Origin of the sequence: Cryptosporangium japonicum, assembly GCF_039524755.1 — a bacterium.
In the GTDB taxonomy this organism is placed as follows: domain Bacteria; phylum Actinomycetota; class Actinomycetes; order Mycobacteriales; family Cryptosporangiaceae; genus Cryptosporangium; species Cryptosporangium japonicum.
The window spans coordinates 149189-199250 of the sequence record NZ_BAAAGX010000007.1; the positions used below are offsets into that span (position 1 = coordinate 149189).

The 50062-nt window shown below is 73.2% G+C and carries 43 protein-coding genes and 3 pseudogenes; 24 read left to right on the top strand and 22 right to left on the bottom strand.

The window, feature by feature from the left end:
* The 4 genes from ABD437_RS09170 to ABD437_RS09185 form a co-directional block, all read left to right on the top strand.
* The coding region (locus ABD437_RS09170; RefSeq protein ID WP_344648332.1) for a class I adenylate-forming enzyme family protein at nt 1-1128 on the top strand (1128 nt) is incomplete at its 5' end.
* On the top strand, nt 1125-1493 hold the full coding sequence (locus tag ABD437_RS09175) for a nuclear transport factor 2 family protein (RefSeq protein WP_344648333.1): 369 nt from the start codon (nt 1125-1127) through the stop codon (nt 1491-1493). The genes ABD437_RS09170 and ABD437_RS09175, both read left to right, overlap by 4 nt.
* Nucleotides 1494-1522: 29 nt before the next feature.
* Nucleotides 1523-2968 (top strand): class I adenylate-forming enzyme family protein, encoded by a 1446-nt coding sequence (locus tag ABD437_RS09180; protein WP_344648334.1) that lies wholly within the window; start codon nt 1523-1525, stop codon nt 2966-2968.
* 13 nt (nt 2969-2981) lie between these two features.
* Complete coding sequence (locus ABD437_RS09185) at nt 2982-3923, top strand: NAD(P)H-dependent flavin oxidoreductase (RefSeq protein WP_425558132.1); 942 nt, start codon at nt 2982-2984, stop codon at nt 3921-3923.
* Here the strand turns inward: ABD437_RS09185 and ABD437_RS09190 are convergent.
* The gene (locus ABD437_RS09190) at nt 3859-4383 is read right to left on the bottom strand and encodes a DUF4232 domain-containing protein (RefSeq protein ID WP_344648336.1); all 525 of its coding nucleotides are present in this window, start codon (nt 4381-4383) and stop codon (nt 3859-3861) included. The genes ABD437_RS09185 and ABD437_RS09190 overlap by 65 nt on opposite strands.
* A 116-nt stretch (nt 4384-4499) precedes the next feature.
* Nucleotides 4500-7517 carry an AfsR/SARP family transcriptional regulator gene (locus ABD437_RS09195; protein ID WP_344648337.1) on the bottom strand — a complete coding sequence of 1006 codons (3018 nt, stop codon included), beginning with the start codon at nt 7515-7517 and terminating at the stop codon, nt 4500-4502.
* A gap of 84 nt (nt 7518-7601) precedes the next feature.
* Here ABD437_RS09195 and ABD437_RS09200 point away from each other — a divergent pair, with 84 nt between their 5' ends.
* On the top strand, nt 7602-8462 hold the full coding sequence (locus ABD437_RS09200; RefSeq protein ID WP_344648338.1) for an arginase family protein: 861 nt from the start codon (nt 7602-7604) through the stop codon (nt 8460-8462).
* On the opposite strand, the gene ABD437_RS09205 is transcribed toward ABD437_RS09200, so the two are convergent.
* The 6 genes from ABD437_RS09205 to ABD437_RS09230 all read right to left on the bottom strand — a co-directional run bounded on the left by ABD437_RS09205 (nt 8433) and on the right by ABD437_RS09230 (nt 13787).
* On the bottom strand, nt 8433-9746 hold the full coding sequence (locus ABD437_RS09205; protein WP_344648339.1) for an LLM class flavin-dependent oxidoreductase: 1314 nt from the start codon (nt 9744-9746) through the stop codon (nt 8433-8435). The two genes, ABD437_RS09200 and ABD437_RS09205, sit on opposite strands and share 30 nt — an antisense overlap.
* 10 nt (nt 9747-9756) lie before the next feature.
* The gene (locus ABD437_RS09210; RefSeq protein ID WP_344648340.1) at nt 9757-10401 is read right to left on the bottom strand and encodes a DJ-1/PfpI family protein; all 645 of its coding nucleotides are present in this window, start codon (nt 10399-10401) and stop codon (nt 9757-9759) included.
* Entirely contained in the window at nt 10401-11351 is a 951-nt protein-coding gene (locus ABD437_RS09215) for a GlxA family transcriptional regulator (protein WP_344648341.1), read from the bottom strand. The genes ABD437_RS09210 and ABD437_RS09215 overlap by 1 nt, the downstream gene beginning before the upstream one ends.
* 63 nt (nt 11352-11414) lie before the next feature.
* Nucleotides 11415-11834, bottom strand: a complete 420-nt coding sequence (locus ABD437_RS09220) for a phosphatase domain-containing protein (RefSeq protein WP_344648342.1) — start codon at nt 11832-11834, stop codon at nt 11415-11417.
* Nucleotides 11831-12499, bottom strand: coding sequence for a nucleotidyltransferase domain-containing protein (locus ABD437_RS09225; protein ID WP_344648343.1), 669 nt, complete (start codon nt 12497-12499; stop codon nt 11831-11833). Before ABD437_RS09225 ends, ABD437_RS09220 begins: the two co-directional genes overlap by 4 nt.
* 31 nt (nt 12500-12530) lie before the next feature.
* Nucleotides 12531-13787, bottom strand: a complete 1257-nt coding sequence (locus tag ABD437_RS09230; protein WP_344648344.1) for a hypothetical protein — start codon at nt 13785-13787, stop codon at nt 12531-12533.
* Nucleotides 13788-13849: 62 nt separating this feature from the next.
* Here ABD437_RS09230 and ABD437_RS09235 point away from each other — a divergent pair, with 62 nt between their 5' ends.
* The 4 genes and pseudogenes from ABD437_RS09235 (at nt 13850) to ABD437_RS09250 (ending at nt 18010) form a co-directional block, all read left to right on the top strand.
* Nucleotides 13850-14725, top strand: a complete 876-nt coding sequence (locus ABD437_RS09235; protein ID WP_344648345.1) for an SAM-dependent methyltransferase — start codon at nt 13850-13852, stop codon at nt 14723-14725.
* A gap of 20 nt (nt 14726-14745) precedes the next feature.
* Nucleotides 14746-14862: pseudogene (locus ABD437_RS09240) on the top strand (TrmH family RNA methyltransferase); the annotation flags it as partial.
* 78 nt (nt 14863-14940) lie between these two features.
* A complete protein-coding gene (locus ABD437_RS09245) occupies nt 14941-17442 on the top strand; it encodes a fibronectin type III domain-containing protein (RefSeq protein WP_344648346.1) in 2502 nt (833 codons plus the stop codon).
* 70 nt (nt 17443-17512) lie between these two features.
* Nucleotides 17513-18010 (top strand): hypothetical protein, encoded by a 498-nt coding sequence (locus tag ABD437_RS09250; protein WP_344648347.1) that lies wholly within the window; start codon nt 17513-17515, stop codon nt 18008-18010.
* 22 nt (nt 18011-18032) lie between these two features.
* Here the strand turns inward: ABD437_RS09250 and ABD437_RS09255 are convergent, their stop codons facing one another.
* The 3 genes from ABD437_RS09255 to ABD437_RS09265 are packed head-to-tail and all read right to left on the bottom strand — an operon-like array spanning nt 18033 to nt 24500.
* Nucleotides 18033-18629 carry a M23 family metallopeptidase gene (locus tag ABD437_RS09255; RefSeq protein ID WP_344648348.1) on the bottom strand — a complete coding sequence of 199 codons (597 nt, stop codon included), beginning with the start codon at nt 18627-18629 and terminating at the stop codon, nt 18033-18035.
* Nucleotides 18630-18642: 13 nt separating this feature from the next.
* The gene (rnhA, locus tag ABD437_RS09260; protein WP_344648349.1) at nt 18643-19089 is read right to left on the bottom strand and encodes a ribonuclease HI; all 447 of its coding nucleotides are present in this window, start codon (nt 19087-19089) and stop codon (nt 18643-18645) included.
* Nucleotides 19086-24500: an ATP-binding protein gene (locus tag ABD437_RS09265; RefSeq protein WP_344648350.1), complete on the bottom strand. Its 5415-nt coding sequence runs from the start codon at nt 24498-24500 to the stop codon at nt 19086-19088. Before ABD437_RS09265 ends, rnhA begins: the two co-directional genes overlap by 4 nt.
* A 240-nt stretch (nt 24501-24740) precedes the next feature.
* On the opposite strand from ABD437_RS09265, the gene ABD437_RS09270 reads away from it, so the two are divergent.
* The 6 genes from ABD437_RS09270 (at nt 24741) to ABD437_RS09295 (ending at nt 31083) form a co-directional block, all read left to right on the top strand.
* A complete protein-coding gene (locus ABD437_RS09270; RefSeq protein WP_344648351.1) occupies nt 24741-25229 on the top strand; it encodes a hypothetical protein in 489 nt (162 codons plus the stop codon).
* 23 nt (nt 25230-25252) lie between these two features.
* The gene (locus ABD437_RS09275; protein ID WP_344648352.1) at nt 25253-26107 is read left to right on the top strand and encodes a DUF4097 family beta strand repeat-containing protein; all 855 of its coding nucleotides are present in this window, start codon (nt 25253-25255) and stop codon (nt 26105-26107) included.
* Entirely contained in the window at nt 26104-26859 is a 756-nt protein-coding gene (locus ABD437_RS09280) for an ABC transporter ATP-binding protein (protein ID WP_344648353.1), read from the top strand. Before ABD437_RS09275 ends, ABD437_RS09280 begins: the two co-directional genes overlap by 4 nt.
* A complete protein-coding gene (locus ABD437_RS09285; protein ID WP_344648354.1) occupies nt 26856-27611 on the top strand; it encodes an ABC transporter permease in 756 nt (251 codons plus the stop codon). The genes ABD437_RS09280 and ABD437_RS09285 overlap by 4 nt, the downstream gene beginning before the upstream one ends.
* Before the next feature lie 125 nt (nt 27612-27736).
* Nucleotides 27737-29077: an MDR family MFS transporter gene (locus ABD437_RS09290; RefSeq protein ID WP_344648554.1), complete on the top strand. Its 1341-nt coding sequence runs from the start codon at nt 27737-27739 to the stop codon at nt 29075-29077.
* A gap of 44 nt (nt 29078-29121) precedes the next feature.
* Nucleotides 29122-31083: a transglycosylase domain-containing protein gene (locus tag ABD437_RS09295; RefSeq protein WP_344648355.1), complete on the top strand. Its 1962-nt coding sequence runs from the start codon at nt 29122-29124 to the stop codon at nt 31081-31083.
* A 169-nt stretch (nt 31084-31252) separates the two neighbouring features.
* On the opposite strand, the gene ABD437_RS09300 is transcribed toward ABD437_RS09295, so the two are convergent.
* Both ABD437_RS09300 and ABD437_RS09305 read right to left on the bottom strand, forming a co-directional pair.
* Nucleotides 31253-31942, bottom strand: a complete 690-nt coding sequence (locus ABD437_RS09300; protein WP_344648356.1) for a GAF and ANTAR domain-containing protein — start codon at nt 31940-31942, stop codon at nt 31253-31255.
* 135 nt (nt 31943-32077) lie between these two features.
* The gene (locus ABD437_RS09305; RefSeq protein WP_344648357.1) at nt 32078-32320 is read right to left on the bottom strand and encodes a hypothetical protein; all 243 of its coding nucleotides are present in this window, start codon (nt 32318-32320) and stop codon (nt 32078-32080) included.
* Nucleotides 32321-32518: 198 nt separating this feature from the next.
* Here ABD437_RS09305 and ABD437_RS09310 point away from each other — a divergent pair, with 198 nt between their 5' ends.
* Nucleotides 32519-33076: a hypothetical protein gene (locus ABD437_RS09310; protein ID WP_344648358.1), complete on the top strand. Its 558-nt coding sequence runs from the start codon at nt 32519-32521 to the stop codon at nt 33074-33076.
* On the opposite strand, the pseudogene ABD437_RS09315 reads toward ABD437_RS09310, so the two are convergent.
* Nucleotides 33060-33350, bottom strand: a pseudogene (locus tag ABD437_RS09315) (phage tail protein); the annotation flags it as partial. The gene ABD437_RS09310 and the pseudogene ABD437_RS09315 sit on opposite strands and share 17 nt — an antisense overlap.
* Nucleotides 33351-33386: 36 nt before the next feature.
* The gene (locus ABD437_RS09320; RefSeq protein WP_344648359.1) at nt 33387-33944 is read right to left on the bottom strand and encodes a TetR/AcrR family transcriptional regulator; all 558 of its coding nucleotides are present in this window, start codon (nt 33942-33944) and stop codon (nt 33387-33389) included.
* Between the two features lie 119 nt (nt 33945-34063).
* Between ABD437_RS09320 and ABD437_RS09325 the strand changes: the two genes are divergently transcribed.
* Genes ABD437_RS09325 through ABD437_RS09335 form a run of 3 tightly spaced genes read left to right on the top strand, consistent with a single transcriptional unit; the run spans nt 34064 to nt 37009 of the window.
* Entirely contained in the window at nt 34064-35260 is a 1197-nt protein-coding gene (locus tag ABD437_RS09325) for an oxygenase MpaB family protein (protein WP_344648360.1), read from the top strand.
* Nucleotides 35261-35306: 46 nt separating this feature from the next.
* Complete coding sequence (locus tag ABD437_RS09330) at nt 35307-35669, top strand: PadR family transcriptional regulator (protein WP_344648361.1); 363 nt, start codon at nt 35307-35309, stop codon at nt 35667-35669.
* Nucleotides 35666-37009 (top strand): permease prefix domain 1-containing protein, encoded by a 1344-nt coding sequence (locus ABD437_RS09335; RefSeq protein WP_344648362.1) that lies wholly within the window; start codon nt 35666-35668, stop codon nt 37007-37009. The genes ABD437_RS09330 and ABD437_RS09335 overlap by 4 nt, the downstream gene beginning before the upstream one ends.
* Nucleotides 37010-37061: 52 nt before the next feature.
* Here the strand turns inward: ABD437_RS09335 and ABD437_RS09340 are convergent, their stop codons facing one another.
* Entirely contained in the window at nt 37062-37787 is a 726-nt protein-coding gene (locus ABD437_RS09340) for an ArsR/SmtB family transcription factor (RefSeq protein WP_344648363.1), read from the bottom strand.
* Between the two features lie 132 nt (nt 37788-37919).
* Here ABD437_RS09340 and ABD437_RS09345 point away from each other — a divergent pair, with 132 nt between their 5' ends.
* Nucleotides 37920-38522: a cytochrome P450 family protein gene (locus tag ABD437_RS09345; RefSeq protein ID WP_344648364.1), complete on the top strand. Its 603-nt coding sequence runs from the start codon at nt 37920-37922 to the stop codon at nt 38520-38522.
* A 460-nt stretch (nt 38523-38982) separates the two neighbouring features.
* On the opposite strand, the gene ABD437_RS09350 is transcribed toward ABD437_RS09345, so the two are convergent.
* From ABD437_RS09350 to ABD437_RS09365, 4 genes and pseudogenes are all read right to left on the bottom strand, one after another.
* Complete coding sequence (locus ABD437_RS09350) at nt 38983-39708, bottom strand: 2-oxo acid dehydrogenase subunit E2 (RefSeq protein WP_344648555.1); 726 nt, start codon at nt 39706-39708, stop codon at nt 38983-38985.
* 387 nt (nt 39709-40095) lie between these two features.
* Nucleotides 40096-41028 (bottom strand): annotated as a pseudogene (locus ABD437_RS43005) (biotin/lipoyl-containing protein); the annotation flags it as partial.
* Nucleotides 41013-41993: an alpha-ketoacid dehydrogenase subunit beta gene (locus ABD437_RS09360; protein ID WP_344648365.1), complete on the bottom strand. Its 981-nt coding sequence runs from the start codon at nt 41991-41993 to the stop codon at nt 41013-41015. The pseudogene ABD437_RS43005 and the gene ABD437_RS09360, both read right to left, overlap by 16 nt.
* A complete protein-coding gene (locus ABD437_RS09365; protein ID WP_344648366.1) occupies nt 41993-43078 on the bottom strand; it encodes a thiamine pyrophosphate-dependent enzyme in 1086 nt (361 codons plus the stop codon). Before ABD437_RS09365 ends, ABD437_RS09360 begins: the two co-directional genes overlap by 1 nt.
* A 131-nt stretch (nt 43079-43209) precedes the next feature.
* Between ABD437_RS09365 and ABD437_RS09370 the strand changes: the two genes are divergently transcribed.
* Both ABD437_RS09370 and ABD437_RS09375 read left to right on the top strand, forming a co-directional pair.
* Entirely contained in the window at nt 43210-43659 is a 450-nt protein-coding gene (locus ABD437_RS09370) for an Lrp/AsnC family transcriptional regulator (protein WP_344648367.1), read from the top strand.
* A 38-nt stretch (nt 43660-43697) separates the two neighbouring features.
* Nucleotides 43698-44972, top strand: coding sequence for an extracellular solute-binding protein (locus ABD437_RS09375; RefSeq protein WP_344648368.1), 1275 nt, complete (start codon nt 43698-43700; stop codon nt 44970-44972).
* A gap of 73 nt (nt 44973-45045) precedes the next feature.
* On the opposite strand, the gene ABD437_RS09380 is transcribed toward ABD437_RS09375, so the two are convergent.
* Nucleotides 45046-46092 carry a sugar ABC transporter substrate-binding protein gene (locus tag ABD437_RS09380; RefSeq protein WP_344648369.1) on the bottom strand — a complete coding sequence of 349 codons (1047 nt, stop codon included), beginning with the start codon at nt 46090-46092 and terminating at the stop codon, nt 45046-45048.
* A 132-nt stretch (nt 46093-46224) separates the two neighbouring features.
* Here ABD437_RS09380 and ABD437_RS09385 point away from each other — a divergent pair, with 132 nt between their 5' ends.
* Nucleotides 46225-47421: a diguanylate cyclase domain-containing protein gene (locus tag ABD437_RS09385; protein WP_344648370.1), complete on the top strand. Its 1197-nt coding sequence runs from the start codon at nt 46225-46227 to the stop codon at nt 47419-47421.
* Between the two features lies 1 nt (nt 47422).
* Here ABD437_RS09385 and ABD437_RS09390 read toward each other — a convergent pair whose 3' ends face one another.
* On the bottom strand, nt 47423-48469 hold the full coding sequence (locus ABD437_RS09390) for a substrate-binding domain-containing protein (protein WP_344648371.1): 1047 nt from the start codon (nt 48467-48469) through the stop codon (nt 47423-47425).
* Between the two features lie 229 nt (nt 48470-48698).
* Between ABD437_RS09390 and ABD437_RS09395 the strand changes: the two genes are divergently transcribed.
* On the top strand, nt 48699-50015 hold the full coding sequence (locus tag ABD437_RS09395; protein WP_344648372.1) for an ATP-dependent 6-phosphofructokinase: 1317 nt from the start codon (nt 48699-48701) through the stop codon (nt 50013-50015).
* Nucleotides 50016-50062: the final 47 nt, after the last annotated feature.

A 50062-nucleotide genomic window follows, 5' to 3' on the forward strand; every position in this document is an offset into this window, starting at 1 on the left:
GACCGGGCGGCGGTGGCGGCGCACCGGGCCGCCGACCCGAACGACGCCAACGACTGCCTGACGATCTGCTGGACCTCGGGCACCGAGAGCACCCCGAAGGGGGTGCCGCGGTGCCATCTGGACTGGCTGGCGATCTGCTGGGCCACCGTGGACGCGCCCCGCATGGTCGCCGACGACGTGCTGCTCAACCCGTTCCCGATGGTGAACATGGCCGGCATCAACGGCATGTTCCTGCCGTGGCTGCGTACCGGGTGCGTGCTCGTCCAGCACCACCCGTTCGACCTCGGGGTGTTCCTCGGTCAGATCGCGTCGGAGCGCGTCACGTACACGGTGGCGCCGCCGGCGATGCTCTGGCTGCTGCTCTCCGACGACCGGCTGAGCGCGGCGATCGAGACGTCCGCGCTGACCCGGATCGGGTCGGGTTCGGTGCCGCTGCAGCCGGAGATGGTGCGTGGCTGGCAGGACCGGTTCGGGATCGGCGTCATCAACTTCTTCGGGTCCAACGAGGGCATCGGGCTGCTCTCCGGCCCGGAGGACATCCCGGATCCGACCGAGCGGGCCCAGTTCTTCCCCCGCTACGGCGCGCCCGGGGTGACCTGGTCGTCCCGGCTGGGCGGCCAGGTCACGGTGAAGCTGGTCGACCCGGTGTCGGGTGCGGAGGTCGTCGAACCGGGGGTGCCCGGGGAGCTGTACCTGGGCGGGCCGACGGTGTTCGCGGGCTACCTCAACGGCACGAAGCCGTTCGACCAGGACGGCTACCTCAAGACCGGGGACCTGTTCGAGATCGCCGGGGACCGCGGCCAGTTCCTGCGGTTCCTCGACCGCGCCAAGGACCTGGTGATCCGGGGCGGGATGAACATCGCCCCGGCGGAGCTGGAGGGCCTGATCGGGGCTCATCCGGCGGTCGCCGACGTCGCGGTCGTCGGTGACCCCGACGAGGTGCTCGGCGAGAAGGTCGCGGCGGTCGTCGTGCTCGCGCCGGGGGCCTCGCTGACCCTCGACGAGCTCGTCGCCCACCTGCGTGAGCAGAAGATCGCGTCGTACAAGCTGCCGGAGCGGCTCGACGTGCGGGAGGCCTTGCCCCGCAACCCTGTCGGCAAGGTACTGAAGCGGGAGCTACGCCGATGACCGACCTCGATGTCGCACGCGAGATGTTCGATGCCTGGGACCGGCTCGACTGGGACCGCGCGATCGACCTGTTCGCCGACGACGGTGTGCTGCACAGCGTCATGCAGGAACCGCTGGTCGGCAAGGAGGCGATCGCCGGGCGGCTGCGTGAGCTCGCGGCCGGCGCCACCTGGATCACCCTCGACATCAAGACCCTCGGGACGATCGACGGGAAGGTGTTCGTCGAGCGGGTCGACCGGTTCGGGTTCAACGGGCACGAGGGCGAGGTCCCGGTCGTCGGCGTGCTGCGGATCGCCGACGGCAAGGTCACCGAGTGGCTCGAGTACTACGACCGGGCGACGCTGCTGCGCGGGATGGGCCGGTAGACGTGTGGGCCCACACGGTCGTGGCCGCGATGGGACGGCGGCGCTCCGCCGTCGCCTTCCGCGGCCACGGCGTGGCCCGCACGCACGGCGAGTCACGCGACCGCGCGGTGCGGTTCGCGCACGCGCTCGGCACCGGCCCCGGCGACCGGGTGGCGCTGGTCGTCGAGGACCGGGCCGACGGCGTGGAGGCCTACCTCGGGGTCGGCCTCACCGGGGCGACCGCGGTGCACGTCAACGACCGGCTGGCGGTGCCGGAGATCGCGGAGGTGCTGGCCCGCTCGGGCGCCGGCACGGTCGTCGTCACCGCCGGACACGTCGAGCGCCTGGAGGACACGCTGCGCGGCCTCGACGTCGTCACCCCGTCCCGCTACCGGGACATGGTCGCGGCGGGGTCCACCGCCGTGCCGAGGACGCCCGGCGATCCCGACCTCCCCGGGATCGTCGGGTTCACCAGCGGCACCACCGGGCGCCCGAAAGGCGTCGTGCACACGCACCGCAACCTCGACCGGATCGTGCGGCACATGCCCGCCCACGACGGGCTGCGCTGGGGCAGCCGCTGCGGCTTCACCGGGACGCTCGCGTTCGTCGCCGGGATCTGGGGCGTCGTCCTGCCCCACCTGTACGTCGGCGGGGAGATCTCGTTCCTGGCCGGGCTCGACCCCGAACGCTGGGTCGGGACGATGATCGCCGAACGCACGAACTTCACCTACGCGCCGACGCCGCTGATGACCGCGTTCGCGGACGCCGTCCGGAAGCGACCGGCGGTGCTCGACCACCTCGACGGCGTGCTGCACTCCGGGTCGCTCGCGTCCCGGGACGCGGTCGCCGACCTCGTCGACGCGATCGGGCCGCGGTACGTGGAGACCTACGGCATGACCGAGACCGGCGCGCCGGTCACCGCGACCGTGCCCGACGACTGGCGCGCGGGCTGCGCGGCGTCCGACCCGTACGCGAGCGCCGGGCGGGCGGTGCCGATCGCGTCGGTGTCGATCGTCGGCCCGGACGGGGAGCCGCTGCCGGCGGGCGAGACCGGCGAGATCGTGGTCCGGAGCGAGACGCTGTTCAGCGGTTACCTCGACGGCGCACCCGCGGGTGATTCCGTGCGCACCGGTGACCTGGGCGCGCTCGACGACGCCGGTTACCTGTACGTGCGCGGCCGGTCGAAGGACATGATCGTGACCGGCGGCATGAACGTGTTCCCGGCCGAGGTGGAGCAGGTGCTGGCGCTCGGCGACGGGGTGGCCGAGGTGGCGGTGTTCGGCGTCGCGCACCCCCGGTGGGGTGAGACCGTGACCGCCGCGGTGGTGCCGCGGCCGGGTGCGGCGGTGGACACCGCCGCGCTGGACGTGCTGGTCCGCGAACGGCTCGCGTCGTACAAGAAGCCGACGAGCATCCACGTGGTCGACGCGCTGCCGCGCACCGCCAGCCTGAAGGTACGCAAGGACGAGCTGCAGCGGAGGTTCGGTGCTTCCTGACGTGTTGGCCGGGATGCGGCTGCCGGTGCTGTGCGCGCCGATGTTCCTGGTATCGGGGCCGGAGCTGGTGATCGCGGCCGCGAAGGCCGGGGTGCTGGGCGCGTTCCCGGCCCCGAACTGCCGCACCACCGACGAGCTGGACGCCTGGCTGGGCACGATCACCGGCGCGGTGGACTCGCCGTGGGCGCTGAACCTGGTCACCCACCGCACCAACACCCGGCTCGCCGACGACCTGCGTCTGGTGGCCGAGTACCGGCCGCCGGTCGTGATCACCGCGCTGGGTTCTCCCGCCCCGGCCGTCGAGGTCGTGCACGCCTACGGCGGGCTGGTGATCGCCGACGTGGTCGACCTGCGGCTCGCGCGCAAGGCGGTGGCGGCCGGCGTCGACGGGCTCGGGCTGGTGTCGGCGGGCTCCGGTGGGCACACCGGGCACCTCTCGCCGCTCGCCTTCGTCCCGGCGGTCCGGTCGTTCTTCGACGGGTTGCTCGTGGTCGGCGGAGGCGTCGCCGACGGCGCCGGGGTGCTCGGCGGGCTGGCGACCGGCGCCGACCTGGTGTCGATCGGCACCCGGTTCCTGGCCACCGCGGAGAGCCGGGCGGTGCCGGAGTACAAGCGGATGGTGGTCGACCACGGCCCGGACGACCTGGTGATCAGCGCGGCCGTCACCGGGACACCGGCGTCGTGGCTGCGGCCCAGCCTGGACGCGCACGGCATCGACCCGGCCGGGACGCCCGCCGGTGGCCGCGCCTACGACAGCGCGAACCCGGCGGCGCGGTGGCGTGATCTCTGGGCCGCGGGCCAGGGGCTCGGGCTGGTGACCGACGCTCCCCCGGTGGCCGAGGTGGTCGACCGCCTGGAGTCGGAGTTCCGCACCGCGCTGGATCGTCTCGTCACCAGGCCACCACACCCTGGCGGGACGGCTGGATCGTCCCGACCCGCAGGGACGACATCGTGATGTCGTTCTTCTCCGGCGCCGGGAACTCCAGCAGCTCCGCGGTCAGCGGCGACGTCGACCCGGGCAGCGTCACGCGCAGGCCGTTGCCGACCCCGCACGCGCTGTCACCCTTGTCGCACGGCGTCCACGTGATGCCCTGGAACGCCGTCGACCCCGGCGGGAGCAGGAACGACACCGCGGGCCCGGGCTCGTCCACCGCCACGGTCGGGACCGGCACGTTCTCGTCGGCCGCGTTGGTGAGCGTGACCGCCGCCCGCCCCTGGAGCATGCAGGCCCGCTCGGACGCGTTCTCCAGCGCGACCAGCCCGACCGGACCCGACGGCTGCCAGGTGACGTCGACCTGGATGTCGTCGGCCGTGCACACCGCCGGGTCCGCGGCCCGAGCGGACGCGAACCCGACCGAGCAGGCCGACACGCCGAGCAGCAGACCGACGCCGAGCAGCGCGATACGGCTGTTCATCAGAGGACATTCCCTTCGATCGCCTACGTTCGCTTCGTAACCAATTGAAGGGACAACGACACTCTCGCTCCGTTGGCGAGGCAACACAACGGATGTCCCCCATCGGACGCGAGTGGTCAGAGTTCCGCGAGTAAACGCTCGGCCTCGTCCGCCCCGGGACCGTCCCCGGCCCGCGTGAACAGCGCGGCACCCTCACGCAACGCGGCGGCGGCCTCGGCGCGGTCCACCGCGAGCAGCGCCCGCCCCAGCGACACCAGCGCCCCGGCCAGGAACCGCAGCCAGCCGCGCGTGCGCCACAGCGCCACCGACTCACGCAGGTACCCGACCGCCTCCACCGGCCGGCCGGCCCCGAGCGCGATCTCCCCGAGGATCCCGAGCGCGTCGGCGACGTGGTGCGGCATGTTGTACTCGCGCGCCGTCGCCAACGCCTCCTCGGCGGCCACCGACGCGTCCTCGTCCCCCCGTTCCCGACGCACCCGCGCCAGGCAGATCAACGTCAGCGTCCCGGTGTAGAGGTCGCGGTGCCGCCGCGAGATCCCCAGCGACTCGGTGAGGTACCCCTCGGCCTCGTCGAGCAGGCCGGCCCGGCCGAACCCGATGCCGAAGAACTGCAGCACGGTCGCCTCGCCGCGCGGGTTGCCGAGCACCCGGGCCCGCTCCAGCGCCAAGGTCAGGTGCTCCAGCGCGCTCCCCAGGTCACCGGACTCCCCCGCCGCCACGGCCAACGCCAGGTGCGCGCGTGACTCCCCGCCCACGTGGGCGGCGTCCGCGGCCCACGCCAGCGCCTCGCGGGCGGCGTCGATCGCCTCGGCGTGGCGTCCGGTGGCGGTCAGCGCCCAGGAGCGCATCACGCCGGCGTCGGCCATGCCGCCGTACTCGCCGACCTCGCGGAACAGCTCCTGCACCCGGGTCGCCTCGGCGTGCTGGCGGGTCATCGCCTCGGTGCTCCGGTCGTCGGTGATCCAGGTGGTCAGATCGGCCAGGCCGCGCCGCGCGACGGCCTCGCCCCGGCGGTCGCCCGCGGCCAGGCAGGCGTCGACGACCAGGCGGTTCGTCGCGCCCCACTCGGCGTACATCCCGCGCAGGTCGAAGTACTTCTCGCAGCGCTGGGCCAGGTCGAACGCGACGTCGGTGCACCCGGCCGCGCAGGCCTGGCGGATCAGCGCGCGCACCGCGACCTGCTCGGCGTCGAACCAGTCGAGGGCGGGCACCCCGGCCAGCTCGTCGCGGACCTCGTCGACGTCCGGGCGGAACGCCCCGCTGACGATCGGGGCCCAGGTGGGGCCGGGGATGCCGGGTTCGAGCTCCGCGGCCACCGCCAGCCAGGCGCCCGTTCCGCGGCGCAGCGCCTCCTCGGTGTCACCGGCGGCGGCGGCCCGGTCGCGGGCGTAGAGGCGCACCAGATCGTGGAAGCGGTAGCGGGTCTGCCCGGCGGCGTCCGTGCCCACGGCCGCGAGCACGTGGGCGTCGACCAGGTCGTCGAGGTCGCGGGCGGCCTGCTCGGGCTTCTCGTCGGAGAGCACGGTGGCCAGCCAGCCGGCGAAGTCGGGGACGTCGAGCACGCTCAGGCGCCGGAACAGCACCCGCGCGGACGGCCGGAGCCCGTCGTCGCTCAGCGCCAGCGACGCGCGCACCCGCAGGTCACCGGCGTCGAGCCGGTCGAGGCGACGGTTCTCGTCACGCAGCAGCGCCACCAGGTGCGACACGGTCCAGCCGGGGCGCGCGGTCAGGCGCGCGCCCGCGATGCGCACCGCCAGCGGCAGCCCACCGCAGAGTCCCACGACGTCGGCGGCGTCGGCGTCGTGGTCGTCGACCCTGGCGTCGTCGACGATCCGGGCCAGCAGCCGGACGCCGTCGCACGCGTCGAGCACGTCGAGCTCGGTCCAGCGCGCACCCTCCAGACCGGACAGCCGCACCCGGCCGGTGACCAGCACCGTGCAGCCCGCCGCGCCCGGCAGCAGCGGCCGGACCTGGGCTTCGCTCGCGGCGTTGTCGAGCACGACGAGAACCCGCCGCCCGGTGAGCAGCGTGCGGTAGAGCTCGGCCCGTTCGTCGGCGTCGGTGGGCACCGCGGGGCTCGGCACGCCCAGCGCACGCAGGAACCGGCCCAGCACGTCGGCCGGCGCGACCGGATCGGGCCCGGCGCCGGCCAGGTTCACGTACAGCTGACCGTCCGGGTAGGCCGGTGCGGCCGCGTGCGCGACGTGCACCGCGAGCGTCGTCTTGCCGACCCCGGCCATCCCGGTGATGCCCAGGACGGACAGCCCGGCCGGTGGGGTGTGCGGCGTCAGGACCTTCAGCAGCCGGCGCACCTCGGGGGCCCGGCCGGTGAAGTCCGGCACCGCCGGGGGTAGGAGCGCCGGTGGACGCGGTGGCGCCGCGCCGGTGTCGTCGCGGATCGCCCGGTAGAGCTCCTGGAGCTCCGGCGAGGGCTCGACGCCCAGCTCGTCGCGCAGGACCGCGCGCAGCGTCTCGTAGGCGGCGAGCGCCTGGGCGCGGGCGCCGGTGGCCCGCAACACCCGCAGGTACTGGCTCCAGAGCCGCTCACGGAGCGGGTGTTCGGCGGTCGCGGCGGCGAGCTCGCCGACCAGCCCGGCGTGGTCGCCGAGCGCCAGCCGGGCCTCGGTGCGGTCCTCGATCGCGGCCAGCCGGGTCTCGGTCAGCCGGGTGACGTGCGGGGCCATCCACGGCGCGTCGGCCAGGTCGGGCACCAGCGGCCCGCGCCAGAGCGCCAGCGCGCGGGTCAGGACGTCCACCGCGTCGGCGGGGCAGTCCTGTTCGAGGGCGCGGCGCCCCTCGGCCGCCAGGCTCTCGAAGACGACCGCGTCGCAGTTCCCGGCGGCGACGTCCAGCCGGTAGCCGGCGGCCGACGTGACCAGCCACCCGGCCCCGCCCGGCGCGACCTGCTCGAGCACCCGCCGCAGCCCGAACACGTACGAGTGCAGGTTGGCCCGCGCCGACGACGGCGGGCGGGCGCCCCACAGCGCGTCGACGATCTCGTCGGTGCGCACCAGCGAGGAGCCGCGCAGCAGCAGCAACGCGAGCAGCGCCCGCTGCTTGCGCCGGCCCACCGCGATCCGGGAACCGTCGGGCGCGCGCACCTCGAAACTGCCCAGCAGGCGAAACGCACTCATGAGCCCTCCCGACCAGCGGAGGTCTACAGTAGACGAACTCGGTGAACGCCCTGGAGCCAATGTAACTCGCGCGATGATGTGCGGGTGGACCTCATCGTGGTGCCGTTCAACTCCTCCGGAGCCGCCGACGGGGTGGCGCGGGCACCGTCGGCGCTGCTCGACGCCGGGCTGCCCGGCCGGCTGTCCGGCGCGCGGGTGGTGCACGCGCACGTCCCGACCGGCGATCCGGCCCGCGGCCCGAGCGGCCTGGCCGCCGAGAACGCGCTGGCCGCGATGGTGACGTCGGTGTCCGAGCGGGTGCTCGACGCGTGGGCCGCCGACCGGTTCCCGGTGGTGCTGGGCGGCGACTGCCCGGTGCTGCTGGGCGGCCTGACCGCCGCCGAGCGGCGCGGGTACGGCGCCGGCCTGGTGTTCGTCGACGGCCACGAGGACGCCTGGGACCCGCACCGCTCCCCGACCGGCGAGGCCGCCGACAGCGAGATCGCGCTCGCGCTCGGCTGGGTGCCCGGGTACCCGGCGGTGCTCCGCCCGGCCGACCTCGTCCAGCTCGGTCCCCGCGACGCCGGCGAGCTCGCCGGGGCCGGCCAGCCGAGCCTGGCCGACCGGGTGGCCGTGCTCCCCGGTGACCGGCTGGCCGCCCCCGGTGGCCTGGAGACCGCGCGCCGGATGGCCGCCGGTCTCGTCGCACGCACCGGGCACTGGTGGCTGCACGTGGACCTCGACGTGCTGAGCACCGAGGCGTTGCCGGCCGTGGACTACCCGCAGCCCGGCGGCCTGTCCTGGGACCAGCTGGAGGCCCTGACCGAGCGGCTGCTCACGATCGGCGGCTGCGGCGGGGTGAGCGTCGCCATCTACAACCCCGACCTCGACGGCGGAGCGGCCGCCGCCCGGATCGGGTCCTACGTGGCCACCGCCTCACGCGTAGCGGCTCGGGGGCACCGGTAGGCCCAGGTTCTCCCGGTGGGTGCGGCCGCGGTACCCGCCGTGGTACACGCCCCGTTTCGTCAGCTCCGGCACGACCAGGTCGACGAACGCCTCGACGCCGACCGGGATCGACGAGAACGCGAGCATGAACCCGTCCGCGGCACCGGCCCGGTAACGCTCGGTCATCCAGTCGGCGATCATGTCGGGCGTGCCGACCAGGAACCGGCGACGCAGCAACGCCCGGTTGACCTCACGCAGCGTGTAGCTGCCCGACCCGACCAGCCGGCCGATCTGCTCCTGCACCGACCGGACCTGGTTGGTGGGCACCGACAGGTCGGGCTGGAACGTCTCGTCCATCGGGTGGCTGCTGACGTCGAACTGGAGGTAGTGCGACAGCCAGTCGAGCGAGAGTCGCTCGGGGGTGAGCGCCTCGATCTCGTCGAGGTACTCCTCGGCCTCGCGCAGCGTCCCGCCGATCACCGGGGAGAGCGCGGGCAGCACCTTGAGATGGTCGGGGTTCCGGCCGTTCGCCGCGGCCCGCGCCTTGTAGTCGTCGTAGAGGATCTTCGCGCCGCGCACCGCGTTGGTGCCCATCGTGAACACCGCCTCGGCGGTGGCGCCGGCCAGCGCCCGGCCCGCCTCCGACGCACCGGCCTGGAAGATCACCGGGCGGCCCTGGGGCGGCCGGGCGATGTTCAGCGGGCCGCGGACGGTGAAGAACTCGCCGCGGTGGTCGAGCGTGTGCAGCTTCGCGGCGTCGGCGAAGTAGCCCGACTCCTTGTCGTAGCGGAACGCGTCGTCGTCCCAGCTGTCCCAGAGGCCGTTGACGACGTCGATGAACTCCGCGGCCCGGCGGTAGCGCACCGCGTGGTCGAGGTTCGCGTCGCGGCCGAAGTTCCAGGCCTCCTCGTCGCTCGCGCTGGTGACGACGTTCCAGCCGGCCCGTCCCTCGCTGAGGAAGTCCAGCGACGCCAGTTTGCGGGCGATGTGGTACGGCTCGTTGTAGGTGGTGGAGACCGTCGCGGCCAGGCCGATCCGCTCGGTGACCTGGGAGAGCGCGCCCAGCAGCGTGAACGGCTCGGTGCGGATGTTCACGACGTGGTCGATGCCCGAGGCGAACCGGTCCCAGACGTACAGCTCGTCGGCGATGAACAGCGTCGCGAAACCGCCGCGCTCGGCCGTGCGGGCGAAGTCCCGGTAGTAGCCGAGGTCCAGGTACCGCTCGGGCCGGGCACCGGGCAGCCGCCAGCTGGCCAGGTGCTCGCCGCCCGGGTAGAAGATCATCGCCCCGAGGATCATGCTCATGCCCCGGATGCTAATCGCGTCCCGTGAGCACGAACCGGCGGTGCTGACGCAGGTAGTCGACGACGTCCGCGGGCGCCTTCGACGGTACGCCGGCGTCGTAGGGCGGCTGCGGGTCGTACTCGATGCCCAGCTGCACCGCCTGCGCGACCCGGTCGCCGCTCTGGAGGCCGACCAGGGTCAGCGCCATGTCGATTCCCGACGACACCCCGGCCGCGGTGACGTACTTGCCGTCACGCACCACCCGTTCGCCGGTCGGCTCGGCGCCGAACGCCGGGAGCTGGTCGAGCGCCAGCCAGTGCGACGTCGCCCGCCGCCCCCGCAGCAGGCCGGCGGCGGCGAGGAGCAGCGAGCCCGAGCACACCGACGTCGTCCAGGTGCTGGTCGCGTCGGTGCGGCGCAGCCAGTCACGCACCGGGCCGCCGGACATCAGGTCGGCCTGGCCGTGGCCGCCGGGCACGACGACCACGTCGGGGCTCGTCACCTCGTCGAGGGTGGCGTCGGCGACCAGGCCGAGGCTGCCGATCTCGGTCCGCACCGGGCCGGTCCGCTCGCCGACGAACACGACGTCGTTACCGGGGACCTTGCTGAACACGTCGTAGGGGCCGACCGCGTCGAGCGCGGTGACCCTCGGGTAGAGCAGGACGGCGAAGAGCATCAGGGCTTCCCTCCCGAGAACCGGCGCCGGTAGTCGCCGGGCGCGACGCCCAGCGTCCGGACGAAGGCGCGGCGCATCGCCTCCGTCGTCCCGTAACCGCAGCGGCGCGAGATCACCTCGACGCTCTCGTCGCTCTCCTCCAGCACGCGGCGCGCGGTCTCCAGCCGCACCTGGTCGACGTACCGCCCGGGGGTGCGCCCGACCTCGGCGGCGAACGCGCGGGCGAACTGCCGGGGCGAGAGGTTCGCGCGGCGGGCGAGCGCCTCGACGCTCAGGTCGGCCCGCGGGTTGTCGGCGATCCAGCGCTGCACCTCACGCAGCCCGGGCCGGTCGGCGACCTGGGCCGAGAGCTGCGTCGAGAACTGGGCCTGGTTGCCCGGCCGGCGCAGGAACATCACCAGGTGCCTGGCGATGGTCAGCGCCACCTCGCGGCCCAGGTCCTCCTCGACCAGCGCCAGCGCCAGGTCGATCCCGGCGGTGACGCCGGCCGAGGTGGCGACCGGGCCGTCCCGGACGAAGATCGGCTCCGGGTCGACGTCGATCCGCGGGTAGCGCCGGGCCAGCGTGTCGCAGGCCCACCAGTGCGTGGTCGCGCGCCTGCCGTCGAGCAGGCCCGCCTCGGCCAGCAGGAACGCCCCCGTGCACACCGACACCAGGCGGGTGACGTCCGGCGCCCGCGACCGCAGCCAGCCCACCACGTCGGGGTCGAGGTCGCGGGTGCCCTCGCCGCCGGGGACGACGAGCGTGTGCGGGGGGTCGGCGCTCTCCAGACCGGAGTCGGGGACGAGCGTCAGGCCGCCGGAGGTCCGCACCGGGGCTCCGCCGGGGCTCGCGGTGGCGAGCCGGTAGGTGCCCGGCACCGCCCGGTTCGCCCCGGCGAAGACCTCCAGCGGGCCGCTCACGTCGAGGCTCTGCACCCCGTCGAACAGCACGACCAGCACTGATTGCATGACCTCAGGGTGGTGGCCCCGGCCGATGGCAGCAAGGTCGTCGTTCCCACCTTTCCTGCCGTCTCAGAAGTCACCCTCCGCGACCTGGAAGCAGACCAGCCCGAGCTTCCGCCACATCCGCACGACCTGATCGCGGTCGTCGAGCACGCAGAGGACCGCGTAGCGCTCCCGCACGAACCGCTCGTAGAGCTCACGTTTCACCAGGTCGTCCCGGCGGTTGTCCTTCGCGCGACGCATCAGGAGGTGCTCGTAGGGCACCCCGAGGTGGTGGGTCAGCCAGGACTCGGTCTGGCGGCGGCACGTCTCGTCCCGGCCGGACAGCACGACGATCGTGTGCCCGGCCGCGTGCAGGGCCCGGACGGCCGCGACGACGGCGGCCACCGGCGCGTCCTCGCCGACGCGCTGCCAGTCGAACGGCGAGCGGTCGGTGACGCGTGTCGCGAGCGTGCCGTCGACGTCGACGAGCACCGCGGACGGTTTCACAGGTACTCCTTCCGTACCCGGCGCAGCCAGGCCTCGACCGCGGGCTCGTCCGGGGCCAGCGGCAGCGGCGAGGTCGCGCCGTCGAACTTCTCCTGCGCCGCGGCCAGCACCGGCCGGGCGACCTCGGGGTCGGCGGCCACCCGGTCGCCGAACTCGCGGTAGCGCTCCGGGTCGTCCACGCGCAGCCGCAGCCGCCCGGTGACGTAGTACTCGTAACCCTGGTCGAGCAGGCGCAGCAGGTGCCGGCCGTGCTTGGACTGCCGCTTGCGCATCTTCGACTGGAACTGGCCCGTCGTCAGCAGGCGCTTGAACTGGGCGGTGGCGTACCCGAAGTACGCGTTGCGCACGCCGTCGGCGCTGGCGAACGCGGTCCGCAGCCCGACCAGCTCGTCGCCGAGCGGGGTGCGCTGCTCGTACGAGGGCAGCCAGAGCAGCTCGGTGACCGTCGGGTTCGACGACAGGCACAGCATCGCGAACTTGCGGGCCTCGTGCACGGTCTGGTCGGGGTCGTGCCGGACGACGGTGGCCGCCTTGTCGATCGGCAGGTGCAGCCCGTGCAGTTCGACGGTGGGCACCGCGTACACACCGAGCCGATCGACGTCGGAGCCCGCGTGCGCGAGCCCGTAGGCCGTCGATCCGACGACACCGAGGAGCAAGGTGTTCACGGGGTTAATGATCCCTCCTGGGACCAAAGGCTTAAATGCCCCGCCGGACGACGATCTCCGCGGCCGGCCGGGCCGCGGGCGGGTCGGGGAGTGCCTCCTCCGGTTCCCGGCCCGCGCCCGCCTCCGGGGGCGGTGAGCCTCCGTCCGCCGGGGTGGACGGGCCACCGCGGACGTCACGCAGCAGGTGGTAGGTGGTGAGCACCAGCGCCACGAGCATCAGCGCGGCCAGCCACTTGCGGTCCAGATAGGTGCCGGGCGGCCCACCGCGCAGCAGGAACGGCAGGTACGACAGGAACGACGCCGCCTGCACGATCAGCGGCAGGTACCAGCGCCGGGGGACGTAGAACGCGAGGACCAGCGTCAGGACGTCGGCGAGGTAGAAGTAGCGCTCGTGCATCCGGGGCTGCAGGAACGGCACGATCAGCGCGAAACTCGCCGCCGCGGCGACGATCCGGGAGTGATCCAGCTCGGTGCGCGTCGCGATCAGCACCCAGCAGATGCCCAGCACCGCGGCCCCGGCCAGCAGGGTGCCCAGCGACGCGAGCTCCAACGCGCCGGTGCGCACGTCGAAGAACTGGAACACGGTCGGGCCGCCCCGGGTGAGCCGGGCCGGGTCGTCCAGCTGGTGGAAGTAGAGCGTCAGCACCTCGACCGGGTCCCGCCCGAGCAGCATGATCGGGACGTCGACCGCGACGTACACCAGCGGCAACGCGACGAGCGTGCGCCAGCGGACCTTCCCGGCCAGCAGGAGCAGCGCCAGCGTCGGGAGGATGAAGATGCCCAGCGGCTTGAACGCGTAGGCCAGCGCGCAGAACGACACCGCGATCCAGTGCGAGCCACGCAGCAGGTGGTACAGCGCCCCGACCGCGAACGACGCCCAGATCGAGTCGCACTGGCCGTACATCGACGCGTTGATCACCACCGTGGGCAGGAACGCGACGATCAGCGCGGCCGCCGCCGGCACCCGCCACCCGGCGTACCGCAGGCCCACGAGCCGGAAGACGTACCAGGAAAGCACCACGTCGAACACGACGAAGATGGCCTTCAGGTTGTACAGGAGCTCACCCGGCAGCCACCCGGCGAGCAGCAGGAGATACAGGAACGGCGCGTTGTAGTTGCCCACCGGCGAACCCGGGCCGTTGCGTTCCAGGTGGGCGTACCACTGGAAGAAGATCTCCATGTCGCCGGTGACGTAGTCCCGTCCGACGTAGCGGGTGGCCACCGCGATGAGCAGCAGCGCAGCGAGCAGAGCCCACTCCGATGCCGGTACGGAACGTAAGCGCTGCACAGGTCTCTCCGTCGGCTGTGGCGGATGGGGCGAGTGTAAGGACGCTGTCTACAGTGGCTACCATGCGTGGCGAGGAAGCCGCCGCGGAGAGAGATTCGGTGACGATGAGCGAGCCGACCCCGGACTGGATGAAGCCGGACCCCGAGCAGATCGGGGTGGACTTACGCACCGACGTACCGCACTCCGCGCGCATCTACGACTACATCCTCGGCGGCAAGGACAACTTCCCGCCCGACCGCGCCGCGGGTGACCTGTCGCTGGCCGGCTGGCCCGGCGTGCGGACGTCGATGCAGCAGAACCGGTACTTCATGAACCGGGCGGTCCGGTACCTGGCCGAGAAGGCCGGGATCCGGCAGTTCCTCGACGTCGGCACCGGCATCCCGACCGCGCCGAACCTGCACGACGTGGTCCAGGAGGTCGCGCCCGAGTCGCGCGTCGTCTACGTCGACAACGACCCGATCGTGCTGGCCCACGCCCGGGCGCTGCTGACCAGCTCCCCCGAGGGCCGGACGGTGTACGTCGACGCCGACCTGACCGACCCGGAGTCGATCCTCTCGTCGCCGGAGTTCACCGACACGCTCGACCTGACGCAGCCGGTGGCGCTCTCCGTCATCGCGGTCGTGCAGTTCATCCCGGACGAGGTCGCCTACGACGTCGTCCGCCGCCTGATGGACCGGCTGCCGAGCGGCAGTTTCCTCGCGCTCTCCACGGCCACCGGCGACATCGGTGACGGCATCCACCGCGCGGCCGCCGCCTACCGCGAGCAGGGCATCTTCGTCGCGCTGCGCGACAAGGCCGCGGTGGAGACGTTCTTCGACGGGTACGAGCTGGTCGACCCGGGGGTCACGCTCACCAACGACTGGCACCCCGACGAGAAGGCGCTCGGCGTGCCGCACGGAGACTCCGCGATGTACGCGGGTGTCGCCCGCAAGCCGTGAGCTGACCGGGAGCGGCCCACCGGGCCCGACGCCGCCCCCGGTCCCACCGCTGCTGGGACCATCTGATCGCGGCGCCGCTCCGGCCGCTGCACGACGCCAACCTCGGCACGCTGCTGCGCACCGGCGACGCGGCCGGGACGCGACCGGCTGGCTGGGACGGCTCCCTGGTCCGGTACCGCCTGGCCGGACTGCTGTGAATTACTATTTGTACGGTTATGGGTGCTTGGCGGGGACTACTCAGCGCAGTGGTCGCGCTGTGCCTCGTCGCGGTGTCCGGGCTCTCGACCGCGCGGGCCGCGGCTCCGGCGTCGACCGCCGGGAGCGACTTCTGGGTGGCGTTCAGCAGCAACTCGTCGACCAGCGCGGTGGCGTTGTTCCTGTACGTGACCGGCGTCGAGGCCACGACCGGGGCGGTGACCTGGCCCGACGGCACGTCGACGCCGTTCGCGGTCACTCCGGGCACGCCCACCCGGATCCCGGTGGACCCCACGCTGGTGGCCTCGGGCGCCGACGCCACCACGAACGTCGGCCTCCACGTCACGGCGGCCGGACCGGTCACCGTCCAGGGCCTCAACTCCACCACGACGAGCGCGGACGGGTTCACCGCGCTGCCCACCGCGAACCTCGGCACGCGCTACCGGGCGGTGTCGTACGGCACGGTCGGCGCGTCCTGCCCGAGCCGCCTGATCGTGGTCGGCACGCAGGACGGCACCGCGGTGACCGTCACGCCGTACGGGCGCCTGGGCGCGCGGACGGCCGGTGCGCCGTACGTCGTCACCGTGAACCGCGGTGAGGCGTACACGGTGACCGCCGGGGTGGGGTACGACGTCACCGGGTCGCTGGTGACCGCGGCGGCGCCGGTCGCCGTCTTCGCCGGCAACGACTGCGGGGTGATCGGGTCCGGCGGCGGGTCGGACCAGCTCTACGAGCAGCTTCCTCCGGTGTCGGCGTGGGGCACCACGTTCCTGCCGGTGCGGTTCGCCAAGGACTCCGGGGGCGACCCGGTGCGGGTGGTGGCCGACGCCGACGGCACGGTCGTGCGCGTGGACGGCACCGTCGTGGCGACGCTCGCGGCCGGACAGACGTTCGAGCAGGTGCTGGGCACCGCCGGCACCACCGGGACGGTGATCGTGACCAGCCGGCCGGCGCTCGCCGCGCAGTACGTGGTGCGGGGCGCGTACACCGGCTGGGGGTTGAACGGCACGTACGGCGACCCGGCGATGACGCTCGTGCCGCCGGCCGAGCAGTACCTCGCCGAGTACGCGTTCAGCGTGCCCGTGTACCGGCCGGACACCCCGCAGACCGTTTTCCCGTTCAACGCGATGAACCTCACGGTGCCGACCGGGGCGGTGGGCAGCGTCCGGCTGGACGGGGTCCCGGTGCCCGCCGGGTCGTTCGCGCCGGTGGGCTCGAGCGGGTTCTCCTCGGCGCCGGTGCGGATCGGCGAGGGGCCGCACGTCGTGCGGGCCGACGCGCGGTTCGGACTGGTCGGTTACGGCTCGCACACCTACGTGTCGTACGCCTATCCGGGTGGCGCGGGGTTGACGCCGGTCGGGACCGTGACGTCGGTGACGCCGGACCCGGCGACCCAGACCGCGGCCGTCGGCGCGAGCGCGTGCGTCACCGCCGCGGTCGGGGCGGCCGGGGTGTACGTGGGGTTCCGCGTCGACGGGGCGAATCCGGCCGAGGGTGAGGTGGCGAGCGAGGCCGACGGGACCGCGCGGTTCTGCGCGACGGGGACGGTGGCCGGCGTCGACACGGTGCGGATCACCGCGGGCGCGGCGAACGCCGACGCCACGATCGTGCGTGCCGCTCCGGTGCCACCGGGCCCGCCGGCGCCGACCGCCACACCACCGGTTCCGCCCGGCCCGGTTCCGCCCGGCCCGGTCTCGCCGCCCGCCCCCACGACGGACGGGCCGGTGCCGGGCGAACCGGAGACGACCGCGCCGACGTCAGCAGCGCCGTCGACGCCGGAACCGACCTCGCCCGCGCCGCCTCCGCCCGCGCCGACCTCGCCGGGGGTGCGGCGGCCGGACGCGCCGGCGCGGCCGCGGGTGGTCGCCGGCGACCAGGCGATCGCGGTGAGCTGGGACCCGCCGGTCACCCACGGCGCCCCGGTGTCCGGCTACACCGCCACCGCGCGGCCCGGCGGCGAGGCCTGCACCGTCGCCGCTCCGGCGACCGGCTGCGTGCTCGGGAACCTGACGAACACCACCGCCTACCGCGTGAGCGTGACCGCGCTCTCCTCCGCCGGCGCCTCACCCCCCAGCGCCGTGAGCGCCCCGGCGGTGCCCGCCGACCTCCTCGGCCCGGCCGCCCGCCTGACCGGTTCCCGCCGCGACGGCGTCCTCACGCTCACCGCGGTGGGCTTCCGCCCGGGCGGTGCCGTCGCGTTCTGGCTCCGTTCGACGCCGCGCCTCCTCGGTACCGCGGTCGCCGACCGGACCGGCCGGGCCGCGCTCCGCGCCCGGCTGCCCGCCGGTGTCCGCGGTCACCACGTCGTCACCGCCCAGGGCAGCGCGCCGTCCGGCCACCCGCTCAGCCGTGCGCTGCCGCTCGCGCCCGGCCCGCACCTGCCGCGTACCGGCGGGGACGTCGTGCGCGCCGCGGTCACCGGGCTCCTCCTCGTCGCCGCCGGGCTGGCGCTGCGGGTCGCCGTCCGCCGCCGCGTCCCACGCTCCGCCGGCCGCACCGGGGCACCCGGCCGACCCCGGTGACCCGTGCGCCCGGCCGGTCGGCGCGCCCGGGGACCTTGCGGTGACCCCGCTGGTTCGGCACGGTGGGGGCGTGTCGTGGACCGTGGTGGTGACCGTGGCGGGGAGCATGATCGGCACGCTCGCGGGGGTGCTGGTGGGTGGGTTCCTCACCCGGCGCGGGCAGAGCCAGCACTGGCGCACGGACACCAAGGCGGCGGCGTACCGGAACCTGTTACGGGAGTACGCCCGGGTGGAGTTCGATCTCCGGCGCGCCTATCTGGGCACGATCCCGGTGACCGACGTCGACTGGTCCCGGTGGGGCGGCGCGCTCACCGAGGTGAGCCTGGTCGCGGACGAGGAGGTCGTCGCGGCCCTGACCCCGGTGGGGGTCGCGCTCCTGGACATCGACGCGCAGGTCCACAGCGGGCGGCGGGACGAGGTGGAGTGGGAGTCGTTGCTGCGTGCGCTGGTCGCGGCGCAGGTGGCGTTCGTGAACGCCGCGCGCCGGAGCCTGGACCGGGCGCAGCCGGACCTGACGCTCGCCCTCGGCGGCCCCCTCATCCCCGAGCGCCCCGCGGCCGACGGCTGACCGGCGCCGGCCGCCGGTCCGCTCAGCAGTTCCGGCTCACCAGCTCGGTCGTGTACTCGCGGTCGTCGGTCGTGATGCCGGACGGCCGCCCGTCGAAGTGGGTCTCGACCTTCTGCCAGCCCCGGCGCTGCTCGTAGTGCAGGTGCGGTGCCCCGGAGTTGCCGGTGCTGCCGAGACGCCCGATCTGCTGGCCCCGGGTGACCCGGTCCCCCTCGGACACCAGCGGCGGCTCCAGCAGGTGCAGGTACTGCGTCTGCCACCGGCCGCCGTGGTCGATCGTCACCCAGTAGCCGCCGCCGGTGCCGCGGGGGCCGGACGGGTCGGACGGGGTGCGCCCGCCGAGCGTTCCGTTGATCCCGGCGACGTTCACCGTGCCGTCGGCCGACGCCAGCACCGGCCGGCCCCACTGTTCGCCGTCGAGCGGGAAGAAGTCGACGTCGTAGTCGTCGTGGCCGGGATACGTGCCGAGCTGCCAGCGCTCGCCGCACGCCACCGGCAGCTGGAACGCCGGACGCGGTCCGGGTGGCCCGACCACCGGCCACACGAACCGCCATCCGACAAAAGCCACCAACCCCAGCACCACTAGCCCGACAACGATGCCCAGACGAGCGGTTTTCACAGCTCAGATCGTGTCAGACGCCGGCAACGCTCTCACGCAGCCCCAGGCCGGCGAGCTCGTCGGCGCGCTCGTTGCCGGGGTCGCCGGCGTGGCCCTTCACCCACTTCCACTCGACCTCGTGGACGCCGATCGCCTCGTCCAGCCGCACCCACAGGTCGGCGTTCTTCACCGGCTGGCGGGCCGCGGTCTGCCAGCCGTTGCGCTTCCACTTCGTCATCCAGCTGGTGATGCCCTGCTGGACGTAGGACGAGTCGGTGTGCAGCTGCACCCGCGACGGCCGGGTCAGCGCCTCCAACGCCCGGATCGCGGCCATCAGCTCCATCCGGTTGTTGGTGGTGGTGCCGGCCTCGCCGCCGCGCAGCTCCTTCACCGCGTCGCCGTAACGGAGCACGACACCCCACCCGCCGGGGCCGGGGTTCGGGATGCACGCCCCGTCGGTGTGGATGACGACGACGCTCAAGCGCCCATCCCCCGGTCCAGCGCCGCGATGATCCGGGGCCGCAGCTCGGCGACCGACACGATCTCGTCCACCGACCCCACCTCGACCGCGCGCTCGATGCTGTGCACCCGGTCGAACTCGGCCGCGACCTCGCCGAGCTTCTCGGCCCGCACCCCGGCCTGCACCTCGGCCAGGCGCGCGCTCAACGCGGCCCGCTCGGCGCCACCGGCCGACGCGACCTGCGTCTGCAGCGCCGCCACCCGCGGGTCGGTCGCGGTGCGGTTGTTGACCTCGCCGGAGAACACGACGGCCGCGGCGGGCGCGCCGCCCAGCACCGACGCGAACGAGCCCTCCAGCGCCAGCACGGTCATCGACGGGTTGAGCTCCTTGGAGAACACCACGAACGCGCCGCCGTGGTAGCGCGAGATCACGCAGAACACGATCGGGCCGTCGAAGTTGACGATCGCGCGCCCGATCTCGGCGCCGTACTCCAGCTGCAGCCGGCGCATCGACTCCGGGGAGCCGTCGAAACCGGACAGGTTCGCCAGCACGACGAGCGGCCGGTTGCCCGACGCCGCGTTGATCGCGCGCGCGGTCTTCTTCGACGAGCGCGGGAACAGCGTCCCGGCGGTGTACGTGTCGGGGCCGTCGGTGGGCGGGAAGCCCCGCCGGGGCACCGACCGCGACTCGATGCCGATCAGGCACACCGGCCAGCCGCCGATGTGCGCGTCCTGCACCGCGGAGGTCTCCGCGTCGGCCATGCCGGCCCAGCGTTCGAGCACCGGGTGGTCCTGGTCGGACAGCGCACGCATCACCGTGCGGATGTCGAACGGCTTCTTCCGGTCGGGGTTGTGGGTGGCCGAGAAGATCTCGCCGACCGTCCGGAAGTCGCTCTCGACGATCGCGTGCGGGTAGTCCGAGATGTCCCGGCCCGCGGGGTCGGCGGTCGACGCTCGCCGCGGCGCCGACTCCCCCGGCACCACGTACGTGTGGTCGTAGTGCTTCATCAGCACGTCGCGCGCCGCGGGCAGGTTGGGCGCCCAGTACTGCGCCTGACCGTTCGGCCCCATCACCCGGTCGTAACCGCCGATGCCGAAGTTGTCCTCGGCCGACACGCCGCCGGAGAAGTCGAGCGACTGCTTGCCGGTGAGCACCATCGCCGAGTCCGGCGTCATGATCAGCACGCCCTTGGTGTGCATGAGCATCGTCGCCTCGGCGTTCCAGTACGGCTGCGCGCCGACCGTGATGCCCGCGACGACGATGTTGATCTCGCCTCCGGCCTGCGTGAACTCGACGATCCGCTTGAGCGCGGCCGCGACCCAGTCCATGTTCTCGGTGCCGGAGGTCATCGAGATCCGCGCGCCGGCCGACAGCGCGAACCATTCCAGCGGCACCCGCATCGACTCGGCCAGGTCCAGCGCCGCGATCACCCGCGAGCACTCCGGCTCGGACAGCGCGCCCAGCGCCTTCGTCGGGTCGCCGAGCAGCACCACCCGGGTGACGCCCTCGGGGTAGCGCTCGGTCGGCGTCGTGACGACACCCGCGACGATCGCCGCGGTGTTGCGCCCGCGCGGCCGGTCCACCGGCACGAGGGCACCGTCGACTAGGTCGTACTCGACGAACGAGCCCAGCAGCCCGGTCAGCTCGTACGGGTAGACGTTGCCGCGCTGCGCGGCACGCAGCACCTTCTGCCGGTAGTCGTCGAGCGGGGCGATCGGCTCGGTGGACGGGGCCCCCACGTCCAGCCGCATGCCGCGCCCGGGGTCGAAGCCGATGCGCACCGACAGCTCTTCGAGGTCACCGGCGTCGTTGCGCTGCCGGCCGACGAACTCGACCTCCTCCAGCCCGGCGCCGGCCGTGGTCGGCAGCACCCGCTGCACCAGGGCTTCGAGCTCGTCCGGCGACAGGTCGGTCGGCGGCCACACGTAGAGCATGATGCGGTTGGTGTCGAACCGCCGGTTCTGCGGGCGCTGGGCCTGCACCGCGCGGATCGCGTCGAGCCCGGCGGTGACCGCGTCCTCCACCGCCGGGAGCGCGATCAGCCGGCCGTCGGCCTCGCGCAGCGGCGTCAGGTCGCGGACCTGACCCATCGCGATCAGCCGCTCGTCGGACGGGTTGCTGCGCGCGACCGCCCGGAACAGGTAGATCTCCTCGTCCGAGGAGGGCAGGCGGGTCAGGTCGAACTCACGCAGGCGCTGGATCTGCAGCCGCTCGGCGATCTGCGGGTGCAGGCCCCGGATGAGCCGGTCCTCGGCGAACGCGGACGCGTCCCGGCGGAACGTGAAGTGGTGGTGCATGCGCGCACCGGCGGTGCCGGCGACCGTCAGCGTGATCCGGGAGACCCCGGCCGGGAACGTGACGCCGGCGACCAGACCGTCCAGCCGCGCGGCCATCGTGTCGGCGTCGGGCTGGTCGTCCCAGGTGACGTAGAGGTCGGCCGCGAGCGGTCCGTCGAACCGCGCGACCGCCTCGAGCGCACCGGCCAGCCCGGAGATGTCGACTGCGGTCGTGACGACGCGCTCCGCGTCGTCGGAGTCGAGGAATTCGGCCGTGACGAAGCGGTGGCCGGCGACCTCGACCGCGCCGACGCCGGACGGGCCCCGGTTGCCGTAGTAGCGGCGGGTGAGCACCTCGAGCAGCGGCGCGTGGTCGCGGTCGGCGCGGCCGGTGCGCTGGCCGACGAGCTGCACCAGCGGCTCGGCGACCGCCACCATCGACTGGATCCGCTCGGCGCGGTCGGGCGCGTCCGGGTGGGCGTCGAGGTAGCGCAGGTGGTCGCGCACCTCGGCGTAGACGGTCGCGCGGGTGCGGCGCAGCAGCGGCTGGGCGAACCAGCGGAAGACGACGCCGCGGGCGAGGTCGGACACGGTCGGGAACCGCACCTGGGTGGCCTCGATGACGTGCGCGAGCGTGAGCCCGGCCGGCTCGCTCAGCGCCTCCACCGGCGGCGGACCGGCCAGCCACTGGCGCAGCAGCTCGGAGACGATCGCGACGTTGCTGCTGACGTGCTGCTGGGCGAGGACGATGCGGAAGACCGCGTCCTCCAGCTCCGGGGTGCGGTCGAGCCCGTCGACGCCGTAGTGCGCGAGCACCTTCTCCAGCCGCGCGCGGAAGCTCGCCGGCAGCCCGGCGCGGTCGGCGTCGAGGCTCTGCAGGTAGGTGTGGAAGAACTCGCGCGGGCTGTGCACCGGGCTGCCGGGTTCCACGTCGAGTTCGCTGCGGGGGCGGTTGCGGCTGAGCTCGGACAGGTCGGCGAAGACCGTGAGCAGGTCGAGCTCGCCCGCCAGGTCGGTGCGTGCCGACAGGTAGTCGGCGAGGGCCCGCTTGGCGTCGAGCGGGTCGGCGTCGAAGCCGAGCAGCAGGCTGCGCACGTCCTGCAGGCAGCGGTCGGCGGTGGCGGCGGGCGGTGCGGCCGGGAGATCGACGTCGGTGGTGCCGGTGGCCGCCTCGGCCGCCGCGTCGGTGTCGCCCAGCGGCTCGAGCCGCAGCAGCGGCGCGCCGGCCTCGACCTGGCTGCCGACCGACACCGGGCACTCGCGCACCCGCGCCTTGAACGGCGCCCGGAGCACGGTCTCCATCTTCATCGACTCCAGCACCAGGATCGGCGCTCCGGCCTCGACCTCGTCACCGACCGCGAGCGGGGTCGCGACGACGAGCGCGGGCGCGGGCGACCGCACGACGCCGCCCTCGTCGCGGCTCACCCGGTGCGTGACCCCGTCGACCTCGACCAGGTGCACCGGCCCGTGTACCGCCGTGACGAGCCGGAACCGCTGCCCGTTCACCACGATCTGGCCACTGTGGGGGTCGAACCGGTCCACCTCGACGTCGGCGGTGACGCCGTCGGCGAACCCCACCCGGAACGACCGCCGGCCCACGCGCACCACGCTGACCCGGTAGCCGGCGCCGCGCAGCTTGAGGTCGAGCGGACGACCCGGGTCGTGCCGGACCTGCGGGCGGCCGCCGTGGGCGGTGGCGAACAGCCGCTGCCTGCTGACCTCCTCCTCGTCCTCGTACGCATCGATCGCGGCGGCGGCCAGCGCGACGCCCGCGTGCCGGTGGCTGACCAGGCGGCCCTCGGCGCGGACGCGGTCGATCCAGCCGGTGTCGGCGCTCGCGTCGATCACCTCGGGCGCCTCGAGCAGGTCGAGGACGAAGCTCTTGTTGGTGGCGCCGCCCTCGATCAGCACGGTCGTCTCGCGCATCGCGCGGCGCAGGCGGGCCAGCGCCTGGTCGCGGTCGCGGCCGTAGGCGATGATCTTCGCGATCATCGAGTCGAAGTCGGCGGGGATCGTGTCGCCCTCGCTGACGCCGGTGTCGACCCGGATGCCGGGGCCGGCCGGCAGCGCCAGGCGGGTGATGCGGCCCGGGGCCGGCGCGAAGTCGCGGTCGGGGTCCTCGGCGTTGAGCCGGGCCTCGACGGCGTGTCCCTTCTCGGCCGGTTGCGGGCCCTCCAGCCGCCCGCCGCCGGCCACGTGGAGCTGCAGGCGCACCAGGTCGGTGTCGGTGGTGACCTCGGTGATCGGGTGCTCGACCTGCAGCCGCGTGTTGACCTCGAGGAACGCGAACAGCTTCTCGCCCGGGTGGTACAGGAACTCCACCGTGCAGGCCCCGCGGTAGCCCACCGCCACCGCCAACCGCTCGGCCGACGTCTTGAGCTCGTCGACCTGGGCGGCCCCCAGGACCGGGGACGCCGACTCCTCGATGATCTTCTGGTTGCGGCGCTGGATCGAGCAGTCACGCACCCCGAGCGCCCAGGCGGTGCCCTGGCCGTCGGCGATGACCTGCACCTCGACGTGCCGGGCGCCGGTGACCAGCCGCTCCAGGAACACGACGCCGGAGCCGAACGCGCGCAGCGCCTCCTGGCTGGTGCGCTCGTAGGCGTCGGCGAGCTCGTCGCCGGAGTCGACCCGGCGGATACCGCGCCCGCCGCCGCCCGCGGTGGCCTTGAGCATCAGCGGGTAGCCGATGCGCTCGCCGGCCTCCAGGGCCTCGGCCAGCGTGGAGACGGCGCCCCGGCTCCACGGCGCCACCGGGACGCCGACCTCCTCGGCGATCAGCTTCGCGCCGATCTTGTCGCCGAGCTTGCGCATCGCCTCGGCGCTCGGGCCGACGAACGTCACGCCGATCCTCTCGCAGAGCTCGGCGAACGCCGGGTCCTCGGCGACGAAGCCCCAGCCGACCCAGGCGGCGTCGGCTCCGACCGCGGTGAGGGCCTTCTCCAGGACCGCGAGGTCGAGATAGGGGCGGGCCGAGGCCGGGCCCAGCGGGTAGGCGATGTCCGCTTCGCGGACGAACGTGGAGGTCCGGTCGGCGTCGGTGTACAGCGCGACCGTCTCGATCCGCACCCCGGTTTCGGCCGAAAGGTCCCGGACGGCGTGAATGAGCCGCATCGCGGCTTCTCCACGGTTGACGATGGCCACTCGACTGAACACCGGCGCGCTCTCCCCACTCCCAGTACAGACAGACTGGTATCTACCTTGCTCGATTCCGGAGGGCACACCAATGGAGCGGACCGCGCATGGTGCCGCAGAACCGTTGTAGGAATCCTCCAAAAAATCGCCCGGCCCGACGCTTCGCGTCACGGTCGCCGTTCTTCCGTCACCGTGTGTGATCACCACTCTGTGGCATCATCGTGGTTGCCAATGGCATCACAGTGATGCCACTATGGCGCCATGGAACTGGGTCAGTACATCGATGCCGTCCGCCACGAGCTCGCCCTCGCCGCGGCGGCCGGCGGTGAGGACGCCCGGGAACTGGCGGAGCGGCTCACCGCCCCGCTCGAGTCCGCGCTGCGCCTCGCGCTGCTCGACGCGCTGTCCGAGGCGGCCACCGAGATCACCCGGGACCTCGCGCCCGGGTCGGTGGACCTCCGCCTGCGTCAGCGCGAACCGTCCTTCGTCGTGACGCCGCCGCCGTCCGAGGCGGCCGGAGCCCCGCCTCCGGTCGCGCCCCCGGTGGCCGACGGCGAGGACGACGCCACCGTCCGGATCAGCCTGCGGCTGCCGGAGAACCTCAAGACGCGGGTCGAGCAGGCCGCCGCCCGCGCCGGCGTCTCGATCAACACCTGGCTGATCCGCACCGCCTCGGCCGCGGTCGACACCCCCACCGCGCCCCCCGCGGCCCCGGGCGTCGGCCAGCGCTACACCGGCTGGGTCCGATGACCCCCACCCGAAGGAGCACCGCCGTGCCTGCCTACGACACCCCGCAACCGATCTCCGCCGACATCGCGATGACCGCCGGCGAGATCCGGATCGTCGCGAGCGACCGCCGCGACACCGTCGTCACGATCGCACCGGCCGACGCGTTCAACGACCGCGACGTCCGCGACGCCGAGGACACCGAGGTCGACTTCACCTCCGGCCGGCTGACCGTGCGCGGCCCACGTTCGTACAGCCCGTTCCGCCGGGCCGGGACGCCCGACGTGACGATCGAGCTCCCGGCCGGGTCGGCGGTCGACGCCCGGCTCGGGGCCGGCGCGATCCGCTGCACCGGCCCGCTCGGCGACACCCGGCTCAAGAGCGGCGCCGGTGACCTCCAGGTCGAGGACGCCGCCTCGCTGCGGGCGTCGACCGGGTTCGGGGTCGTCTCGGCCGGGCACGTGGCCGGCGACGCCGACCTCACGACGGCCTCCGGGCGGCTCACCGTGCAGTCGGTCGGCGGGCGCGCCGGGCTGTCGAACAGCAACGGCGACACCTGGATCGGCGCCGCCGGCGGTGCGCTCGTCGTCAAGTCCGCGAACGGCAGCATCACCGCCGCCCGGACCACCGGCCGGGTCACCGCCAACACCGCCGTCGGGGACATCCGGCTGGCCGAGGTCGTCCAGGGCGACGCGACGCTCAAGACCGCCGCCGGGCGCATCGAGATCGGCATCAGCCGGGGCACCGCGGCCCGGCTCGATCTGCACACCGACTTCGGCCGCGTCGTCAACGAACTCGACGCCACCAGCGGGCCGGGTGAGACCGACCACCGCGCCGAGGTGACGGCACGCACCAGCTTCGGCGACATCGTGATCCAGCGTTCGGTGGAGGCGGCGTCGTGACCACCGCGATCCGGGTGAGCGGGGTGACGAAGTCCTTCCCGGGCCTCGACGTGCTGCGCGGCGTCGACTTCGAGGTGGCCCGGGGCACGGTGTTCGCGCTGCTCGGCTCGAACGGCGCCGGCAAGACCACGCTGATCAAGATCCTGGCGACGCTGCTCAAGGCCGACGGGGGCAGCGCGGACGTCAACGGCTTCGACGTCGCCGGCCAACCGGCGAAGGTGCGGGACTCGATCAGCCTCACCGGGCAGTTCGCCGCCGTCGACGAGATCCTCACCGGCCGGGAGAACCTGATCCTGGTCGCGCGGTTACGCCACCTCCCGGAGCCCAAGGCGATCGCCGACGACCTGCTGCGCCGGTTCTCGCTCACCGAGGCGGGCGGGCGGCGGGCCGCGACGTACTCCGGCGGGATGCGCCGCCGGCTCGACATCGCGATGAGCCTGATCGGGAACCCACCGGTCGTCTTCCTCGACGAGCCGACCACCGGGCTCGACCCGGAAGCCCGCCTGGAGGTGTGGCGCGCGGTCCGGGAACTGGCCGGGCAGGGCACGACCGTGCTGCTCACGACCCAGTACCTGGACGAGGCCGAGCACCTCGCCGACCGGATCGCGATCCTCCACCAGGGCCGGATCCTGGTGAACGACACCCTCGCCGAGCTGCGGAAGCTGCTCCCGCCCGCCGAGGTCGAGTACGTCGAGAAGCAGCCGACGCTCGAGGACGTCTTCCTCGCTCTCACCGCGAAGGACACCCCATGACCCTCGTGCGGGACACCGCCACGCTGCTCGGCCGGTCGCTGCGCCACGTCACCCGCAGCGTCGACACGATCATCACGACCACGCTGATCCCGATCGTCTTCATGCTGATCTTCGTCTACGTCTTCGGCGGCGCGATCGAGACCGGGTCGGGGCCCTACGTGTCGTACATGCTGCCCGGAATCCTGCTGATGACCGTCGCGTCGGGCATCGCCTACACCTCCTACCGCCTCTTCGGCGACATCCAGAACGGCATCTTCGAGCGGTTCCAGTCGATGCCGATCGCCCGCTCGAGCGTGCTCTGGGCGCACGTGCTGACGTCGATGATCGCCAACGCGGTCTCGCTCGTCGTGGTCGTGCTGGTCGCGCTGGCGATGGGGTTCCGGTCCGGGGCCGGGCTCACCGCCTGGCTCGCGGCCGTCGGCATCCTGCTGCTGCTGACGCTGGCGCTGACCTGGACCGCCGTCATCCCCGGGCTCACCGCCAAGACCCCGGACGGCGCGAGCGCGTTCGGCTATCCGCTGCTGTTCCTGCCCTTCGTCAGCTCGGCGTTCGTGCCCACCGACACGATGCCCGGCCCGCTCCGCGCCTTCGCCGAGCACCAGCCGGTGACCTCGATCGTCGACGCCCTCCGGGCGCTGTTCGCGCAGCAGCCGGTCGGCGACGACATCTGGACCGCGCTGGCCTGGTGCACCGGCATCCTGATCGCGGCGTACGCCGGCGCCGTCACCCTCTACCGCAGGCGCCTCTCCTGACGGATTCCTCCGGTTAGTGTTTGTACGACACAACCGTCCGCCGGGGAGGACCGATCGTGACCAAGCTGGAGGCCTCTCCGGGCGTCGGGCTCCGCTCCGAGCGCGGACCGATCCTGCTCGCGCTGATGCTCTCCACGTCGCTGGTGGCGCTCGACTCCACCATCCTGGCCACCGCGGTGCCCTCGATCGTCGACGACGTCGGCGGGTTCAACGAGTTCCCCTGGCTGTTCTCGATCTACCTGCTCGCCCAGGCCGTCACGGTGCCGCTCTACGGCAAGCTCGCCGACCTGTTCGGCCGCAAACCGGTGATCCTGTTCGGCATCGCGATGTTCCTGCTCAGCTCGGTGCTGTGCGGCTTCGCCTGGAGCATGGGCACGCTGATCGTCTTCCGGCTCGTCCAGGGCCTCGGCGCCGGCGCGATCCTGCCGATGACGATCACGATCGCCGGTGACCTCTACACCACCGAGGAACGCGCGGTCGTCCAGGGCTACATGGCCAGCATCTGGGGCATGGCCGCGGTCGTCGGCCCCACGCTCGGCGGGGTGTTCAGCGAGTACGTCTCCTGGCGCTGGATCTTCTTCGTCAACGTTCCGCTGTGCCTGATCGCCGTGGTGATGGTGCTGCGCAACTTCGCCGAGCGGGTCGAGCGCACCCGCCCGGCGATCGACTACACCGGCGCCGCCCTGCTCACGTCCGGGCTGACGCTGCTGATCCTCGCGCTGCTGGAGGGCGGCCAGCACTGGGCCTGGGGCTCGCCGGCCGGCCTCGGGATCGTCGCGCTCGGCGTCGCCCTGCTGGTGGTGTTCGTCCTGGTGGAGCGCCGGGCCGCCGAGCCGGTGCTGCCGCTCTGGGTGTTCCGCCGCCGGCTGCTGGTCACCAGCGGACTGATCTCGCTGGCGCTCGGCGCGGTGCTGTTCGGCCTCACCTCCTACGTCCCCACCTACGTGCAGGAGGCTCTCGGGCACGGCCCGCTGGTCGCCGGGTTCGCGCTGGCCACGCTGACGATCGGGTGGCCGCTCGCGGCGTCGAACTCGGGCCGGATCTACCTGCGGTTCGGGTTCCGGGTGTGCGCGCTGATCGGCACCACGATCGTCCTCGGCGGGGTCGCGCTGCTCCTGCTGCTCGACGAGCACAGCAGCGTCTGGTTCGTCGCCGCCGGCTGCTTCGTCATCGGCGCGGGGATGGGGCTCACCGCCAGCCCGACGCTGATCGCGGCCCAGTCCAGCGTCGGCTGGCACGAACGGGGCGTCGTCACCGCGAACAACCTGTTCCTGCGTTCGATGGGCAGCGCGGTCGGCACCGCGGCGTTCGGCGCGTTGGTCAACGCGGTCCTCGGGGCGCACACCCGTACCCCGGCGTTGCTCACCGAGGCGGTGGGGCGCATCGTCGTCGTGTTCGTCGGCCTCGCGGTCGTCATGCTGATCGCCGCGGCGGCGCTCCCCGGACGGGCGAGCGAACCCGTGTGACCAGTGTGGTTGCTTTTCACCGCAATCCACAACAGAATCGCGCGATGCGCAGCGATCAGTCCGAGACCGACGTCGTCGATGCCGAGAGGATCGACGAGGCTGACGCTCCGCCGCCGGACGACCCTCCCCCGCCCGCTCCGCCCACCGGACGGGGCCGCCCCCGCGGGCTGCGCATCCTCGCCGTCGCCGTCGTCATCGGACTGGTCCTCACCGCGATCGGCGGGGCGGTGGTGTGGAACAGCACGAGGCTGCCGCCGATCCCGGACCTGTCCGGGACGACCCGGATCACCTACTCCGACCGCAGCCCGCTCGCGACGTTCGCGGCCGAGAACCGGGTCGAGGTCGGGTCCGACCGCATCCCCGAGCACCTGCGGCAGGCGGTGATCGCCGCCCAGGACCCGGACTTCGAAACCTCCGGCTCCACGGTCACCGGCGTGACCCGCGCGCTGCGCTACCTGGTCGTCGGCAGCGCGGGCAAGGAGCCACTGGCCGAGCAGTACCTGCGCAACACGATGCCGACCGACCTGGGCCGCCGCGTCGGGAACAGCAAGCGGGCCCTCCGCGCGGCCAAGCTCGAGCAGTCGATGAGCAAGGCCGACATCCTCACCGGCTACCTGAACACGATCTACCTGGGCCGGGGCGCCTGGGGTGTGCAGAGCGCCGCGCAGGCGTACTTCGGCAAGGACGTCGAGGCGTTGAGCGTCGAGGAGAGCGCCGTGATCGCGGCGGCCATCGACGAACCGAGCCGCTCCGACCCGTCCGGCAACCCCGAGGCCGCCCGCACCCGGTGGAGCACCGTCCTCGACGCGATGGTCGACGCCGGGTCCCTGGACCGGGCCGCGCGCACCTCGATGCGGTTCCCCGCGGTCCTGGCCGCGCCGAAGCGCGCCGAGTGGCGGGCCGGGTCCACCGGTGTGCTGGGGCAGCGGATCGAGACCGAGCTGAAGAAGCTCGGCTTCTCCTCGGCCGACATCAACACCGGCGGGCTCACCGTGACCACGACGATCAGCCGGGCGGCGCAGAAAGCGGCGACCGAAGCCGCCCAGCGCCACGTCCGCGGCGAGGAGGCCGCGGTCGTCTCGCTCGAACCGAGGACCGGCGCCGTGCGCGCCTACTACGGCGGCGCGCGGGGCTACGGCAACCTCGACCAGGCCTCGAGCGGCGCGCCGCACCCGGCGGCCGCGACGTTCCAGCCGTTCGTGCTGGCCACCGCGGTGAAGAACGGCTACGGCATCGACTCGGTGTGGAACGGCACCACCGGGCAGAAGTACGAGGACCTCGCGAAGCCGCTGACCAACAGCGCCTCCTGCGGTCCGCGGTGCACGCTCACCACCGCCACCGTGCAGTCGGTCGAGTCGGTGTTCTGGGGCGCGACGCTGACCAACGGCGCGACCACGGTCGCCCGGGACGCGGCGAAGGCCGGCATCCGGACGCTGGACGACACCCCCGCCACCGACACGAAGGTCGACGGTTCGCTCGCGCTCGGCCGGTACGGGGTGTCGGTGCTCGACCAGGCGTCGGCCTACGCCACGTTCGCGGCCGGCGGCGTCCACCACGAGCCGTACTTCATCGACCAGGTCGTCGACGCGGACGGGCGGACCGTGCTCTACGACCGGGCGCAGAACCAGGCCGAGCCGGTGGCGGCGTTCGAGAGCGCGGTCGGCCGGGACGTCTCCTACGTCCTGCAGCAGTCCTACGCGGCCGACCCGAACCTGCGCCTGGGCCGCCCGGCGGCGGCCAAGTCCGGCGGGCAGCGCTACGGCAGCTCGTCCGACGCCTGGGTGGTCGGGTACACGCCGCAGCTGGTCACCGCCGTCTGGGCCGGGAAGGGCGAGAGCAGCACGATCCCGCCGGCCGAGCGCGTGAACGGCACGATCGACGTGCGCGGCTCCGGGGTGCCGGGCACGGTCTGGCGCGAGGTCATGACGTCGGCGCTGAAGGGCACCACGGCGGAGAGTTTCCCGCCGCCGGTGCGGGCGGGTTCCCGGCCGGGCAACGCGCGCTAGGCGCGTTCGTGGGGCGCGTTCGTGGGGCGCGTTCGTGGGGCGCCTTCGTGGGGCGCGTTCGTGGGACGTGTTCCCGGGCGCGTTCCGGGCGCGTCCCGGGCGCGTTCCTGGGGCGGGGGCGTCCCTGGGCGCGGTCTCGGCGCGGGCTTCACGCGCGGGCGTGGGCGGGTCAGGCGCGGCGCTGGGCGCGGGCCACGACGGCGGTGGCGACGTCGCGCAGTTTGCGGTTCGTGTGCTGGGACACCCTGGTCAGCTGCGCGAAGGCCTCCTCCGCCGAGCATCTCCCCTCGGCCATGAGGACACCTTTCGCCTGCTCGATCACCGCCCGGGACTCCATCGCGGCGCGCAGGCCCGCGGCGAGCTCGGTCGTCGCCGTGAAGGCGTGCGCATTGGCGACCGCGATCGCCGCGTAGTCGGCGACCACCGCGACGAGCGCGACCGCGTCGTCGTCGAAAGCGGCCTTGTCCGTGCTGTACACGTTGAGCGCACCGACGACGTCCCGCTGCACCGGCAGCGGCGACGACAGGCTGCTGTACACACCGCACCCGGCGGCCTGCGGGGTGTACGCCGGCCAGCGCCTCTCGCTGCCCATGTCGGAGATCACCAGCACCTCGCCGCCCCGCGCGGCCTCCAGGCACGGCCCGTAGCCCTGGCGGTACTGCCGCTCGTCGAGGTCCCGGGCCCGCTCCCCCGTGGACGCCGCGGTGGTGGGGCGGTCGTTCACCAGCAGCGTGACCGACACGTCGGAGGCACCGGGCACGGCGTCGCGGGTGACCTCCGCGACCCGGAGAAGCACGCCCTCGAGTGGCGTGTCGGCGAGGACGATCCGGCTGAGCTCGGCCATTTTGTCGAGAACCACACCGGCTGTAGTGACCGATCCGGCCGTGCGTAACCCTCGCCGCCGAGGCGAATCCGGCCCCGGACGGCACCTCCCTGCTCCACGGTGGAACTCCTCGCCGATCGCGCGCGACTGAACGGCCGGCGCCGGTCCCACTCAGACGAACGCGGAGACCACGCCGACGACCATGACGACGCCGAGGAGCACGCCGACCGTCTGCCAGAGCCAGGGCTGCAGGACGGTGAAGTCGCGCCGGAGCAGCCCCACGGCGAGCAGCAGCAGCGTCGCCATCGTGACCGCGCCCCAGATCGCGATCCGCTGGCCGGCCCAGGCCGTGAGGCCCTCGAGGCCGGCGACGATCACCAGCCAGGCGATGCCGGTTCTCGCCGCGTCACGCATTGCCGCACCTCCTGCTCGGGTCCGTCCGCGTTGTCCATGGTGGCGGTAGACGGCGATCACTGTCTGTCCGCCGGGCGACGGTCCGTTCGTGCCCCGGGAGTCGGATGGCCGTCGCCACCGCGACCCCGGTTGCGCGTGGGTCCGAGAATCGCGAATGGACGGACGGCAGGCGTCCGTGGACCGGGGAAGGGGTGGCCCGTGCCGATCGACGCCCCTCGGGTCCGGTCGCGCGCGGACTGGTTCGTCGCCGCCGGGGTCGTGTTCGTCGTCAGCGTGCTGAGCGGGGGTGCGCTCGGGCTGGTGGCCGCGTCGAGCCCCGGGCTCGAGTCGGCCGCGGTTGTCGCCCGGTCGTCCGGCGGCCGCGTCGACGTGCGGCTGGAGCCCGGCCGCGGGTACGACGTCCTGCTGCCCGAGGACACGGCGTCGGCCGGGAGCTGCGTGGTCGCCCCCGCGGACGGGGTCCAGCGCCGCCGGTCCGGTGCGGGCGTCTCCCGGCTGGTGCTCGAGGGCACGACCTGGGTGGCCCGGAACGAGGTGACGGTCCGCGTCGCCGGCACCTACGGCGTCACGTGCGGGCGGAACGCGTTCCTCGTCACCGACGACACGCGCCGGACGTCACCGGCCGACGTCTACTTCGACACCGGGGCCGCCGCGCTCGGGTTCGCCGGGGTCGCGCTCGCCGGCCTGCCGGCGGGCACGGTCGTCGTGCTGCGCGCCCGCCGCCGGGGCCGCGGCCCGGTCAGTGCGCGTTCTTGATGACGAAGTACGAGCCGCGGATCGTGCCGGCCAGCTTCGACTTCTGGCGGGCGAACTTGAACGACGAGAGTTCCTCGGGAACGTCCATCCCGTCCGCGAGCTTGAACCCGACCGCGCGCTTGCCGCCGTCGTCGAGGGTGTACATCACGTTGATCGAGAGGCCGCTCTCGTAGAACACGTACGCCATGCGGATGTTCTCGACCTGGAACCGCGTCGCCTCGAGCGGGCGCGACGCGATGACCAGGCCGCGCTCGTCGGCGAGGATGCCGTGCACCTCCGCGTGTTCACCGGACAGCGTAGGTGCCGACGGTCACCCGCGGACGGCCGACACGGCCATCGTCGTGGCCAGGTCGAGCAGGGCCGGGCGGGACACCGACGGCGGGCGTTGCAGCGCGATGCGCAGGCACGACGAGACCAGCACGCCCATCGCGAGGAACACGATCGCGTCGAGCTCGTCGGGCGAGGCGTCCGGGCGGTGGCGGCGGGGCAGGACGGTGGCCAGCGGGTACAGGTCGGCCTCGATCGAGGGCAGCAGGTTCGCCGTGGTGCCGGCCGGGGTGGCGTCGGCGATCGCGAGGATCACCGGCCGGTGCCGCTCGAACGCCGACACCAGCGTCTCGACGATCAGCCGCACCCCGTCCTCGAGCCCGAGGTCGATCGCCCGGCCCACCGCGGCCATCAGGTCGACGCTGATCGCGCGGACCGTCTCCTCGCGCAGGGCGGCGAGCACGTCGGCCTTGTCGGAGAAGTACCGGTAGAACGTGCCGGTGCTGACGTGGGCGCGCGAGGCGATCGCGGTGGTCGTCAGCCGGGCGGCGCCGCCGCGTTCGAGGAGTTGAACGGTCGCGTCGAGCAGGTCGCGACGCATCTGCCGGGCGCGTTCTTGAACAGGCTGTATTCGCTGCTTGCGTGCCATGTCAGTGAACACCGATTCGCAAGGCGGAGAAGTGAATGGAAGGTGAGAATTCTTCACTTTAACCTCGGAGCATGATCCCCGAGGAGCTTCCGACCTCGGTGCGCGACCGCGACGAGGCGGCCCGGCGGTTCGGTGCCTTCGCGGACACGTACTTCGAGGCGATGTGGGCCGGCGACCCCCTCGCCGACGCGTTCGTGGCCGACTTCGACACGCTCGGTCACGGGGCCGGCCTGAGACTGCTGCGCACCGCGTGCCGCCACGGCGTCCCCGACGACGCGCCGGCGTCGCTGCGCGCCCTCTTCGACCAGCTCGAGGACGTCCCCGGCTGGGTCGACTTCGACGCGCTGGACGCCGCCACCGAGCACACCGCCAGGTACGTGCGCCAGTCCGGGATCGCGCTCGGGGCGGCGTCCCTGGTCAGCGGGTACGCCAACGCGGCGGCGTCACGGCCGCTGGAGATGACCGGGCGCTACCTGGACAACGCGGGCGCCCGCACGATCGAGGTCGCGTCCTGGCTCGCCGCGGTCTCCGAGAAGGGCGGTCTGGGCCGCTGGTCGACCGGGTTCGAGCTGACCGTGCGGGTGCGGATCATCCACGCGCTCGTCCGGCGGGCGCTCACCGGGCGCGACGACTGGGACGCCTCAGCTTGGGGTGTGCCGATCTGTCAGGCGTTCCTGGCCTACACGCTCGTCGAGTTCTGCCTGATCCCGCTGCGCGCGATGCGTGCGATCGGGGCGCCGCAGCGTCCGTTCGAGGTGGACGCGGCGTACGCGCGCTGGCGGTATCTGGGCCACCTGCTCGGCATCGACGAGGCCCTGCTGCCCCGCGACCGCGCCGAGCAGGAGCGGCTGGAGGAGATCTACCTGCTGACCCGCCCGCCGGTCGACGAGTACTGCCGGACGCTCGTCGCCGCGATCAACGCCGACTTCCTGGTGCCGGAGCTGGAGGGGCTGCTGCCGGGCCGCGCGCGACGGCTCGCGCCGAACGTCGTCCATGGGCTGGAACGCATTTTTGTCGGGGACGTGATCGCCGACGAGCTCGGGATCCCGCCGACGCGGGTCACGGCCGTGATCCGGGCCGTCGGGCCGGTGCTGCGCCTGGTCAACGGGGTGCTCGACCGGGTGCCGCCGGCGCTGGCGGCACGCACCCGCGCCGGGCAGCGCTACCAGGCCGAGCAGGACGCCCGGCTGCGCGCGAAGTACGACGTGCACCACGACCTGGTGGACGCCTCGCCGCCCACCGCGCGCACCCACCCCGCCCGTGCTTGATACCTAGAGCTACTATGCATCGCAGCTCTAGGTATCAGGAGGTGGGATGCGCATCACGAAGGACCTGGTCGCCGCGTCCGCGACCCCGTTGGTGCTCGGTATCCTCGCCGACGGCGACAGCTACGGTTACGCGATCCTCAAGCAGGTCAACGAACTGTCGAACGGGCAGCTGGAGTGGACCGACGGGCTGCTCTACCCGCTGCTCCACCGGCTCGAGCGGCTCGGGCACGTCGAGTCGTTCTGGGAGACCCCGCCCGGCGGCCGCAAACGCAAGTACTACCGGATCACCGGGCAGGGCCGGGCGGAGCTGGTGGAACAGCGCCGGCAGTGGGCCGCGGTCGTCGCGACGCTGCGCGGCGTGTGGGACTCGGCCCGGATGCCTCCGCTCGCGTGGGAGGGGGGACGGTGAGCACCGAACTGGAGACCCGCATCGCCGACTGGCGGGCCTACGCCGAGCGCCGCCGCGAGCTGCACGGCACCGACACCGACGAGCTCGAGGACCACCTGCGCGCGCGGATCACCGAGCTCACCGACGCCGGTCTGCACGACGACGAGGCGTTCCTGATCGCGGTGAAACGGATGGGCAGTCTCGACGAGCTGTCCCGCGAGTTCGCGCGGGAACACTCCGAGCGGCTGTGGAAACAGCTCGTGCTCCCGGCCGAGCCGGAGCGGGAGACACCGCGGCGCGAGTTCGTCGCCGCGCTGATCTGCGCGGTGATCGCCGTCGTCGCGGTGAAGCTGCCGGTGCTGTTCGGCGTCGGCCTCGACGACGACGCCGGTTTCTACGCCCGCAACCTCAGCCTGCTCGTGCTGCCCGCGCTGGCCGGGTACTTCGCCTGGCAGCGCCGGGTCCCGTGGCGCGTCGCCGGTCTGCTGGCCGGGGCGTTCGTGCTGGGCGCGGTCGCGATCAACGCGTACCCGATGAGCGACGACTCGCAGAGCCTGGTCGTCTCGGCCATCCACCTGCCGCTCGCGCTGTGGCTGGTCGTCGGCGTCGCTTACGTCGGCGGTGACTGGCGCGACGGCCGGTGCCGGATGGACTTCATCCGGTTCACCGGCGAGTGGGCGATCTACTACGCACTGATCGGCCTCGGCGGCGGTGTGCTCCTCGCCTTCACGGTCGGGACGTTCAGCGCCATCGGCGTCGACGCCGAGGCCGCGGTGTCCGAGTGGCTGCTGCCGTGCGGCGCGGCCGGCGCGGTCGTCGTCGCGGCCTGGCTGGTCGAGGCCAAGCAGAGCGTCATCGAGAACATGGCCCCGGTGCTGACCAGGGTGTTCACGCCGCTGTTCGCCGCCGCGCTGCTCGCGCTCCTGGTCGGCCTGGCCTGGACCGGCCGGCTCGACGTCGAGCGGGACGTGCTGCTGCTCTTCGACCTGATGCTCGTCGTCGTGCTGGGGCTGCTCCTCTACGCGATCTCGGCGCGCGACCCCGCGACCGGGCCCGGCTGGTTCGACCGGTTGCAGCTCGGGCTGGTGGTCGTCGCGCTGCTCATCGACGCGGTGGTGCTGGCCGCGATCACCGGGCGCATCACCGGGTGGGGCTTCACCCCGAACAAGACCGCGGTGCTGGGCGAGAACCTGATCCTGCTCGGCAACCTGGCCTGGTCGGCGTGGCTGTTCCTGGCGTTCGTCCGGCACCGGGTGACGTTCGCGGCGCTGGAACGCTGGCAGACGCGGTACGTGTTCGTGTACGCGGGCTGGGCCTGGTTCGTGGTGCTGGTGTTCCCGCTGATCTTCACGTTCGACTAGGCCTGGTTCGCAGGTTCAGGCCTTCGTGGGCGTCCGGCCTGTGGAACAGGCCTTAGCGGTGCTGCCAGCGGGGGTCGGGGCCGAACAGGGTGGAGAGTGCCGCCGTGCCCGCGGGCGTGACGCGGACCGCGCGGCCGGAACCGACCCGCGTGACCCAGGTGCGGCCGAGGAAGGCCGCGCAGAGAGCGGCACCGGCGGCGCCCGCGAGGTGCGGGCGCCGCTCGGTCCAGTCGAGGCACCGCCGGGCCGTCGGACGGCGACCCGGCCGCAGCGGCTCCCCGAGCGTGTCGGCGAACCAGGCCGCACCGGCCGGGGTGAGCGTGTCGGCGAACCAGGCCGTGCCGGCCGGGGTGAGCGTGTCGGCGCCCAGCAGGCCGGTGCGCACCATCGCGTCGGTGACGGCCACACCGAGCCCACCGGCCAGGTGGTCGTAGCAGGTGCGGCCACGGCGCAGCGCGGCGTCGGCGGTCACCGCACGCAGCCCGCGCGGCGCCGACGGGCCGGGCTCGACCCGGGCCGCCAGGTCCTCCAGCAGGTCGGCGACCGACGCGTCGGCCAGCGCCACGTACCGGTGGCGCCCTTGCCGGTGCTCGGTCAGCAGCCCACCGCCGACCAGCCGGTGCAGGTGCCCGGTCGTCGTCGAGCGGGCCACGCCGACGTGCCGCGCCAGCTCACCCGCCGTCCAGGCCCGTCCGTCGAGCAGCGCCAGGCACAGCGCGGCGCGGGTCTCGTCGGCCAGCAGCGACGCGATCGAGGCGAGTTCGCGGGCGGTGGTCACGGGGCCATTCTGCGCCCGCGACGGTTCGGCCGGCACCGAACGGTTGCGGGGCCGGCGGCGCCCGGTGCGGGCATTCTCCGCCCGCGACGGTTCGGGCGGCGCCGAACGGTTGCCGGGCTAGCGTCGCGCGGTATGAGCATCCTGACCGATCCGCGGTACGTCGTGCCGCCCGTGCCCGACGCGCCCCGCGGGGTCGCCTGGCTGCGTGCCTCGGTGGCGCGGTTCAGCTCCGGCGAGACGCACCGCCGGCGTCGCGCCCTCGTGGTCGCGCTGCTGGACACCGTCCCGCCGGACTCGCTGCGGGGCCGTACCGGCCACCCGGTGGCGGTGCTCGCCCGCGCGCTGGATCTGGACGCGCCGGTGGAGTGGGTGGCCGACGTCGCGCAGGCCTACCAGCCCGGCACCGGCGACGAGGCCCGCGCCGACGACGCCACCGACCGCCTGGTTCGTCGCCTGGGCGGCGCCTACGACGAGGCCACCGCGGCGCGCATCGGACTGTTGGTGCAGGCCTGCCAGGCCACCCTCCATCTGGTCGACCGCACCCGGACCACCCCGTTGGACGTCGTGCTCCGCGACGATCCACCGGCGCCGTCGACGAAGCGGCTGGCCCCGAACGGCGAGATCGTCCGGGTACCGCTGGCCGGCGACCTGGCCTTCGGCGCCGGCCCCCACGCCTGCCCCGGCCGTGCGCACGCGCTGGCGCTGGCCGGACTCCCGGAGGCCGCCACACCCTGACGACGGCGCCCCGGTGGGCCGGGGCGGGCTCCGGGCCGTGCGACCGGGCCGTGCGACCGGGCCGAGTGCCGCGGGACGGGCTCACGTGTCCCGGGATGGGCGCACGTGTCCCGGGACGGGCTCACGTGCCGGGGGGTGGGGCCGGACATCGCCGGATCGGGTCCGAAAGCGGTGAACGGGGCTCGGTGCCGTCGGAGGGGGCCGGAGTCGCCGGGATCCGCCGCGGAGGCCCTGTCCTTCGGGGCGCCGGGCGTCCGGCCCCCGACCCGGTCGAACGACTGCGGCGGACGACTCCGGCGACGCGCCGAGGAGGTCGGAGATCGGGTCCCCCGATGGCGGCCACCGGTGCGTGGGCCGGAGCTGACCGGGTCGACTTCGACGTGTCACCCGGGCGGCCCCGCCACCGCGCCATCTCCCTCGGGGTGACCCGGGCGCGGGAGCCGTCCGGGGACGGCGTCGGTCACAGCCGGGCTATGGCTGCCGCCGGGTTCTCGATCGCGTCGGCGACTATTCGGAGGAACTCGGCCGCGGTCTGCCCGTCGCAGACCCGGTGGTCGAAGACGAAGCTCAGCGTCGTCACCTTCCGGACCGTGATCTCGCCGTTCACTACCCACGGGCGGTCGAGGATCCGGCCGACGCCGAGCATGCCGACGTTCGGGGGCGTGAGGATCGGTGTGCTGCCGTCGACCCGGAACGCGCCGTAGTTGTTGAGCGTGAAGGTGCCGGCTGACGGCGTCGCCTCGCCGTTCCTGGCCGCGGTGGTGAGGCGGCGGATCTCCGCGTCGAGCGCGGTGGTGGTGAGGGTGTCGGCGTGCTGCACCGCGGGGACGACCAGGCCGTTGGCGCCCTGGACGGCGAGTCCGAGGTGGACGGTCGGGGAGAGCACCGTCTCGCGGCGGTCGGCGTCGAAGCGGGCGTTGAAGACCGGGTGCGCGCGGAGGGCGGCCACCGTGAACCGGGCCAGGTAGGCGAGGAGGCCGGGGCCGGTCGGGGTGGCCGCGCGGAGGTCGACGAGCGGGGTGGCGTCCACGTCGGCCCAGATCATGACGTCGGGGATCTCCCGCCGGCTGCGCTCGAACACCCCCGCGGCGGCCCTGCCCAGCGCCGAGAGCCCGACGCGCGTCTCCGCGTTCCCCACCGGCCCCGTGCCCGGACGAGCGGCCACCGTGCCGTCGACGCCCGGCACCGGAGTGGCCTGCAGTGCCAGAGCGTCCTGCGATGTGGGAGTGACCTGCGATGCCGCAGTGGCTGGCGATGCCAGGGTGATCTGCGGCGCCGGAGTGATCTGCGGCGCGAGGGTGACTTGCGATGCCGGAGCGGCCTGCGATGCCAGAGTGGCGGGCGATGCGAGATCGGCCTGCGCTGCCGTAGCGGCGTGCGCTGCCGTAGCGGCCTGCGCTGCCGTAGCGGCCTGCGCTGGAGTGGCGGCCTGCGCTGCCGTAGCGGCCTGCGCTGGAGTAGCGGCCTGCGCTGGAGTAGCGGCCTGCGCTGCCGGAGCGGCCTGCGCTGCCGGAGCGGTGTGCGGTGCCGCAGCCTCGGGGGCGGTGAGCGGCGCTGCGGCTTCGATGTCGCGGCGCAGGATGAGGCCGCCGTGGCCGCTGCCGCGGAGTGAGCGGAGGTCCACCCCGCGTTCGTGCGCGAGCCGCCGCACCAGCGGCGACACCACCCGCGGCCGCTCCCCCGCGCCCGCGCTCCCCGCCAGGTCCGCGGATGCCTCCGCGGCACCCGGAAGCGCACCCGGCACCCCGGCCCCGTCCACGCCCAGCGCCCCGGCCCCACCCGCGCCCGGAGACGCGGCCCCAACCACACCCGGCGCCCCGGCCCCAACCACACCCGGCGCCCCGGCCCCAACCACACCCGGCGCCCCGGCCCCAACCACACCCGGCGCCCCGGCCCCAACCGCAGCCGGAGACGCGGCCGCGGACACCGCCGGAGATACCGCCGGGGTTCGGGGGCGGCGATGGCGGCGAGGGCCGGTCTTGGTCGAGGTGCCGTACCCGACGAGGACGTTGCCGGACCCGGACGGCTCCTCGGCGGTCACCGAGCCGGGGGTCACCGAGCCGGGGGTCACCGAGCCGGGGGTCACCGAGCCGGGGGTCACCGAGCCGGGGGTCACCGAGCCGGGAGTCACCGAGCCAGTGGTCACTGAGCCGGCGGTCACCCCGTCAGAGGACCCCCCGTCAGAGGACCCCCCGTCAGAGGACCCCCCGTCAGAGGACCCCCCGTCAGAGGACACCCCGTCAGAGGACACCCCGTCAGAGGACACCGACAGCAACGGGTCGCCGACCGTGGCCGTGTGTCCTACCTCCACGTGCCGGGCCGTCACCGTCCCGGCGAACGGCGTCGGCACCTCCACCACCGCCTTCGCCGTCTCGACCTCGGCGACCGGCTGGTCGATCGTCACCGCGTCACCTTCGGTGACCAGCCACCGCACGACCGCCGCCTCGGTCAGGCCTTCGCCGAGGTCCGGCAGCACGAACGTCCGCGCGCTCACACCAGCTCCCACTGCAGGTCGTCGACGGCGTCGAGGATCCGGTCCACCCCGGGCAGGTACAGCGACTCGTAGGCCGGCGGCGGGAACGGGACGTCGAACCCGGTCACCCGCCGCACCGGCGCCGACAGCGACGAGAAGCACCGCTCGGACACCCGGGCCGCGATCTCCGACGCCACGCTCGCGAACCCCGGCGCCTCGGCGACGACCACGGCCCGCCCGGTCCGGGCGACCGACGCGCACACCGTCTCGTCGTCGAACGGCACGATCGTGCGCAGGTCGACCACCTCGAGCGACCGCCCCTCCGACGCCGCCACCGACGCCGCGTCCAGCGCCACCGGCACGGCCGGGCCGTAGGCGATCAGCGTCGCGTCGGTGCCGGGCCGGCGCACCACGGCCCGCCCCGGCGGCGGCACCGCGACGGACGGATCGCGCTCCTCTTTCGTCCAGTAGAGCTTCTTGGGTTCCAGGAACACGACCGGGTCGGTGCCGGTGAGCGCGGAGCGCAGTAAGCCGTATGCGTCCGCCGCCGTCGAGGGCGTGAACACCTGCAGCCCGGGGGTGTGCGCGTAGTAGGCCTCGGACGAGTCGCAGTGGTGCTCGACGCCGCCGATCCCCCCGCCGTACGGGATCCGGATCACCAGCGGCAGCGTGACCGCGCCGAGCGTGCGGTTACGCATCTTGGCGACGTGGCTGACGATCTGCTCGAACGCCGGGAACGCGAACGCGTCGAACTGCATCTCGACGACGGGCCGGAACCCGTTCATCGCCATGCCGATCGCCATCCCGACGATCCCCGACTCGGCCAGCGGCGTGTCGAAGCAGCGCGACTCCCCGAACTCGGCGGTCAGCCCGTCGGTGACCCGGAACACCCCGCCGAGCGGGCCGACGTCCTCCCCGAACACCACGACGCTCTCGTCGGCGCGCATCGCGTCGCGCAGTGCGCGGTTGAGCGCTCCGGCCAGCGTGATCTTCTCCATCAGGCGTCCACCTCCCGGCTCAGTTCGTCACGGACCAGCGCGGCCTGTTCACGCAGTTGCGGAGTCGGCGACGCGAACACCTGGGCGAAGAGCTGCCCGGGGTCGGTCGTCGGCGTGGTCTCGGCCCGCAGCGCGGCGGCGACCCGCTCGGCCTCGGCGTCGAACCCGGCCTGCCGGGCGTCGTCCAGGACGCCGGTCCCGCGCAGGTAGGCGGCCGTGCGCGTGAGCGGGTCCCGGGGGATCCACTCGTCGACCTCCGCGGCGACCCGGTAGCGCCCGGGGTCGTCGGCGTTGGTGTGCGCGGCCACCCGGTAGGTGTGCGCCTCGATCAGCTGCGGGCCCTCGCCGGCGCGCGCCCGCGCCACCGCGCCGGTGAGCACGGCCAGCAGCGCGGCCACGTCGTTGCCGTCGACACGTTCGCTCACGACGCCGTGGCCGACACCCTTGTGGGCCAGCGACGGCGCGGCGCTCTGCTTCGACAGCGGCACCGAGATCGCGTACTGGTTGTTCTGCACCAGGAACACCACCGGGGCGCGGAACACCGCGGCGAAGTTCAGCGCCTCGGCGAAGTCACCCTCGCTGGTGGCGCCGTCCCCGCACAGCGCCATGACGACGGTCGGCTCACCGCGCAGCCGCGCCGCGTGCCCGACGCCCACCGCGTGCAGCAGCTGGGTGGCCAGCGGGGTGGTCTGCGGCGCCACCCGGTGCGCGCGGGCGTCGTAGCCGGTGTGCCAGTCGCCCCGGAACAGCGTCAGCGTGTCCACCGGGTCGACGCCGCGGGTCACGATCGCCACCGCGTCGCGGTAGGTGGGGAACAGCCAGTCGTCCGGTGCGAGCACCTGGGCCGCCGCGACCTGGCAGGCCTCCTGCCCGTGCGACGAGGGGTAGACGGCCAGCCGGCCCTGCCGGACCAGCGCGTAGGCCTGTTCGTTGAAGCGCCGGCCGACGACGAGCGCGGCGTAGGCGTCGAGCAGCGCGGCGGGCGACGGGAAGTCGGGCCGGTCGCCACTGACCGCGACCCCCTGCTCGTCGATCAGCTGAACCGGGGACCGTGACGGGAGCAAGTGATCGGGATCACGTGTCATGAATAGATGCTCCACCGGAAGCCATTCGCACGGAACAGACCGGGGAATTGCGAGAAGATGTCACCGCCCCACCGGGAGATCCCAGCCATTCGTCCAACACCCACCCTCCGTCCGGAAGGCCCGCGAGACACATGGCCACCGAGCTCGACGACACCGACCGCCGCATCCTCGCCGCGCTGCGCGCCGACGGGCGGCTGTCGATCCGCACGCTCGCCGAGCAGATCCACGTCTCCCGGGCGAACGCCTACGCCCGGGTGGAACGCCTCCGCGAGGCCGGCGTGCTGCGTGGTTTCCACGCCGACGTCGACCCGGTCGCGGTCGGGCTCGGCACCACCGCCTACGTGACGCTCAACCTGAGCCAGCACCAGTGGCGCCCGCTGCGCGAACGGCTGCAGGCGCTGCCGGGCGTCGTGCACATCGGCCTGGTCGGCGGTGAGTTCGACGTGATCCTGCTGGTGCGCACCCGGGACAACGCCGAGCTGCGCCGGCTGGTGCTCGACGAGATCCAGAGCATCGACGGGGTGCTGAGCACCCGGACGTGGCTGGTGTTCGAAGAACTCGAGCCGACGCTACGCGCATGAGCGCATAATCGTCGGAAATATGGCTATTGTCGTGCCTTATGGGGCTCAGCCGACGTCAGGTGCTGTCCGCGTCGCTGCTGGCGCCCGTCGTCGCCCTGACCGGCTGCGGCTCCGGCGAGGGCTCCGGTGGGAAGCCGACCGGCACCGCGCTCTGGTACTGGCCCGGCGGCCTGTCCCCGGCCGTGCTCGCCGACGCGGTCAGGCGCTTCGCCCCCGACACCGCGCTGACCTGCACCGAGCACCCGGGCCAGTTCCGCACCGGCCTGGACGCCGCGCTGGCGAAGGCCGACGGAGTGCCGGCGATCACCGGCATCAAGGGTGAGGACCTCGCCTCCTACCTCCCGCGGGCCGACCTCTTCGTCGACCTGCTGACGCTCGGCGCGGACGAGATCCAGGACGACTACCTGGCCTGGAAGTGGCAGCAGGGCCGGGCCAACGACGGGCGGCTGGTCGGCATCCCGATCGACATCGGGCCCACCGCCGCGTTCTACCGCGCGGACGTGTTCGGAAGAGCCGGGCTGCCCGTCGCGCCCACCGACGTCGACGCGGCCATGCGGACCTGGGCGGAGTTCCGCACGCTCGGCGCCCGGTTGCGCCGGCGCCTGCCCGACACGTACTGGATCGCGAACACGATGACGCTGTTCGTGATCGCGGTGTCGCAGTCGGGCACCCGCTTCGTCGACGAGCTCAACCGCTTCGTCGGCGACGGCAACCACATCCGTTCGGCCTGGGAGATCGCGATCGGCGCCAGCACCGACGGGCTCAGTGCGCACGTCGACAACGACGCCCCGGAGTGGCCGGCGAGGGTGGCCGACGGGTCGATCGCGCTCTCGCTCGGCGCCGCCTGGCACGCCCAGGACATCGAGGGGGCCGCCCCGCTGACCACCGGGCAGTGGCGGGTCGCGACCGGCCCGGCCGGGAACACCAACATCGGCGGCTCGTTCCTCGGCATCCCGGCGTCGGCCGCCGACCCGGACCTCTCGTTCCGGATCATCCGGTGGCTGCTCGGCCCGGAGAACCAGGCCCGCGCGTTCACCGACGCCCGGCTGTTCCCGTCGACGCCGGCCACCTACACGATGCCGGCGTTGACCGTGGCCGACCCGTTCTTCGGCGGCCAGCGCACGATCGACGTGTTCAGCGATTCGGCCCGCCGCACCCGCCGCCTCTACGAGGCGCCGGCCGACGCGGCGCTCCAGGAGATCTACCTCGACGAGCTGCGCAACGTCGAGTACCGCGGCAAAGCACCGGAGACGGCCTGGCGCGACGCGCTGAGCAAGGCCCGCCGCCTGGCCGACGAGAGCGGCGTCAACTAGCGGCCCCGACTTAGCGGCCCCGACTTAGCAGCCTCGACTTAGCGGCCTCGACCAGCGGCCCGAACCGGTGGCCTCAACTCGCGGCGCCGACCGCGGCCTCGGAGAGCGGGCGGAGGTGGCGGGTGGGGTGGTCGAGCAGCTCCCGGTCGTGTTCGGCGAACCACGCCGCGGACGCCTCCGACGACCGCTGCCGCGCGATGATCTCCGGCGCGTTCTCCGGCGTGACGACCAGCGCGGGCACCTGCACCCACCCTTCCGGCAGGTCCGAGCCGTACCGCAGGTGGGCGGCCTGCAGGCGGCCGGCGATCAGGCCCTGCAGGAACGTCTCCCCCGAGACGAGCACCAGGTCACCGGCCGCGGCGGCGTGCAGCCCGTCGGTGCCGAGCCCGATCCCCGCCGCGGCCCACTGACCCCGGTACCGGATGCGTGCCCGCACGATGTTCCCGGCGTCGACGTCGCCGACCCCGACGAACGCGATCGCCCGCGGGTTCGCGCGCACCAGCACGTCCCACGCCTCGTGGTTGATCTCGGGTTCGAGCTTCGTGTCGAACGGCCCGATCACCCGCACCCGGGGGAACAGCCGGGTGAACGTCTCACGGAACCCGATCGCCCGCTCGTCGTAGGTCTGCACGCCGGGCGCGGGGTTACCCAGGATGAGCGTGCCGGTGACCCCGGCCGGCAGCCGGCGGGCGAGCTGGCGGGCCAGCAGCTCCCCCACCGCCCGGTTGTCGTTGCCCACCAGCAGCGGCACCTCGGAGCTCTGGGCCGGCGGGCACTGCAGCGCGACGACCGGCACGCCACCGCGGCCCAGGTCGGCCAGGGGCTCCGCGAGCAGCTCCGGGTTGAACGTGAACACCGTGTAGCTGTCCGGCGCCGGTGACCGGTCGGCCCGCAGCGCACGCAGTTGCTGGGCGGTGTCGGCGATCCGCGGCCCGAACTCCCGGTGCTGGACCCCGCCGATCTGCTTCACCCCGATCGCGAAGCCCCGGATCATCTGCTGCACGGTGGTCAGCTCGGTGCCGACGACGACGAGCGCGGCCACCGGCGTCCCGGCCGGCCGGCCGGCGCACGAGGTGACCGCGACGAGCGTCAGCAGCAGAGCGAGCGCGGCCCGGGTCACGTTCCGCTCATCGGCGTCGAACTGACGCTTTTCAGTCCTTCGGCCGGTGAAGACTCAGCCCGGGCCCCCCTCGGCCGATGGGATGGGGCGGAAGCGGCCGAGGGGAGAAATCCGCCGATGCGGATCGCGTGGATGCGCAGACGCGGCGTCGCGCGCGGGGCGGTGACCGCGCTGGCGATCGGCCTGTCGCTCCTCGGGGGCCTGGCCGTGTTCAGCACCCGCAGCTCGGCCGGCGCCATGGCCCGGATCGCCGACACGCAGGAACACAGCAGGCAGTGGGGCGACGTCTACCTCAAGATCAGCATCGAGTACGAACAGCTGATCGACTTCGTCCGGTCCAAGACCGAGGTCGGCAAGCAGCCGCTGATCTCGTCGATCGGGTCGGCGGAGGCCAACCTGCGGTGGCTGGTCGCCAACGGCGACACCGCCGACGCGGCCGAGGCCCGGTCGCTGCAGAACACCTACGGCGGTTACAGCTACACGCTGCGCGCGCTCGTCGACGCCGATCAGCGCGGTGACCGCGCCGAGGTGCTGCTCGACGCCGAGCAGGCCGCGCTGAGCGCCTCGGCGTTGCGCAAACAGGCCTCGGTGAACGTCGCACGCAACAGCCTGGAGATCGGCGCGGTGCTGCGCGACGCGCAGCGCACGAACCGGCGGATGCTGGTCGCGGTCGGGGCGATCTCCGCGATCGACCTGGTGCTCGTCGCGTTCAGCACGCTCGTGCTGCTCGCCTACCAGCGCGGCGCCGAGCGCCTGGCCGCCGAGAGCCGCCACCGGGCCACCCACGACAGCCTCACCGGTACGGCCAACCGCTCCCTGCTCCACGAGCACATCGACGCGTGCCTGGCGCGCTGCGACCGGGAGGCCGACGTCGGGGTGGCGCTCCTGCTGCTCGACCTCAACCGGTTCAAGGAGGTCAACGACACGCTCGGCCACCACGCCGGCGACCAGTTGCTGATCGAGGTGGCCGCCCGCCTGACCGCGGCGGCCCGGCGCGGCGACCTGGTGGCCCGCCTCGGCGGCGACGAGTTCGCGGTGCTGCTGCCCGGCGTCGCGGACCGGGCCACCGCGATCGAGCTCGGCGAGCGGATGCACGGCGCGCTGTGCGGCCCGGCCGTCGTCGACGACGTCACCGTGGCCGTGTCCGGCAGCATCGGGATCTCCCGCTACCCCGACCCCAGCACCGACGCCGAGAAGCTGCTCCAGCACGCCGACATCGCGATGTACACCGCCAAGCGCGGCCACCTCGGGGTGGCGTTCTACGACCCGGACACCGATCGGCACTCGGCCGACCGGCTGTCCGTGGTCGCGGACGCCCCTGGCGCCTGACCTAGGAGGCCAGGCCCACCTGCTGGGCGCTGTAGTAGCTGCTGCCGACCAGGACCTTCTCGTAGTTCGACTTCACGACCGTGACCGGCTCGAGCAGCGCCGTCGGGACGATCTTGACGCCGTTGTCGAACTGGGTGGTGTCGGTGACCTTCGGCGAATCGCCCTTGAGCGCGGCGTCGACCATGCTCGCGGCCAGCTCGGCCAGCTTGCGCGTGTCCTTGAAGACCGTCTGGTCCTGCTGGCCGGACGCGATCAGCTTGACCGACTCGATCTCGGCGTCCTGGCCGGTGATCACCGGGCGCTTCGCACCGGCGGCCTTGATCGCCTGCAGCACGCCCCGGGAGATGCCGTCGTAGGGCGAGAGCACCGCGTCCACGTTGCCGTCCTCGTAGTACTCCTTGAGGATCGTCGACATCCGCTGGCGCGCCACCTCGTCGCTCCACCCCTTCGTGGTGACCTGGGTGAACGCCGTCTGGCCGCTGCGCACGTCGAGGCGGCCGCTGTCGATGAACGGCTTGAGGACGCCCATCGCACCCTTGTAGAAGACCGAGGCGTTGTTGTCGTCGGCCGAGCCGGCGAACAGCTCGATCGTGACCGGGTCGCCGCCGCTGCGCAGCTCGAGCGCGTCGACCAGGTAGTTGGCCTGCAGCTGGCCGACACGCTGCCCGTCGAAGGTGGCGAAGTAGTCGACGTCCGCGGTGCCCTCTATCAACCGGTCGTAGGCCACGACCTTGACCTTGGCCTCGTGGGCCTTGGCGAGTACGCCGGAGAGCGACTTGCCGTCGACGGCACTGATGACCAATGCCTTCGCGCCGGCGTCGATCATGGACTGAATTTGCTGGATTTGCCGGGCGGGCTGGCCGTCGGCCACCTTCATGTCGGCGGTGTAGCCGAGACGCTCGAATTGATAAGTGAGGTTCTCACCGTCGGTAATCCAGCGGGCCTGGTCGTCCGTCGGCATCGAGATACCGATCAGCCCGCCGGACGTGTCCTCGGTGGCGTCGCCTTCCGACTTGGAATCGCCGCATCCCACGGCCGCGAGCAGCACCGCTACCACCAGTAATGATGCCCGGACTATCCGTGGCAAACCCATCGTGCTTCCCCTTTGAGCGGGCAGGCCCCCGTTATTCGAACCCAATGTGATCACGGTGTTAACGACCTGTTGGTTCGAATTGAGAGAAGGCCAACTGCCACTACGGTCTTGATCGATCCCTGAAACCCCTGTCGGTGCGATACCGTACATGATGGTGTAACGGGCTCTTGGCTGAGGAATAACAGTGCGACTGAGTGACTTGCAGGCCATCACGCATGACGACCTGTTGATCACCCGATTGGGTACACGCACAGTAGATACGCCGTTACAGGAATTGCTGGGGAACCGTCAAGAATCGGTCCATTACGTCACCGAGACCGACCGTGTCCTCCTCGACGACACGCTCGGAATGGCGAAGGGCCGGGTCGAACGGACCGAGGATCTTCCGGCGTTCAACCCGGGCGGGCCGCGGGCGAAGCTCTTCTTCGACCCCTCGGAGGTCACCGCCGCGATCGTGACGTGCGGCGGGCTGTGCCCCGGGCTCAACAACGTCATCCGGGCGCTCGTGCTGCACCTGCGGCACGCGTACGGGTGCCGGGACGTGCTCGGCTTCAAGAACGGCTACCAGGGGCTGGCCGACGGCTCCGACCCGGTGCGGCTCACCCCCGACCTGGTGCGCGACATCCACACCCGCGGCGGCACGATCCTGGGCACGTCCCGGGGCAGCCAGGACGCGGCGACGATGGTCGACACGCTCGTCGCGCACCGGATCGACATGCTGTTCGTGGTCGGTGGCGACGGCACGCTGCGCGGCGCGTCCCTGCTCGCGGACGAGGCGGCCCGCCGCGGTCTCCCGATCGCGGTGGTCGGCGTGCCGAAGACGATCGACAACGACATCCCGTGGATCGACCACAGCTTCGGCTTCCAGACCGCCTACGCCAGGGCGGCCGAGTCGATCACCGCCGCGCACACCGAGGCGAGCTCCGGGGTCAACGGCATCGGGCTGGTCAAGCTGATGGGCCGGCACTCCGGGTTCATCGCCGCGCACGCGACGCTCGTCGCGCAGGGCGTCGACTTCACGTTGATCCCCGAGGTGCCGTTCACGCTCGACGGGCTGCTGGCCGGCATCCGCAAGAAGCTCGCCGACCAGGGGCACGCGGTGGTCGTGGTGGCCGAGGGCGCCGGGCAGGACCTGCTGCCGGCCTCGACCGCCACCGACCCGTCGGGCAACCGCAAGCTCGGTGACATCGGCGCGTTCCTGCGCCAGGAGATCAGCGAGGGCCTCGGCGACCTGCCGTACTCGCTGCGCTACATCGACCCGGGGTACGCGATCCGGTCGGTGCCGGCCAACGCGTTCGACGCGGTGTACTGCACCCGGCTCGCGCAGGCCGCGACGCACGCGGCGATGGCCGGGTTCACCTCGATGATGGTCGGCAGCCGCCGCGGCCGGTTCATCAACCTGCCGATCAAGCTGGCCACGGCGACGAGCAACCACGTGGACCCGCACGGCGACCTGTGGATGGCCGTGCTCGAGACCACCGGCCAGCCGGTCCGGTTCTGACGCTCGCCCGGCCCGGCCGGCCCGGTCAGACCGCGGGGGCGGGGGGG

Bases quoted from the DNA above. Each gene is read 5' to 3' on its own strand.
- ABD437_RS09175 (WP_344648333.1), top strand. From the start codon at position 1,125: ATGACCGACCTCGATGTCGCACGCGAGATGTTCGATGCCTGGGACCGG.
- ABD437_RS09180 (WP_344648334.1), top strand. From the start codon at position 1,523: ATGGGACGGCGGCGCTCCGCCGTCGCCTTCCGCGGCCACGGCGTGGCC.
- ABD437_RS09185 (WP_425558132.1), top strand. From the start codon at position 2,982: ATGCGGCTGCCGGTGCTGTGCGCGCCGATGTTCCTGGTATCGGGGCCG.
- ABD437_RS09190 (WP_344648336.1), bottom strand. From the start codon at position 4,383: ATGAACAGCCGTATCGCGCTGCTCGGCGTCGGTCTGCTGCTCGGCGTG.
- ABD437_RS09195 (WP_344648337.1), bottom strand. From the start codon at position 7,517: ATGAGTGCGTTTCGCCTGCTGGGCAGTTTCGAGGTGCGCGCGCCCGAC.
- ABD437_RS09205 (WP_344648339.1), bottom strand. From the start codon at position 9,746: ATGAGCATGATCCTCGGGGCGATGATCTTCTACCCGGGCGGCGAGCAC.
- ABD437_RS09210 (WP_344648340.1), bottom strand. From the start codon at position 10,401: ATGCTCTTCGCCGTCCTGCTCTACCCGAGGGTCACCGCGCTCGACGCG.
- ABD437_RS09215 (WP_344648341.1), bottom strand. From the start codon at position 11,351: ATGCAATCAGTGCTGGTCGTGCTGTTCGACGGGGTGCAGAGCCTCGAC.
- ABD437_RS09235 (WP_344648345.1), top strand. From the start codon at position 13,850: ATGCGTGGCGAGGAAGCCGCCGCGGAGAGAGATTCGGTGACGATGAGC.
- ABD437_RS09245 (WP_344648346.1), top strand. From the start codon at position 14,941: ATGGGTGCTTGGCGGGGACTACTCAGCGCAGTGGTCGCGCTGTGCCTC.
- ABD437_RS09270 (WP_344648351.1), top strand. From the start codon at position 24,741: ATGGAACTGGGTCAGTACATCGATGCCGTCCGCCACGAGCTCGCCCTC.
- ABD437_RS09285 (WP_344648354.1), top strand. From the start codon at position 26,856: ATGACCCTCGTGCGGGACACCGCCACGCTGCTCGGCCGGTCGCTGCGC.
- ABD437_RS09290 (WP_344648554.1), top strand. From the start codon at position 27,737: ATGCTCTCCACGTCGCTGGTGGCGCTCGACTCCACCATCCTGGCCACC.
- ABD437_RS09295 (WP_344648355.1), top strand. From the start codon at position 29,122: ATGCGCAGCGATCAGTCCGAGACCGACGTCGTCGATGCCGAGAGGATC.
- ABD437_RS09305 (WP_344648357.1), bottom strand. From the start codon at position 32,320: ATGCGTGACGCGGCGAGAACCGGCATCGCCTGGCTGGTGATCGTCGCC.
- ABD437_RS09320 (WP_344648359.1), bottom strand. From the start codon at position 33,944: ATGCGTCGCGACCTGCTCGACGCGACCGTTCAACTCCTCGAACGCGGC.
- ABD437_RS09325 (WP_344648360.1), top strand. From the start codon at position 34,064: ATGATCCCCGAGGAGCTTCCGACCTCGGTGCGCGACCGCGACGAGGCG.
- ABD437_RS09330 (WP_344648361.1), top strand. From the start codon at position 35,307: ATGCGCATCACGAAGGACCTGGTCGCCGCGTCCGCGACCCCGTTGGTG.
- ABD437_RS09345 (WP_344648364.1), top strand. From the start codon at position 37,920: ATGAGCATCCTGACCGATCCGCGGTACGTCGTGCCGCCCGTGCCCGAC.
- ABD437_RS09360 (WP_344648365.1), bottom strand. From the start codon at position 41,993: ATGGAGAAGATCACGCTGGCCGGAGCGCTCAACCGCGCACTGCGCGAC.
- ABD437_RS09365 (WP_344648366.1), bottom strand. From the start codon at position 43,078: ATGACACGTGATCCCGATCACTTGCTCCCGTCACGGTCCCCGGTTCAG.
- ABD437_RS09370 (WP_344648367.1), top strand. From the start codon at position 43,210: ATGGCCACCGAGCTCGACGACACCGACCGCCGCATCCTCGCCGCGCTG.
- ABD437_RS09375 (WP_344648368.1), top strand. From the start codon at position 43,698: ATGGGGCTCAGCCGACGTCAGGTGCTGTCCGCGTCGCTGCTGGCGCCC.
- ABD437_RS09385 (WP_344648370.1), top strand. From the start codon at position 46,225: ATGCGCAGACGCGGCGTCGCGCGCGGGGCGGTGACCGCGCTGGCGATC.